This is a genomic window from Caballeronia sp. LZ043 (genome assembly GCF_031451075.1).
GTDB lineage: Bacteria > Pseudomonadota > Gammaproteobacteria > Burkholderiales > Burkholderiaceae > Caballeronia.
Window position 1 is genome coordinate 169,003 of the sequence record NZ_JARUXT010000003.1, and the last position, 56,011, is coordinate 225,013.

Below are 56,011 nucleotides of genomic sequence, written 5' to 3' on the forward strand. Positions count from 1 at the left end.
CGCCCGTGAAGACTTGCCAATAAGGGTTTTCGACCCACTGCCACACAACCTCTTCATCGGACAGGTCAAACGTGTGTTGAAGATAGAACAAACCAGCAAAAGCGCGGGGATGTCGCGGAGCGTCCAGCAACAGACACGAAGCTTGCACTCATCGTCGTGCCGAGATGCGCCCAGTCGATCAACCCGGCCAGGCGCACCAGTGGATGCCTCAAATTGATCTGTTCAAGCAGCGGCTGGCGGAAGAAGTCTCGCTCTGTCACACGCGCTTTCGGACCCATTCGAACTTCATCGGAATTTGCAGGCTTGCACGCGCTAATATGCCCGTATCCTGCAATCCCGGTAATCCAGTTTCGCCCTTAACAGCCCGTCAGTAAGGGACTTCGAGATTTTTCAGGATCGACTAATTACAATCCACCGTGTTCGACGTTGATTCTCACGCGCTGCCCGGGGCTGAACACCCGGCCTGCTCGATTCAGTACCCGGCGAGCCTGAGCCACGGATAAATCGGCGGTTCTTTGCGTTGCCAATCACGCACAGTCGGTCCGCTCGGGCGCGTGTTGAACATCCGTTGCGATCCGTTGGGACGGATCGTGAGTCGCATCGCGGCGCGCAGCTGAGAGGACAAGCACGATACCCGTTTCCCGACAAACCAGTCCCTTCTCCGCAACTTCCGACGCTTCAGATACATTCGCCTAAGGGTTAACGATCCCGGCAGTTCAGATTAATCGTGTATTCCCTGCTCCAGCCGCTTCATAAAATTACGCATATAAGAAAAGCTTTGAAGGCAGAGCGCGTGTTGGTTTGAGAGGCGAGCCAACTAGGGATAGCGCCCCGCATAGGCGGGGCGCGCGTCCTGACGGCAACTGCGGACTCACTTTAAAGAAGCACGCAACGTCTCCGCCGCCGCGACCATATTCCTGAGCGCCGGAATAACCTCATCCCACTGACGCGTCTTCAGCCCGCAATCCGGATTCACCCACAGGCGTTCCGCCGGAATCCGCTCTGCCGCCTTCCTCATCAGATTGACGATATGTTCCTGGCTCGGAATGTTCGGCGAATGGATGTCATACACACCCGGCCCAATCTGATTCGGATACTTGAAGTCATCGAAGGCATCGAGCAGTTCCATATCCGAACGTGACGTCTCGATGGTAATCACATCCGCATCCATGTCAGCGATCGAGGCGATGATGTCGTTGAATTCCGAATAGCACATGTGCGTGTGAATCTGCGTTTCATCCTGTACGCCATTGGCCGTGATGCGGAACGATTCCACCGCCCAGCGCAGATACGCGTCCCACTGCGCGCGCCGCAACGGCAAACCTTCGCGAAGCGCCGCTTCGTCGATCTGAATCACACGGACGCCGGCCCTCTCGAGATCCAGGACTTCCTGACGAATCGCGAGCGCCAACTGCTGGCATGACACCGAGCGAGGTTGATCGTCACGTACGAAAGACCAGTTAAGGATCGTGACCGGACCGGTCAGCATGCCTTTCATCGGCTTGCTGGTCTGCGAGGCCGCGTACCGCGTCCATTCCACCGTCATGGCCTTCGGGCGGCTGATATCGCCGAACAGGATCGGCGGCTTGACGCAGCGCGATCCATACGACTGCACCCAGCCGAACCGACTGAACGCATAGCCGTCCAGCTGCTCGCCGAAGTATTCGACCATGTCGTTGCGTTCGGCTTCGCCATGCACGAGCACATCGAGCCCGAGCGCCTCCTGTTCGCGCACCGCACGGGCGATTTCCTGCTCCATCGCCGTGCGATAACTCGCGTCGTCGAGTTCGCCGCGCTTGAACCGGCTGCGCGCCTGACGAATCTCGCCGGTCTGCGGGAACGATCCGATAGTTGTCGTCGGGAATGCGGGCAGGCCGAGAATCGCGGCCTGCTTCTTCGCCCGTTCTTCGTAGCCGTGTTGACGCTTGCCGAGCGTCGCGTCGATGCCTGCAATGGCTGCCTTCACCGCCGGGTTATTGACGCGCGGAGACCGACGCCGGCTTTCGATGGCGGTTGCGTTCGCGCCAAGTTCATCGGCGACGGATTTTCGGCCATGATTCAACGCGCCGGCCAGCACTTCCAGTTCCCCGAGTTTCTGCAGCGCAAAAGCGAGCCACGACTTGATCTCGGTATCGAGTTGAACTTCCGTGTCGAGGTCGACCGGCACGTGAAGCAGCGAGCAGGACGGTGCGATCCACAACCGATCACCAAGTTGCCGGTGCAGCGGTTCGAGCCATTCGAGAATCGCGTTCAGGTTGCTTTTCCAGATATTGCGTCCGTCGATCGCGCCGACGGACACCACCGCCGTGTCCGGCAGCTCAGCGGCGGCGGCCTCGATTTCTTTACGTGCGTTGATCGCATCGATATGCAGCCCGTCGATCGGCAATCGGCACGCGAGCGAAAGGTTCTCCTGCAACTGGCCGAAGTAGGTGGTGAGGAGCACTCGCACGCGTCGGGCGGACAGCACATCGTAAGCAGTGACGAACGCAGCGCGCCATGCTTCGTCCAGTTCGGTGACGAGCGCCGGTTCGTCGATCTGCACCCAGTCCACACCTTGCGCCGCGAAATGATCGAGCAACGCGGCGTAGACCGGCAGGATGCGCGGCAGCAGTGCGAGCTTGTCGCTGTCGTCTTTCGCCTTGCCGAGCCACAGATACGTCACCGGCCCGATGATGACCGGCTTCACATTCACGCCCAGCGCGCGCGCCTGCGAAACCTGTTCGACCAGACGTGACGTATCGAGTTTGAAGTGCGTGTTCGCATCGAACTCGGGGACGATGTAGTGATAGTTGGTATCGAACCACTTGGTCATCTCGCCGGCGGCGACGCCCGCGCAGCAGGCGGCGTGCGCTTCAGCACCCGCCGCCGAGCGGCCGCGCGCAACGCGGAAGGTGTTGTCCAGCGTGTCGCCGTGGAAGTCGCGCACGCGTTCGGGCAGATTGCCAAGCGTGAAGCTCATGTCGAGCACTTGATCGTAGAACGCGAATTCGCCGACGGGTACATAGTCCAGACGCGCCTGTTGCTTCCAGTGACGTTCACGCAGCTGGGCGCCGACCGTTTTGAGTTCATCGAGCGACGACTCGTCCTTCCAGTATTTCTCGAGCGCGAACTTCAATTCGCGTCCGGCGCCGATGCGCGGAAAACCCAGGTTGTGTGTCGTGACCATCGCGCGTGTCGTCCATGAAAGTGGCGGTAGCGACGATGATAGAATTTCCGATGTATGAATAAAAATGGTAAGTTTTCATACAATGATCAAATTCGTTCATGGAGCACGTCATGCTGGAACGCAGTCATTTGCTCGTCGTGCGTGAGGTCGAGAGGCAAGGTTCGCTGACTGCCGCAGCGGAGGTCCTGAATCTCACCCAGTCGGCGCTGAGCCACACGGTCAGGAAGCTCGAACAGCAATTGGGCACGGCGGTCTGGACGCGTGAAGGCCGTTCCATGCGGTTGACGCAGGCGGGGCACTACCTGCTTGGTCTGGCGAATCGGCTGTTGCCGCAGTTCGAGCATGCCGAAGCGCGCATGAAGCAGTACGCACAGGGCGAGCGCGGCACCTTGCGCATCGGCATGGAGTGTCATCCCTGCTATCAATGGCTGCTTCGCGTGGTCTCGCCGTATCTTGCGAGCTGGCCCGACGTCGATGTGGATGTGAAGCAGCGTTTCCAGTTCGGCGGAATCGGCGCGCTGTTCGGCTTCGACATCGACATCCTCGTGACGCCGGACCCCTTGAAAAAGGAGGGTTTGCGCTTCGTGCCGGTGTTCGACTACGAGCAGGTTCTCGTGGTCCCGGAGGACCATGCGCTGGCATCGGCGGACTACGTCACGCCGGAACAGATCGGGTCCGAAGTGCTCATCACCTATCCGGTCGAAACCGACAGGCTCGACATCTACACGCAGTTTCTGACGCCGGCCAACGTCGTGCCGCGGCGGCACAAGGTGATCGAGACGACGGACATCATGATGCAGATGGTAGCGAGCGGCCGGGGCGTCGCCGCGCTGCCACGCTGGCTCGCGGAAGAGTATGCGGACCGGATGCCCATTGCGCCGCTCAAGCTGGGCCGGAAGGGCATCGCGAAGAAGATCTATCTCGGCATGCGCGAGTCGGACCAGGGCATCGACTATCTGGCGGCATTCGTCGACCTGGCGCGCGGGGCCGACGGCGCGCACGCACGCATGCGGGCGTGAACCTCGGCTTCACGCGTCGATGTGAAAGCTCACCACCTCCTGCACCCGTTCCAGCGCAAGCCGTAACGTCTCCACATCCACCGATCCCAGCGCCAGCCGCAACGCATGCGGCACGTGCGCCGTCGTGCAGAAAGGCTCGGCCGTCGATACCGAGATCCGTTCCTGTATCAGCGCCTTCGCGATGCGGTCCGCGCGGACGTCTTCCGGCATCGGCAGCCAGATGAAATAGGACGCGGGATGCGCCAGCCGTTTCACGCGGCTCAACGCGCGGGCCGCCACTGTCTGGCGCATCGTGGCATCGGCGCGCTTTTCCGCTTCGAGTCGTTCGACCGTTCCGTCTTCGAGCCAGCCACAGGCCAATGCTGTCATTACGCCAGGCGTGTTCCACGTCGTCACCCGGATCGCGCGTTCGATCTTCGACACCCGCTCGCGCGGGGCCACGACATAGCCGACACGCAATCCCGTTGCCACGCTCTTCGAGAAGCCCGACACATACACCGTGATATCCGGCGCGAGGGCCGCGAGCGGGGGCGGCGCGTCATCGGCGAGAAAGGCATAGGCGGCGTCCTCGATGATGAACAGCCCATGCTTGCGCGCGATCGACACGAGTTGCCTGCGTCTGCTCGCCGTCATCACCCAGCCGAGCGGATTGTGCAGCGTGGGCATCGTGTAGATGGCGCGGACGCGACGCCGCTTGCAGAGCGCTTCGAGCGCATCGGGATCGGGTCCGGCGCCGGACGCGGCGAGCGGTGCGAGTTCCAGCCGCTGCGACTGCGCCAGCAACTTGAAGCCGGTATAAGTGAGCGCGTCCACCGCTACCACATCGCCGGGCTTGAGCAAGCCCATGACGGTGGTCGCCAGACCATGCTGCGCGCCATCGACGAGCAAGACCTGCTCTGCGTCGATCGAAAGTCCGCGGCGTTCGAGATGGCGCGCGACGCACGCGCGTTCGTGAAGCCGTCCGGCATGCGGCTGATAGCGCAGCAAGGCCTCCAGATTCCCCGCAGATGCCAGTTGCCGCAACGCCGTGCGCAGCAATTCCGTCTGCCCCGCAAGCGCGGGATAGTTGAAGTTCAGATCGACCATGTCCGAGGCGATGGCGACCTGATCGATGCCCAGCCCGTTCGGCAGGCCGGCTTCCTTCACGAAAGTACCGCGCCCGGTCTCGCCGCTGACGAGTCCCATGGCGTCGAGCTCGGCGTACACGCGCGTGGCCGTGACGATGCCGAGTCCTTCGCGCGCGGCCAGTTCACGATGCGTCGGCAGACGCGTGCCCGGCTTAAGTTGGCCCGATGCGATATCTTCAGCGATGCGGTCGACGATCTGTTTGTAACGTGCAGGCTGTGGCATGAGACGCGTCCGGAACAGGATGTATCCATGACAATCATTTGATTGTATTCATGGCTGACCGTAGCATGCCTGAACTCTCCCCGCCATGAAAGGTTGTCGCCATGCACATCGCCATTCTCACGTTCGATGGGTTCAACGAACTCGACTCGCTGATCGCGCTCGGCATTCTGAATCGCATCAGGAAGCCGGACTGGAGGGTTTCGCTTGCGTGTCCGTTGGCGGAAGTGACGTCGATGAACGGCGTCGTCATCCGGGCGCAGGCCACGCTGGAGGAGGCGAGCGCGGCGGATGCGGTGATCGTCGGCAGCGGCAGGCAAACGCGCGACGTCGTGGCCGATGCCGCATTGATGGCGCGCATCCGCCTCGACCCCAGCCGCCAGTTGCTTGCGGCCCAGTGCTCGGGAACGCTGATCCTCGCGAAACTCGGCCTGCTGAACGATGTATCCGCCTGCACCGACCTCACCACGAAGCCGTGGGTTCAGGAAGCCGGCGTGCGCACGCTCGATCAGCCTTTCGTCGCGAACGGCAATGTGGCGACGGCGGGCGGATGTCTTGCATCCCAGTATCTGGCAGCCTGGGTGATCGCGCGTCTGGAAGGGGTCGATGCGGCATGCGCCGCGTTGGATTATGTCGCGCCGGTCGGCGAAAAAGACGAATACGTCGAACGCGCCATGAAAAATATCCTGCCGTTCGTGGACGCTGCCGCGCCCGTGTGACGCAGCGGAATTCGTGCACTGCAAAGCCCGTCGCCATGCGCGCGACGGGCATTTTCATGCTGCATCCGCGCATGAAGCAAATCTCCATCGAGGCGCAGAACCGTCCGGGAAAGTCCTGAGAGAAACATCAGACGTCTGATGTACATTTCAGTGACTGCCAACCGAGAGACCTTCATGCGCCTGAGCGTCGAGCGTTCGATGAGCGACAAGATCCAGGCGTCGCTTCTCGACATGATCCATGAGCGCAAGCTCAAGCCCGGCGATCAGATTCCCACTGAAATAGAGCTTTGCGAGCTGCTCGGCGTCGGCCGGTCCAGTCTGCGCGAGGCCGTGGCGCAGATGATCTCGCACGGGCTGCTGTCGCGTCTGCAGGGCAAGGGCACCTTCATCAGACAAATTTCGCTGAAGCTGCACGGCGGGCTCGATGATCTGATGTCGGTGACGGACATGATCCGCAGCGTGGGCGCTGTGCCGTCGACGAGCCGCAAGCAGATGGAGCATGTGGCGGCATCGGAGAGTCTGGCGGAGAAGCTCGGCATCCGGCCCGGCGATCCGTGCGTGCGCATCGAGCGCGTGCGCCGCGCGGATGACGCCATCGCCGCGTACTGCATCGATACCATCCCGAAGCACGTCTTCGACGGCGCGGAGGGCGAGTTGGGCGAATCGCTGTTCGGCATGCTGGAGCGCACCGGACGCCGGCTGTCGCACACCCACACGTCGATCCAGCCGACCATCCTGACGCCGCGCGACCTGCCGGAACTCGGCGATGGTTTCGGCCTGTTCCTGCTGCTGGACGAAGTGGATTTCGATCAGAGCGGCGAGCCGCTCTGCTACAGCAACGACTACTACAACACGAGCATCTTCAAGTTCGATCTGGTGCGCAAGCGTCGTTGAGCGCGCGTGCCGGAGCACATCGGAGGAGGCACCGATGGAGTTTGAAGCTTTCACGGCGCAGGAACTGGCCGCGTATCTGGGCGGCGTGCCCGACGTGCGCGCGCTGCTGGGCGATCCCGCGGATCTGGATGTCGCGGAAGTCGGCGACGGCAATCTGAACTATGTGTATTTCGTGACCAACACGAAAACGCCGCAGCGCAGTGTCGTCGTGAAGCAGGCGCCGCCGTTCCTGCGTCTGGTCGGCAAGACCTGGCCGCTGTCGTGTCAGCGCATGGAGCATGAAGTCGCCGCGTTGCGGCGCTTCGGCGCGCTCTGTCCGCAACATGTGCCGAAGGTCTATCACGCGGACAGCACGCGCTTCCTGATGGTGATGCAACATCTCGCGTCGCATCGCATCCTGCGGCAAGGCCTGATGGACGGCACGGTCTATCCGTTGCTCGCGCAGCATCTGTCGGCGTATCTCGCCCATACGCTCTTCTTCGGCTCCGATCTCTTTCTCTCGGCCGACATCAAGAAGCAGGCAGCCGGCGCGGCCATCAATCCGGAGCTGTGCAAGATCACCGAGGATCTGGTTTTCACCTTTCCGTTCGAGGCGCATCCTTCGAACGTCTACAGTCCCGCGCTGCCGCAGGCGGCCATCGAACGGCTAAGGACCCACGAACCGCTGCGCGCCGCCGCCGCCGACATGAAGTGGGCCTTCATGAACCACGCGGAAACGCTGCTGCACGGCGACCTGCATACCGGCTCGATCATGGTGAACGCGGAAGACACCTTCGTGATCGATCCCGAGTTCGCGTTCTATGGCCCAATGGGTTTCGACGTCGGTGCGCTGCTTGCGAACCTGCTGCTCGCGTACTTCTCGCGCGACTGGCACGGACGTCTCGACGGACGCGATCCGCTCGAATACCAGGAATGGCTGCTCGACCAGATGACGCGCATCTGGAACGGCTTCAGCGCGCAATTCGTGGCGCTGTGGCGCGATCACGAAAGCCGCAGCAAGCGGCCGTTCATCGGCGGCGGCGCGGACGGCCGCGCGGTCGCGGCCTATCGAGCGCACTTCATGCGCCGGCTGCTCGCCGAGTCGCTCGGCTTCGCGGGCTGCAAGATGATCCGGCGCATCGTCGGCATGGCGAAGGTCGCGGAGATCACGCGCATCGCCGATGCCGAAGCGCGGGCCCGCATCGAGATGCGCTGTCTGCGTTGCGCGGAGACCTTGCTCGTGCAGCGCGCGGCGCTGGGCGACATCGAACAGGTCGCGACGCTGGCGCGCGAGCTCCAGCGCGATGCGGTGTCAATGTAACGGCGGCTCGTTTCGCACAGGTTTCGCACAGGGAGACTTCATGGATTCGCAGCGCTTGTTCAGCACGCTTCCCCCGACGATCGAATGGCGCGACGGCGATCTGCTGCTGCTCGACCAGACGCGTCTGCCGCATGAGATCGTGGTGGAGAACGTGGCGGACGTGCAGTCCGTCTGGCGCGCCATTCGCGAGTTGCGCGTGCGCGGTGCGCCGGCCATCGGCGTGGCGGCGGCATACGGGCTGTGCATCGCGATGCGCGACTCGACCGCGTTGCCCATCGCGGAGTTTCGTGCGGCGCTCGAACGTCAGGCGGTGTGGCTCGAATCCGCGCGGCCCACGGCGGTCAATCTGAGCTGGGGCTTGCGGCGCATGCTGGACCGCGCCCGCGCGACCGACGCACACGATGCCGCGACGCTGTATCAGGCTTTGGTCGAAGAGGCGCGCCGCATCCACGAGGAAGATGTGGCGCTGTGCGAAGGCATCGGCATGCATGGCATGGCGCTCATTCGCGAAGGCAGCGGCGTGCTCACGCACTGCAATGCCGGTGCGCTTGCGACCACCGGCACCGGCACGGCAACGGCGCCGATCTACGCGGCGCATCGCGCGGGCCGCGCCTTCAAAGTCTATGCCGACGAAACGCGCCCGCTGTTGCAGGGCGCGCGGCTCACGGCATTCGAATTGCAGCAGGCGGGCGTCGACGTGACGCTCATCATGGACAGCGCGGCGGCGTCGATCATGTCGCAAGGACTCGTCGATCTGGTGATCGTCGGGACGGATCGCGTCGCGGCGAACGGCGACTTCGCCAACAAGATCGGCACGCTCGGCGTCGCCATCGCGGCGCATCACTACGGCATTCCGTTCTATGTCGCGTGTCCGTCGTCGACGCTGGACCTGCACACCGCTGGCGGCGCGCGTATCGAAATCGAGGAACGCGCGGCGGAGGAAGTCACGCATCTGGCCGGGCGGCGCGTCGCGCCCGACGCCATCCAGGCCCGCAATCCGGCTTTCGATGTCACGCCGCATGCGCTCGTGACCGGCTTCATCACGGAGCGCGGCATCGTGAAGCCGCCGTTCGAGCACGCGCTGCGCAGTCTGTTCGCGGCCGAGGGGAATGCCGCATGAGCGCGATGCAGGAAGTCGCGCTGCGGCAAGGGATCGTCGAGACAGCGCTCGAGATGGAACGGCTGGGCATCAATCAAGGCACGTCGGGCAACGTGAGCGCGCGGCATGGCGACGGCTTCCTGATTACACCAAGCGGCGTCGCCGCGCGCGAGCTGGACGCAGGACAGATCGTCCGCTTGCCGCTCGACATCGCCGACGACGCCGACGTGTTGCGCACCGCGCGGCCGTCTTCGGAATGGCGCATTCATCGCGACATCCTGCGCGCGCGTGGCGACATGCATGCCGTCGTCCACACGCATTCGATCGCGGCCACCGCGCTTGCCATTCACGGCCGCGAGATTCCCGCGCTGCACTACATGGTGGCGGCAGCAGGCGGCAACTCCGTGCGTTGCGCGCCCTATGCGGTGTTCGGCAGCCAGCAACTGTCGGATCACGCGCTGGCGGCGTTGCAGGACCGCCGCGCGTGTTTGCTGGCGCATCACGGCGTGATCGCGTTGGGTACGGACCTGGCGCGCGCGGTCTGGCTCGCGCACGAAATCGAAGTGCTCGCGCGGCAGTATCTGCTGGCGTTGCAAATCGGCGCACCGCCCGTGCTGTCGGATCAGCAGATGGAAGAAGTGCTGGAGAAGTTCAAGACTTATGGCAGGCGCAGCAACGAAGCTCGCTGACGGCAGCACGGAGCAAAAAAGCCAGCGCAGCGCTCACCGCAACGTCATCGCATTGAACCACTCGTACAACGGAGACAACCATGGCCTGGAGTTCAGCAAGATTCGACAGTTGGGGCACGTTCGGCAAATCCACGGGCGCCGTCGTGCTGTGCGCGGCCGCCGCGCTGACCGGATGCTCGAAGAGCGACAACTCATCGTCCACGAGCAGCACCAGTTCAGCGGCGAGCGCGAGCGCGCCCGCCAGCGCACCCGCGAGCGCGGCGGCGACGAGTTCGGCGGGCGGCAAGCCGAAGATCGGCTTCTCGATCGCGACGCTCAACAACGCGTTCTTCGTCGGCCTGAAGGCGGGCGTCGAACGCGGTTCGAAGGAGCAGGGCTTCGAGCTCGTGCAGACCAACGCGAACGGCGACGCCCAGCAGCAGGTCAACGACGCCCTCAACCTGCTGAGCCAGGGCGTGACGGCCATCGTGCTGAATCCGATCGACTCGAAAGCGATCATCCCCGCCGTGCAGAAGGCGAATGAAATGAACGTTCCGGTGTTCACGCTGGACCGCGGTTCGGATGGCGGCAAGGTGACCTCGTTTGTCGCGTCGGACAACGTGGCGCTCGGCCAGACCGGCGCGAAATGGATCGCCGAGCAACTGAAGAAGCGCTACGGCGAGGAGAAGGGCAACGTGGTGGACCTGATCGGGCTGGTCGGCACGACAGCGGCGACGGACCGTGAGAAGGGCTTCAGCGAGGAGATTGCCAAGTATCCGAACATCAAGGTCGTCGCACGTCAGGAAGGCGCGTTCGACCAGGAGAAGTCGCTCAACGCGATGACCAATATCCTGCAGAAATTCCCGCAGATCGATGCCGTCTTCGGCGCCAACGACGACAACACCGTGGGCGCGGAAAAGGCCATCGACAATGCCGGGCGCTACAAGCCGCTCGGCGACAAGGAGCATATCCTCGTGATCGGCGCCGACGGCACCGCGCAGGCGCTCTCCGCGATCCGCGCGGGCAAGCAGGACGCCACCATCTCGCAGAATCCGATCATGATGGCGGCTAAGTCGCTGCAATTCATCGCGGATTACAACGCGAAGAAGGACGTGCCCGCGAACTACGCGTGGCCGACGATGCTGATCGACAAATCCAACATCGACTCGGATGAAGTGAAGAAATACGGGCTGTGGTCGGAGGAAGTGAAGCAGTAAGGGCAACCGGCGGCCGCGTGTCCTCCAGGACAGGCGGCCCGCACACGGAATGCGGATCATGACAGTCGAAACACACGCTCACGCGCGTACCCCCGCCACATCGGCCAAACCGTTGCTGCGCATGCAGGGCATCGTGAAGAGCTTTCCCGGCGTGAAGGCGTTGCGCGGCGTCAGCCTCGAGCTGCACGCAGGGCACGTGATGGCGATCGTCGGCGAGAACGGCGCGGGCAAGTCGTCGCTGGTGAAGACGCTTTCAGGCGCCTACGAACCCGATGAGGGCACGATCGAGATCGACGGCATGCCGCTTGCGCGCGGCACGAACGCGGCCATCGACGCGGGCGTGGCCGTGATCTATCAGGAGCTTTCGCTCATCAACGACATGACGGTCGCGGAGAATCTGTTCCTCGGCCGCATGCCCGCGCGCAACGGTTTCGTGAGGATGCGCGAAGCGAACCAGATGGCGCGTGAAGCGCTCGCGCGCGTCGGGCTGGACAACGTGCCGCCCTGGATGCGCCTCGGCGATCTGCCGCTGAACAAGCGTCAGCTGGTGGAAGTCGCGAAGGCGATTGCACGCGACGCACGCATCCTCGTGATGGACGAACCCACCGCCGCGCTGCAAAGCCACGACATCGCGAATCTGTACGCCGTGGTGCGGCGGCTGCGCGCGGAAGGCATGGGGATCATCTTCATTTCGCATCATCTTGAAGAGGTGTTCGAACTCGCGGACTCCGCGGTCGTGATGCGCGACGGCGCGACGGTCGGCGCGCGCCCGAGGTCCAAATGGCCCGAGGCCGATCTCGTGCAGGCCATGGTCGCGCGCAATCTCGAATCGTTCTATCCGTGGGAGCCGCGTGAATACGGTCCCGTGGTGCTCGAAGTCCGCGATCTCGCCAGCGCGCCGCTGCTGCGCAACGCGAGCTTTGCGGTGCGCGCGGGGGAAATCGTCGGCATTGCGGGGATCGCAGGTGCGGGGCGCACGGAGTTGCTGAAGACCATCTTTGGCGCGCTGCCGGTGACAGGCGGCGAAATCCACGTGCGCGGCAAGAAAGTGAGCAATCACTCGCCGACGCAAGGCGTGCGGCATGGCCTCGTCTACACGTCGGAGGACCGCAAGCTCGAAGGGCTGGTGCTGGAGGCGAACATCGAGGAGAACATCGCGCTGTCGAGCCTGAAGGCGCTGGCGAGCGGCGGCTTCGTCAGCCGCGCGAAGAAGCGCAAGCTCGCGCACGAAGCCAGCGCGCGTTTCGGCGTGCGAGCTTCGTCCGTGTTGCAGATCACCGGCACGCTCTCCGGCGGCAACCAGCAGAAAGTGATTCTCGGCCGCGCGACGGCAACCAGCCCGTCCGTCATCATGCTCGATGAACCGACGCGCGGCATCGACGTGGGCGCGAAGTCGGAGATCTACGCGCACATGGTGACGATGGCGCGCGCGGGCGCGGCGGTCGTCATGGTGAGTTCGGAGCTGCCGGAACTGCTCGGCATGTCGGATCGCGTGCTGGTGATGTATCGCGGCACTATCGTGACCGAGATTCCGCGCGCTCAGGCGAACTCGGAAACCGTCATTCAGTGGGCAACGACAGGAGCAGGCGCATGACCTCCACAGCAGCCGATCGTGCGGATTCCGAGGCGCTCTCGCGCCGCGTGATCCGCCAGTTGCGCAGCGGCATCGGGCCGTTGTTCGCGGCGCTCGTCATCATATGCGTGGCGCTTTCCATCGCATCGCCGGAATTTCTCACCACCAGCACGCTGACCAACATCATGGTGCAGGTGTCCGTCGTGGGCATCGCGGCGGTGGGCGGCACCTTCGTCATCATCACGTCGGGAATCGATCTGTCGGTCGGCTCGCTCGTGGCGCTGAGCGGCATGGTCGCCGCCACCGTGATGGCCGGCTCCAGTCCGGGCGCGGTAGGACTCGGCGTCGCGGGGCTGTGCGTGGCGCTTGCCGTCGGCGCGGGCGCGGGCGCGCTCAACGGCCTCGCGGTCTCGTGGCTGCGGCTCGTGCCGTTCATCGTCACGCTCGCGGCAATGGCCATGGCGCGCGGTCTCACGCTCGCCATTTCCGATGGCCGCACCAAGTTCGATTTTCCGAGCGCGTTCACGCTGTTCGGCGCGAAGACGGTCGCCGGCCTGCCCATGCCGATGGTCGTCATGCTCGTGGTCTTCGTCATCGGCCACGTATTGCTGCGCAAGACCACCTTCGGACATCAGGTGTTCGCCGTCGGCGGCAATCAGGAAGCGGCGCGGCTCGCGGGCATCCCGGTGCGGCGCGTGGTGTTCTTCACCTACATGCTGGCCGGCGTCACGGCGGCGATCGCGGGCATCGTGCTGGCCGGGCGGCTCAATTCCGCGTTGCCTTCCGCTGCGAACGGACTCGAGTTGCAGGTCATTGCGGCCATCGTGATCGGCGGGACTTCGCTCGCGGGCGGGCGCGGGTCCATTGTCGGCACGTTCATCGGCGTGGTGCTGATCGGCGTGATCAATGTCGGCTTGTCGCTGCTCGGCGTGAATCCGTTCTGGACACAGTTCATTCAAGGCGGCGTCATCTTCGCCGCCGTGCTGCTCGATGCCCTGAGCCAACGGCGCAAGCCCTGAACACATTGGAGACGCCCACCATGAAGAAAATCATCAACCAGCCGGACGAATTCGTCGACGAGATCATCGAGGCGCTGCTGCTCGCCCATCCGCACTGGATCCGCGCCGCCACCGCCGATCAGCGCGCACTGGTTCGCGCCGATGCGCCGGGCAAGGGCCGTGTCGGCATCGTGACGGGCGGCGGCTCGGGCCATCTGCCGGGCTTTCTGGGTTACGTAGGCGAGGGCTTGTGCAGCGGCGTCGCGGTGGGCAACGTGTTCTCGTCGCCGTCGTCCGAGCAGATTTTCGAAGCGACCAAGGCCGTGAGCGGCGGCGCGGGCGTGCTGTATGTGTACGGCAACTACGGTGGCGACGTGCTCAACTTCGATCTCGCGGCGGATCTGGCGGAGGCTGAAGGCATCGACGTGAAGACGGTCGTGCTCACCGATGACGTCGCCTCCGCACCGAAAGACCGCGCAGCCGACCGGCGCGGCGTCGCTGGCATGGTGTTCGCGTTCAAGTGCGCGGGCGCGGCGGCGGAGCGCGGCGATTCGCTCGACGACGTGACGCGCATCTGCGCGAAGGCCAATGCCAACTGCCGCACGATGGGCGTCGGCCTCTCGCCCACCATTCTCCCCGCCGCCGGAAAGCCCACCTTCACGCTGCCCGAAGGGGAAATGGAGATCGGCGTCGGCATTCATGGCGAACCGGGCACGCATCGCGGCAAGCTGGAATCCGCCGATGCGATCGCCGAGCGCATCACCACGCAGATCACCAGCGATCTCGCCGCTCCGAAGGGCTCGCGCGTCGCGCTGCTGGTGAACGGGCTGGGCGCGACGCCGCTCGAAGAACTGTATCTGCTGTACCGGCGCTCGGCGAAGCTGATCGCGGATCAAGGGCTGAAGATCGCGCGTTCGTATGTCGGCGAATACGTGACGAGCCTGGAAATGGCAGGTGCGTCGATCACCCTCATGCTGCTCGACGGCGAACTCGAAGCGCTGCTCGACGCCCCCGCGCGCTCGCCTTTCTTCCGCGACGGCACCGAATCCTGAAGGAGCGATCCATGAGTGTGACGAGCCAGGAGCTTCGCGACATCCTCACGCGCACGCTGAACGCGCTGCCTGCCCATGCCGATGAGCTGCGTGATCTCGACGCAGCGCTCGGCGACGGCGATCTCGGCATTACGGTGCAGTCGGGATCGGTGGCCGTGGTGAAGGCGCTGGCCGCGCTGCCCGCCGAAGCGGCGCTGAACGAAACGCTGCTGGCGGCCGCAAAGGCGTTTTCGACGGCGAATCCATCGACGTTCGCGGCGCTGATCGGCGGCGGACTGCTCGCGGCGGCGAAGACGGTGAACGGCAAGGACGCGTTGAACCGCGATGATGTGCTCGCGATCGGTCAGGCGGTGGCCGGTCGCATCATCGAGCGCGGCAAGAGTCAGGTCGGCGACAAGACCGTGCTCGATGCGCTCGTGCCGAGCCTCGACGTGCTGGCCGCGTCGCAGGGCAGCACCAGTGACGCGCTCGATGCGATGATCGCGAAGGCCGACGAGCAGGTCAACGCAACGGCCGCGATGCAGTCGAGGAAAGGCCGTGCGGCGTGGGTGCAGGAGCGCAGTATCGGTCATGCCGACCCTGGCGCGACCGCGTATCTCCGCTTTCTCCAGGCCTTGCGACAGACACTTTCAGCCTGAGCACGGGCAAACCTAAGCGCGCTTCTTCTTCAACACGACTTCGCCCTTGCCCGAATGCACGACCTTGAGTTTCGTGCGGGCGAGGGCGAGCGCTTCTCCCTGCGTGCCGACACACGGACTTGAGCCAGGCAACGGCTTGCGCGCGCTTTCTTGCAGCGCGAACACCGACATCATGCCGATCACCGAGGCCGCCATCAGATAGTAGGCGGGCATCATCAGGTTGCCGGTTGCATCGACGAGCCATGCCGTGACCAGCGGCGTCGTGCCGCCGAACAGCGATACCGAAACATTGAAGCCGATCGCCAGCGCGCCGTAGCGGATGCGCGTCGGGAAGAGGGCGGGCAGGGAAGAAGGCATGACGCCGGTAAAGGTGGACAGCAGCGCGCCGAACATCAGCAGGCCGAGAAACACGAGAGAAGGCGCACCGGTGCGCACGAGCAGCAGCGCCGGAATCGAGAGCGCGAACAGGCCGATACACCCAGCCATCATCACGGGCCGGCGGCCGAGACGATCGGAGAGGTGGCCGGCGCACAGCGTCATCGGGATCATCAGCAGCATGACGAGCAGCACGAGCAGCAGGCCGCGCGTCTCGGCGAAATGCAGCGTCGCCGACAGATAGCTCGGCAGATACGAAAGCGCCATGTAGTCGGTGACGTTGAAGATCAGCACGAGGCCGACGCATTGCAGCATCGGCTTGCCCTGATGCGACAGCAACTGCACGAACGATTCCTTCGGCCGCGAGCGCTCGTCCTTCTCGCGCGCCTGCGCCTCCTTCTTGAACGCAGGCGTTTCCTCCAGCTTCATGCGGATGTACAGGCCGACCAGACCCAGCGGCCCGGCGATCATGAACGGCACGCGCCAGCCCCACGAGAGCAGCGCATCATGCGGCAGCAAGGCGGTCAGCAGGGCGACGGTGCCCGCGCCGAGGATGTAGCCCACCAGCGTGCCCACTTCGAGGAAGCTGCCGAAGAAGCCGCGCCGCGCATCGGTGGAGAACTCGGCGATGAAGGTCGCCGCGCCACCGTATTCGCCGCCGGTGGAGAAGCCCTGCACGAGCCGGGCGAGCAGCAGCAGGACGGGCGCGAAGATGCCGATCGACGTATAGGCCGGAATGAGGCCGATGCAGAAGGTGCCGGCGGCCATCATGATCATCGTCATCGCGAGCACGCGCTGGCGGCCGATGCGGTCGCCGAGCGGGCCGAACACCATGCCGCCAATGGGCCGCACGAGAAAGGCTGCCGCGAAGGTGCCGAAGGTCGCGATCAGTTGCGCGGACGGACTGCTCGACGGAAAGAACACCTGGCCCAGCACCACGGCGATATAGCTGTAGACGCCGAAATCGAACCACTCCATGGCATTGCCCAGCGCCATTGCGCCGACCGCGCGTTTGAGCAGCGCGTGATCGACGACGGTGATGTCGTCAAGCGTGACGGGCGGTGACGGCTGCGAGGCGGCATGACGCGCGTGCGTGGGGCTCACTAGTCTCACTCCTGTAGTGCAGGCTAGGGAGTGTGCGGATCATCGCGCCTGACTGCCTTCGCTCACGCGTCTGGAAACCGGCGGAAAACGACACGGCTGCATGGCGGTGTCGGAGACGCGCGAACAGGGCGGCTTCAGAGCGTCGTCGTGCCGCCGACACATGGAGCATGCGGCGGCCGCGTGCGCTGACGCGCTCGCCCTTTCATGACGGGCTTTGCGGGCATCTGCCGCGCACACTGGCATGGGCCATGCACTTTGGGGCGCGTGACGTTATCGATCCGCGAAGGAAGCCGCCATGAAACCCCAGTTCATCATCATTCTTCTCGCCGCGAGCGTGGCATGGTCCGCCGTGCCTGCGTTAGCCGGCGATTGCAGCATGTCGAAACGCGTCTGCCGGGTTTCACATGCGGACCGATTCGCCGGTGCCAAGGCGTCGCCGCACGCGGTGCGCGGCGTCGACGCCCATCGCACGCAGCCCGGAAAGCACGAGCAGCGCGACAGCATCGACGCCTGGTATCGCGGAGGCTGAACTCCCCGCGCGGCGCTCAATCGAGCGTGATGCCGTCGAAGCGGTGTCCGCCAAGCGGGCTGATCAGATAGCCGTGAACGCGCTTCGAGATCGGCTGGAAGATGTTGGCGTGCGCGAGCGGCGTGTACGGCACCTGATCCTTGAACACCACCTGCGCTTCCTCGTACAGCTTCGTGCGCGCGTTCTGATCCGTGATGAGCCGGGCCTTCGCAAGCAGGTCGTCGAACTGCTTGTTGCACCACTTCGCCATGTTGCTGCCGTGCACCGCGTCGCAGCCCAGCGTGGTGCCGAGCCAGTTGTCAGGATCGCCGTTGTCGCCGAGCCAGCCGTAAAGAATGGCGTCGTGTTCGCCGTCGGTCTTCGCGCGCTTGTTGTACTCGGCCCATTCGTACGTCACGATGTTCGCCTTCACGCCGATCTTCGCCCAGTCGGACTGGATCAGCTGCGCCATCAGACGCGCGTTCGGGTTATAGCCGCGCTGCACCGGCATGGCCCACAGCGTGATCGTGAAGCCGTCCGGAAAGCCCGCTTCCTTCAGCAGCGCCTTCGCCTTCGCGGGGTCGCGCGGCGCGTCCTTCAGCGCCTTGTTATAGGACCATTGCGAGGGCGGCATCGGATTGGTCGCCACCGTGGCCGCGCCTTCGTAGACGGTCTTGATGATCGCTTGCTTGTCGATTGCCATGTCCAGCGCGCGGCGCACCTTCACGTTGTCGAGCGGCTTGTGGGTCGTGTTGTAGCCGACATAGGCCACGTTGAAACCGACGCCCGACAGCACCGTGAGTTTCGAGTCCTGTTTCGATGTGGCGATGTCGGCGGGACGCGGGAACGACGTCACCTGGCATTCGCCGCTCGCGAGCTTCTGCTGACGCACGGCCGCGTCGGGCGTGATCGAGAAGACGAGCTTGTCGATATGCACGTCCTTGCGGTTCCAATAAGTCGGATTCACTTCGTAGCGGATGGTCGAGTCCTTCTGGTAGTCGCGGAACACGAACGCGCCGGTGCCCACCGGCTTCTGGTTGATATCTTCCGGCTTGCCCTGCTTGAGCAATTGCGCCGCATACTCGGCCGAGACGATCGATGCGAATTCCATCGCGACATTGCGCACGAACACCACGTCCGGCGTCTTCAGCGTGAAGCGGACCGTGTTGTCGTCGAGCTTCTCGACCGAGGCGATGTTCTTGTCGTAGCCGAGATCGGTCAGATAGGGAAAGCTGACCGGATGCGCCTTCTGGAACGGCTCGTTCGGGTCGATCATGCGCTTGAACGTGAACACCACGTCGTCGGCGTTGAAGTCGCGCGTCGGTTTGAACCAGGGTGTCGACTGGAACTTCACGCCGCGTCGCAGATGGAAGGTGAAGGTCTTCGCATCCGGCGACTCGTCCCATTTCTCGGCGAGTCCGGGCGTGAGATCCAGCGTGCCGCGCTTGAATTCGACCAGCGTGTCGTAGACGGCGTGAGCGCCCGCGTCGAAGTCGGTGCTGGTGGTGTACTGCGCGGAATCGAAACCGGCGGGGCTGCCTTCGGAACAGAACACGAGCGTCTTGCTCGCAGCCGATGCAGCCTGTGAAGACAGGGCGAGCGCGGCAAGGAGGGATACGGCGAGAGTGCGTCGTCTGTTGATCATTGTTCTTGTTGCCCGGAAGAGTTGGCTGGCCGCCCTGCGGCGGACGCGAACCCTACTCTACCCGAGCCGACTTTTTTTCTCGCGACGCGGTTCTACAGCGCCCGCAATGCGAAACGCTTGAGCTTGCCGGTCTCCGTGCGCGGCAAGGCCGCGAGGAAGGTCACCAGACGCGGATACTTGTAGGGCGCGACGTTGCGCTTCACGAAGGCCTGCAACTCGGCGGTAAGCGCATCATCGCCGATAAAACCGGGATTGAGCACGACGAAAGCCTTCACGATCTGGCCGCGCGTCTCGTCCGGCACGCCGATCACGCCGCACTCCGCCACGGCTTCGTGCTTCATCAGCACGCTTTCCACTTCGGGCCCGGAGATGTTGTAGCCCGCCGAGACGATCATGTCGTCGGCGCGCGCCTGATAGAACACATAGCCGTCTTCATCGATCACGACAGCATCGCCGGGCAGGTTCCAGCCGTCGCGCACGAAGTTCTGCTGACGCGGGTCCGACAGATAGCGGCAACCGGTCGGACCGCGCACCGCGAGCTTGCCGAGGGTGCCGGGCGGCACGGGCTGCATGGCGTCGTCGACGGCCTGCACGACATAGCCAGGCACCGCGCGGCCGATGGCCTGATCGCGCACCTCCGCGCCCGCCGACGAGATGAAGATATGGATCATCTCCGTGCCGCCAATACCATCGATCATCTCGATCCCGCTCGCGTCACGCCACAGAGCGCGCGTGGAGGCAGGCAAGGCTTCGCCGGCGGAGACGGTTTTTTTCAGGCTCGATACATCGAAGCGGCCGATCAGCGGCGCCATCTGCCGATAGAAGGTCGGCGCGGTGAACACGATGCTGGCCTTGAAGCGCTCGATGGTGTGCAGCAAGGACTCGGGCGTGAGCTTTTCCAGCAGCACCGTGGATGCCCCGGCGCGCAACGGAAAGCACAGCAGCCCGCCGAGCCCGAACGTGAACGCGAGCGGCGGCGTGCCGCAGAACACATCGTCGGGCGTGGGCTTGAGGATATGGCGCGGGAACAGGTCGCACATCGCGAGCACGTCGCGATGAAAGTGCATGCAGCCCTTCGGCGCGCCCGTCGTGCCGCTCGTGAACGCGATGAGGCAGACATCGTCGGCGGCGGTGTCGCAGGCGTCGAAATGATCGGGCTTCGATGCCGCCAGCACCTCCAGCGCGTCCGGGGCATCGTCGTGGAAGGTGAAGACTTGCGTGAGCGTGGCGCAATGATGCTCGCCCGCCTCGCGACAGCGCGCGAGTTCTTCGGTGAGGCGCACGTCGCAGAGCGCCGCCGAGATGCGCGCCTTGTCGATGATCTGCTTCAGTTCCTTCGCGCGCAGCAGCGGCATGGTCGGCACGACGACCAACCCCGCTTTCAACGCCGCGAGGAACGCCACCGCCATCTGCAAGGTATTCGGTCCGCGCAGCAACAGCCGGTTACCGGGACGCAGGCCCATTTCATCGACGAGCACATGGGCGCTGCGATTCACGAGCGCATTCAGTTCCCGATAAGTCGTCGCGTGCGGCGCGCCGTCTACGTCCGACCAGATGGCGGGACGCTCGCCATGACCGGCATCGATGGCCCGGTCCAGCAGTTCGGTCGCGCAATTCAGGCGCGGCGGATAAGCAGTGTCGGCATGGTCCAGCAGAAGCACGGGCCATTGATCCTGAGGCGGCAATGAATCGCGCGCGAAGGTATCGACGTGTGCGGACGGTTCCATGGCGCGCTCCGTTCAGTCGGGAATGACAGCCGTTGCTTCGATTTCCACCAGCGCATCGTCTTCGATCAGCGCGACGACCTGCACGGCGCTCATCGCGATGTCGTAGTCGCCGATATGCTCGCGAAACGCCGCACCGATCTCCTTCGCCGCCGCGAGATACGCGCGCTTGTCGGTCACGTACCAGGTCATGCGCACGATGTGGTCCGGCTTGCCGCCTGCCTCGCGCAGCACGGCCGCCACGTTGCGCAGCGCCTGCGCGGCCTGCGCGCCGAACTCGCGGCTGACGAAGCGCGCCTGTTCGTCCCAGCCAATCTGGCCGGCGATGTACACCTGCGTGCCACGCACCGCGACGCCGTTCGCATAGCCGCGCGGCTTGATCCAGCCCGGAGGCAGAAGCGTTTTCTTCATGTGTCCGATTCCTCCTGCAAGGCGCGGCTCGTGCCCGGCGCGAACTGTTCGATGGCGCGGGCGATGTCGCCGGGAATGTCGATTGAACGGCCATCGTCGAGCGAGGTCGTCACGAGAACCTGTCTGGAGCGGAAGCGCACTTCGCCGTTGCACTGGCACACGATCCCGATGCGCACCGAACGCTGCCCCACCGAATCGACACTCAGCGAGAGCGTCACGGTTTCGCCGAGACGGCTGGGACGCGAGAATTCGCAGTTGAGCTTGACGATGGGCAGCCCGACGCGGCGCACCGAAATCATGTGCGCATACTCGATGCCGAGCGCGTCGTCGAACCAGTCTTCGACCAGCGCATTCGTCATCACGAGGTATTGCGGAAAGTAGACGATGCCGGCCGGATCGCAGTGCGCGAAGCGGATGCGTACCGGCATCTCGAAGGTGGGTGTCATCGCGTGCTGTCTCCCTTCACCTTCAGCAGATCGCGCCCGACAATCAGTTGCTGGACCTCGGTGGCGCCCTCATAGATGCGCAGCGCGCGAATCTCGCGATACAGCGACTCCACTGCCATGCCGCGCTTCACGCCGAGCCCGCCCCACAGTTGCACGGCTGCGTCGATGACCTGCTGCGCGCCTTCGGTCGCATGCCATTTCGCCATGGCGGCTTCGCGCGTGACGCGTTCGCCCTGATCGCGCAGCCAGGCCGCGCGATAGACGAGCAGCGCGCTGGTATCGATGGTCAACGCCATCTGCGCGAGTTTCGCCTGCGTCAGCTGGAAGTCGCCGAGGGTCTGGCCGAACATCTGGCGTGATGTTGCGCGCGCCAGACCTTCTTGCAGCGCACGCCGCGCAAAGCCCAGCGACGCTGCCGCGACCGAGGTGCGGAAGATGTCGAGCGTGCGCATCGCCAGCCTGAAGCCTTCGCCAGGCGCGCCGAGCATCTGGTTGCGCGGCACGTTCAGCGCGTTGAAACGCAGCCGCGCGAGCGGATGCGGCGCGATCACGTCGATGCGCTCGGCAATCTCGAGCCCGTCGGTGTCTGCATCGACGATGAACGCGCTGATGCCTCGCGCACCCGGCGCTTCGCCTGTACGCGCGAACACCACATAGAAATCCGCGATACCGCCGTTCGAAATCCAGGTCTTCTCGCCGTTCAGCACGTAGGTGTCGCCATCGGCGTGAGCTTGCAGCGACATCGCGGCTACGTCCGAGCCGGCTTCGGGCTCCGACAGCGCGAACGCCGCCAGCGCCGTGCCGGCTGCAACGCGCGGCAAGTAGCGTTGCTTCTGTGCATCGGTGCCGGCGAGCGTGATGGCGCCCGAGCCGAGCCCTTGCATCGCGAACGCGAAATCCGCCAGACCGTCGTGCTTCGCGAACGTTTCGCGCAGCAGACAGACGGCGCGCGTATCGATGGCATCGCCCGACGCGCCGTAAGCGGTGCCGCCGATGCAGTGCCTCAACCAGCCCGCCTCGCCGAGCATGCGCGCAAGCTGCTTGCAGGCGGTGTCAGGATCGGCGTGATCGATGTGCTTCAGATGCGCCGATGCCCATGCATCGGCCTCGCAAGCCAGCTTACGATGACGGTCCTCGAAAAACGGCCACGCGAGCGCGCTGTGCGGATCGACGGTCAATTCAGTCTCCTTCGAACACGGGGCGGGACTTGGCGGCGAAGGCGCGGTAGGCGCGCTCGAAGTCGCGCGTGCTCATGCAGATGGCCTGTGCCTGTGCTTCGGCTTCGATCGCTTCGTCGATGCCCATGTTCCATTCCTGATGCAGCATCTTCTTCGTGATGCCGTGAGCGAAGGTCGGTCCCGCGACCAGATCCGCGGCGAGGCGTGCGGCTTCATCGCGCAGGGAATCCGGTTCGCACAGGCGGTTGTAGAACCCCCAGGCATGTGCTTCCTCGCCCGACGCCGAGCGGCCTGTGAACAGCAGTTCCGACGCGCGCCCCTGCCCGATGATGCGCGGCAGGATCGAACACGCGCCCATGTCGCAGCCCGCAAGCCCGACGCGCGTGAACAGAAACGCAAGCTTGCTGCGCGCGGTGCCGAGCCGCAGATCCGATGCCATCGCGAGAATGGCGCCCGCGCCCGCGCAGACGCCGTCCACCGCTGCGATCACCGGTTGCGGGCAATGGCGCATGGCCTTGACGAGATCACCGGTCATGCGCGTGAAGAGCAGCAGCTCGGGCATCGGCAGATCGATCAGCGGCGCGATGATGTCATGCACGTCGCCGCCGGAGCAGAAGTTCTCGCCCGCGCCCTGGATCACGACGGCATGCACGTCCGTCGCATACGCCAACTGGCGAAACAGGTCGCGCAGCTCGGCATACGATTCGAAGGTCAACGGATTCTTGCGTTCGGGCCGGTTCAGCGTGATCGTCCCGACACCGCCCGCCACGCACCACAGGACATGTTGCGCGCGATACCCCGCGAGTTCGATGCGGTTGCCGGCGAGAAGCGCTGCGGCGGCGGATGAGCTCATCGATCGCTCCTTCATTCCTTGAATGTCTTCAACAGATGCTGCTTGAGTTTGCCGAGGCGCTGATGCGTCTGCGACTTCTCGTTCAGTTCGAGTCCGCCAAACATCTCGACGACCCATTGCTCGTGAGCGGCAGCCATCTTGTCGAACGATGCGCGGCCTTGCGGCGTGAGGCGAACGCTGATCGAACGGCGGTCGTCGGGATCGGCGTAGCGCGACACGAGCCCTTCCTTTTCGAGCTGATCCGTGATGCCCGTCACGTTGCCGCCCGTGACCATCATGCGGCGCGACAACTCGGTCATCCTGAGCCCTTGCGGATGCCGTTCGAGCTGCGCCATCAGATCGAAGCGCGGCAGCGTGGTGTCGAACTCGGCGCGCAGGCGCTTGCGCAGTTCGGCCTGGACGAGGTTGGTCGTGGTCAGCATGCGCAGCCACAGACGCAGGCCCATGTGGCTGTCCGCGCCAGTGCTCATTTCGAGATCGACGACATTGTCCGCCGGCTTTTCGACGCCCTTGCGCGGGGCTTTTGCGTCGCCGGCGGCGGGCGCTTTTCGGTTGCGTGCGGCTTGCGTCACGTGACTTCTCCACCGGAAACGGAAATGGACTGGCCGTTCATCGAAGCCGATGCGGGCGCGCAGAGCCACAGCACGGCACTGGCGACTTCCTCGGGCTGGATGAAACGGCGTTGCGGATTGTTGCGCATGAGCGCTTCGCGTGCGTCCTGCTCGCTGCGCGAGGTCTTCGACATGATCTGGTCGAGCGATGAACGCAGTAACTCTGTCTCCGTATAGCCGGGACAGACGGCGTTGACCGTGACGCCCTTTGTCGCGACTTCGGCGGCCAGCGCGCGCGTCAGGCCGATGACGCCGTGCTTCGCGGCGCAATAGGCGGCGACGTAGGCATAGCCGGTCTGCCCGGCCGTGCTCGCGACGTTGACGATGCGGCCGAAGCCGCGTTCGAGCATCGATGGCAGCACGGCGCGGGTACAGAGAAACACGCCTGTGAGGTTCACGTCGAGCATGCGTTGCCACAATGCGGCATCGGTTTGCGCGAAGGGTGCGGCCTGGGCATGGCCCGCGTTGTTGACGAGCACATCGACCGGGCCATGGCGTTCCACGGCACGCGCGAAGGCAGCGGCGACTGCGGCTTCATCGGTCACGTCTACCGGCACGCAGGCTGCGTCCGCGTAACTGCGCATTGCATCGCGTTGCGCTTCCAGGCGCGCAAGGTCGCGGCCCATCAACGTGATGCGCGCACCGGCTTGCGCCAGCGCTTCCGCGCATGCAGCGCCTATGCCGCTGCCGCCACCGGTTATCACCGCATGTTTGCCGTTCAGAGAGAACATGATCAGACGCTTCCTTCGGCGCGTTGTGCGCGTTCTTGCGGACTGAGACTCGCATGCTCGGCGGCGCTGGCACGCTCGCGCTCCAGATTGCGTTCGAGTTGCGATTTCGCGGCGGCATATTGGCGAGGCCACGCGATATCGAAATAGCCGATCTTCGCGGCTTCGGTCAGCGTCCACGATGGATTGGCGAGATGCGGGCGCGCCACCGCGCACAGGTCGGCGCGTCCGGCAGCGATGATGCTGTTGACGTGATCCGCCTCGGAGATCGCGCCCACGGCCATCGTGGCGATGCCTGCCTCGTTGCGGATGCGGTCGGCGAAGGGCGTCTGGAACATGCGCCCGTACACCGGCTTTTCGTCCTTGCTGACCTGGCCCGACGAGACGTCGATCATGTCGGCGCCCGCCGCCTTGAATGCGCGTGCGATCTGCACGGCATCGTCGGGAGTCGTGCCGCCATCGACCCAGTCGTGCGCCGAAATGCGGACTGACATCGGCTTGTCCTGCGGCCAGACGACGCGCATCGCGCTGAAGACCTGCAACGGGTAGCGCAAGCGGTTCTCGAGCGAGCCGCCGTATTCATCGGTGCGACGGTTCGTGAGCGGCGACAGAAAGCTCGACAGGAAATAGCCATGCGCGCAATGCAGTTCGAGCCAGTCGAAGCCCGCTTCATCGGCCATGCGGGTGGCGCGCACGAATTGCGCCTCGATCTCGCGCAGGTCGTCGTGCGAGGCTTCGCGCGACCACTGGCTCACGTCGCGCAGATACTGCTGCGGCGATGCGGAGACGAGCGGCCAGTTGCCGTCCGGAAGCGGTTGATCGATGCCTTCCCAGGCCAATCGCGTCGATGCCTTCGCGCCCGCATGACCGAGCTGCATGCCGATCTTCGCGTCCGACTGCGCATGCACGAACGCGACGATGCGCCGCCACGCCGCAAGCTGCCCGGACGTGTACATGCCGGGGCATCCCGGCGTGATGCGAGCCTCCGCTGACACGCAAGTCATCTCCGTCATCACGAGCGCGGCGCCGCCCATGGCGCGCGCGCCGAGATGCATCAGGTGATAGTCGCCCGCGATGCCATCGACGGCGGAATACTGCGCCATCGGCGATACGACAATGCGGTTCTTCAGCGTGACGCCGCGCAGCGTGAAGGGCGTGAACATCGGCGGGACGGCGCGCTGGTTCGTGTCGCGCACGATGCCCGAGCGTTCCGCGAGCCAGTGTTCGAACGACGCGAGATAGCGCGCGTCGCGTTCGCGCAGGTTTTCGTGCGAGATGCGTTGCGAGCGGGTCAGCAGCGAGTAAGCGAATTGCTCCGGCTCGAACGACGCGTAGCGGTCCACGTTTTCGAACCATTCAGTCGAATTGCGCGCGGCGTTCTGGATGCGCAGGACATCCACGCTGCGGACTCGGGTGTAGTGATCGAGCGCGCCTTCGAGATCGCCGTCACGCCTGGCGAACGCGGTGTCGATGCTGTTCGCCAGTTCGATTGCATCTTCCAGCGCGAGCTTCGTGCCCGAGCCGATGGAAAAATGCGCGGTGTGCGCGGCATCGCCCATCAGGACGACGGGTGTGCGCTCGCCGTTCGCGTCCTCTCGCCAGTGAACCCACTCGCGATTCACGACGCGCGGGAAGCGTATCCACTGCGCGGAACCGCGCAGATGCGATGCGTTGGAAATCAGCGGATGGCCGTCGAGATAGCGGGCAAAGAGCTTCTCGCAGAACGCGATGCCTTCCTCCTTGCTCATGTCGGCAAGGCCTGCCGCGCGCCAGACGCGTTCCGGGGCTTCGACGATGAAGGTCGAGGTGTTGTCGTCGAAGCGATACGCATGCGCCTGGAACCAGCCCCATTCGGTCTTTTCGAACGCGAACGTGAAGGCGTCGAAGCATTTGTTCGTGCCGAGCCAGACGAATCGGCAGTCGCGCAGGTCGATATCCGGCTGATACGTGGCGGCGTATTTCTGCCGGATCGCGCTGTTGGCGCCGTCGCAGGCAATGATGAGATCGGCTTCGTAGTCTTCGTCGTTCACGACGTGCGTTTCGAAGACGAGCTTGACGCCGAGTGCTTCACAACGCGTCTGCAGGATATTGAGCAGACGTTTCCTTCCGATGCCGCAAAAGCCGTGACCCGACGAACGGACCGTGCTGCCGTTAATATGGACTTCGATGTCGTCCCAGTGATTGAAGGCACCGAGAATGGCTTCGGCGCTGGGAGCGTCGGCGGCGCGCAGATTGCCCAGGGTTTGATCGGAGAAGACGACGCCCCAGCCGAAGGTGTCGTAAGGGCGGTTGCGCTCGACCACGATGACCTCGCTGGCGGGATGCCGGCGCTTCATCAACAAGCCGAAGTAAAGCCCAGCCGGGCCGCCGCCGATGCAGACAATGCGCATGCCGGGTTCTCCAGTTCGCGTTTGCTCGTGGAGATAATTTAGAGTCGAATAGTTTAGATGTCAAGTAAATCGAGTTGCGAGCGACCGTTGCGGATCCTCTCGAGGAGAGCGTTGCAGGCGTGTCCCTTGGGTTATCGCGAAGGCGCGTGCCGGGGAACAGATGACTTGTGCGCCGATGCCAACGAAGTGATCCAATGCACTGCGGTGGAGACTTGCATCAAACCCATGCAGCGCCTATACAGAGATATCGTTCCGGAATGCGTGGCTGTGAGAACGATAGGGCGCGTTCTGCAGATGGATGTCGCCGATGAGATGGACGCCGGATGTCACCGGAACCAACCCAACACACCTGTCGACATGACCAAAGTCTTCAATGCGTCAGCCGCGGATAGCGGGCTGAGTGTCAAGGCTTACTCGGGCGACCATTGCGTTCTGCTCGCATTCAGTCTGGCCGATGACCTGACTGAACGCCTGGCGGGATTCGCCATTCAACGCTCATCTTCGGCGAATGAACATTGGACATGGCTCGGCAACCGTCTGAATTTTGCAGGCGCCTATACCGATCCGGACGTATCGCACGATCACAAATTCTTCCCTTCCAATACGGCGCCGTTTCAGAAGTTCTGGTGGATCGACTTTCCGCCGGAAGACTCGAAAGGAAGTCTGCGTTATGAGGTCATCGTCAGACGTTTCAAGGACGGCAATGATGACACGTCGATCGAACTGGTCGATGATCAGCGCGTCAAGCTCGAAATAGAAGTGGCTCCGTTCCGGAGCGGTCTGATCGAAGTGGCTTTCACGCGCGGTTATCTGTCATCCCAGGCCTACGCGGACAAGTTTCACAATGCGCCCTTTCAGCGCCGGCAGAGCAAGGGAAAATGGAATTTTGCCACCGGCCCGTTCATCGAACAGTGGACCTGGCTTGGCGGACATGCACGTCAGGCGATTATCGACTTTCTGAACGACTGTCATACCGACACGACATGCACGCTCGATGCATGCGTCTATGACCTGAACGAGCCTGACATGATCAATGCGTTCGCGTCGCTAGCGCAAGCCGGACGCTTACGCCTGCTTGCCGACGATGCCAGACTTCACAGTCCAAAGTCCGCACACGGGCAGGCGTTCGAATTCATCCGCAACTCAGCGGAAGCGGAGCATCAAGCCAATTTCAAGCGTGGCAAGTTCGGGCGCTTTCAACATAACAAGGTGTTGATCAAACGGGATGCGTCCGGGCAGGCGATACGAGTGCTGAGCGGGTCGACGAATTTCTCGGTCACCGGACTGTATGTCAACGCAAATCATGTTGTCGTGTTTGACGCCAGGGCGGTAGCCGCGAAATACGCAGCGGCGTTCCAGGCAGCATTCGACACCGGAATGGACGCCTCCGCGTTCCAGAAAGCCGACATCGCGCGCAGCGAGTTCAATATCGATGACGCCAGCTTACCTGCGATCGCGCTGTCCTTCGCGCCACACGCGCATCCGACGTCTTCATTGGAGTCGCTTCTGTCTGCCTTGAAGGACGCCGAGAGTTCCGTTATCTTCGCCGTGATGGAACTCGGCGGAACGAGCAAGGTGCTGGAAACACTGCGTGAGCTACACAACTCGCACACCGTTTTCTCGTACGGCATCTCCGATAACGTCGAAGCCGCCGACAATACGGTGAATGGAACGACAGTCTATACGCCTGATCGGGGTGGCGAGCTTGTCTATTCGAAGGAGAACCCCGAGAAGTTTCCGCCGCCGTTCAACGCCGAGCTTGAGGTGCGCAACGCCGTGGCCCACATTGTTCATCACAAGTTCGTGGTGGTCGACTTCAACGGCGCTCATCCCGTTGTGTTTGGCGGTTCATCGAATTTGGCCGAGCTTGGAGAAGAGCTGAACGGCGACAACTTGTTCGCGATTCATGACAAAGCGATTGCCACCGTTTTCGCCATCGAAGGTTTGCGTCTGGTGGATCACTATGCGTTCGCGGCGGCGCTCAAGCGCGCCGAGGCGGGTGGAAAAGCCCCTGCGCCCTTGTGCCTGAAGAAGAACAGCGAAAGATGGTATGCCTCGTACTATCAAGAGGGCAGCATCCGGCAAACGGAGCGTTTGCTCTTCACCCGCTGACACGCACTCTCGTGCTCAGTCCAGCCGTTCCCGCGTAACCAGCCCGCTCGCCGCATCCCACTCTTTCGGCGTCATCCTCTTCACCAGCACGCCGATCGTCCAGATATGCCCTTCCGGATCTTTGGCACGATAGGTCCGCTCGCCGTAGAACTGCGTCTCCGGCTCCGCAACGATAAGGGCGCCTGCTGAACGGGCGTGTTCGCAATGCGCGTCCACGTCCTCGCCCTCCGCGAGTTGCACATGGACCGACTGCGTGTTCTTGCCGTCGATGGAACGCGGGCTGCGATGATCGTCGCTCCATTCCCGGCCGATCATGACAACCGAGTCGCCGAAGGTCAGCTCGCCGTGGACGAATTCGTCACTGGCGTCGAGGATCACGAAGAGCGGCTCGAATCCGAATGCCGCTTCGAGAAAGCGAAAGCCGAGTTTCGGATCGCGGTAGGACACCGCGCTCGACAAACCTTTGAGGCGATAGAGTTCATTCATGTCGCTGCTCCCGGGTGAGGGTTGAATGAAAAGCGTGAACGCCTGCTCATTCTATGCCTCACGGCCGGGGCGCTTCGCCGGTCAACGCCGTGCGTAATCCCTTGCGGAACACAACGATGAGGCGAGGGCGAGCTTCGTTTCATCCTCGCCACGAAGACGCGCGAGCCAGCGGTTCGCGTCCTTCGACATCGCCGTGATGGGGCTCGTCAGACGTTGCAGCATGGCTTGCCCTTTGGTGACCACCTGCACGTTTTCCATCATGCCGCGGTCTTCATGATCGAGGATATGGCAATGCATGACGAACTCGCCCGTGTAATCCTCGTAGACGGTGCGCATGGTGAGCGTATAGCCCGCCTTGATGAACAGCGTGTCACGCACCACGCCCTTGAGATGGCAATACTCGGTATCGGTGCCTTCTCCGGAGTTGCAGTCGCCGTTCGCATCGAAGATGGACGTCGTGCCGTTCTTGATGTCCATGATCTTGAACTTGTTGATATGGATGTGGAACATGTGCGGAGCAAAAGGCGACGCCGTGATGTTCCATTCATCGGTCGTGCCGAGTGTACCCGTTACGGGAATGCTGGCGGGATCATAGCCTGCGCCATTGATGGTGAAGCCCGTCGGAAGCGTGATGTCGAACGTCGCATTGTTCACCTGTTCGATCGGACCATCCACTTCGGCGGTCGGCGCAAAGGCGGTCAATTGCAGCGAATTCAACTGGCTCTTGACCGTGGACGGCAGGAGCGGATTGGCCGCGACAAGCTGATTGCGGATATAGACCCAGTACTTCGAGTGACTGCCTTCCGTCGTGTTCGGGATATTCACGCCGGGACCGACCCGCGCGAGCGACAACAAGCGCCGATCCTTGACCTTGGTCGCGGTCGGGCGGAAGTTGATGGTCTGCGAACTGGGCGCGGCTTCATCGAGAACGCAATAAAGTCCCGGCGATGGAAACGCCACGAGCACGTCGCTGCGATAGCCGGGATTCATCGCGTTGACGTCTTTTTCCAGCATGTTCGTCATCGTGATGCCGTCTTCGGCGAATTCCAGCTGCTTGACGACCTCACCGCTGCACACCTGATCGAGCGTGATGGTTTGCGATGCCTTGGTGCGCGAGTTGGAGAGTGCGTTGGCGGCCGTGTTGGTGGCGGCGTTGACTTGTGCCGCGCTCAGCGAAGTCGAGTCCGCCACACCGAGCACCGCGAGGTTCGCACGCACGATCTTCACGTTGATCGTGTCGCGATTGCCGCCATGCACCATGCGGAAGCGGCGCACCTCACCCGCCGGCACGAAGGTCAGCGCACTCGGAAAGACCGGCTGCACCACGCCGTTGATCTGCGTGTAATGCCCCGAGACGATCCACGATGAATTGGCGCCGGGTGGCTGGCCCACGCGCGTATCGAAGATAAAGCCGAGTTGATTGTTATAGCCGCGAATCTGCCCGATCTTGCCCGCCGGGCAGGTCCACTCGCCGGTCGTGGGATCGAGCAGGGGCGTGGTGGAGGTGGCATCGGAGAAGCACGCGTACTCGATCTGCTGGAACAGCAAGACATGTTCACGCAGCGGCAGCGGGAGCAGACGGCGCTTGAGTATCGTGTCGATATCCGCGCTGCCCGCCTGGGTGCTGCGCGCCTGCCGCGAGCCGCGCACGATCAGCACGCCGGCCATGCCGCTCGATACGTCGATTGCCGTCGAGCCATGCAGGTGCGCGTGATACCAGAACGTCCCCGACGGATGATCGGAAGGAATCTTGTACACGTACTTGTGCTGATACGCGCCCAGCGCAGGGTTGGCCTGGACATCGGCTTTCGGATGGACCGTGAGCAGCACGTTGTCGGCGGGGTCCATCGGCGAGACATGCAGGCCGTGCGTGTGGATGTTCGTGTCGTTGAAGCAATGCGGCGTGATGTGCTCGATGCCCGGAATGGTGCTCGCCGGGCAGGTATCGGTCGGATTTTTCGGAAGGTTGTTCGTGAAGTTGAGCGTGAGCGTCGACCCGGTCTTGATGCTGATGGTCGGTCCCACCGGACAGCCGTTGTACGAGCGCATGTTCACCGTATCGAATGCGTTCGTGGACGGGTTGTAAAGCTGATACGTCGCCATTTGCGCCGTCAGGGAAACGCTTGCGGTGTTGCCGGATGGATTCAGCCCCGCTGCGCATTGCAGACGCTGGATAATCGAAGCGAGTCCGTTCGAAGTGGATACGACCGTGTTGTCGGCCGTGCTGTCGGCGGTATCGTCGACATCGGTGAATGAACGTGCGTTCAGGTTAGCCTGGGCGAAACATAACCCAGGCATCACCGCAAGCGCGAAGATCAGAGCGTGGCATGCCTTGACCATCGATGGAATGGCTTTCATAACCTTCTCTCCTCGTTGCGATTCATTGCGATCGCTCATCCGCGCAAAGGGAGATTAGGTAATTACAAAATCGGTCGCGCGGCTATCGATTCTCTAACGTGGGGTAACGCACATAGCATTTTCAGGCACCGGAACGTGGCCATGTTTTCACTTTTTTAGTGCCATCTTCCTTGCGCGTGCGTTGTCCTCATCAAGCTTCTCAACTACCACCCCGGTAAATCTCGCGCATCTCCGCAGCCTGGGCGCTGTTCTGGAAGTCGGCCTGTTCGCGCATGACCTGCTCGCGCGTGAGGGGAGCGGGCGTGTCGGATTGCATGGATGTTGCCGTCGAGGGGGCGGGCTGATCCGTCGCGGACTGGGCCAGGCACGACCCTGCCGTGACCGTTGCCACCAGTGCGATACCGGCGGCGATGATTCGATTGCATTGCATGATGTTCTCCCGGGACGTTTGCTTCGTCAGCCTGATTGGCCCGTGCCGATCAGGTGCTGTGAAGTGTCGGTCGATGCCGTCATGCTTTAAAGACACACAGGTAGGCGTATCGAGTTTCCGGGAAAGAAAGATGTAGATATCCGCAATCAGGAAAGCTCGTTCGGATCGCTACATGTGTATATGTCCCTTCGAATCGCATGCTGCTATTCTGATTTGATCGGCATGCAGCAGCATTCGCGGACAGTGGAATTTCTGACCGGGCATCGTCATGAAATCGTCAGGTTTCGGGGTGCGCAAGTTCAGATCGGCGGCTCAGGAACGGGCGTTCAGGAAAGACTATGCGCGCCGTTTCTCTGCGCAGCGTCTGTTGGCCATTGCCATCTTTACCGCGTTGTGGATTCTGTTTTCCGTCATCGATTCGCGACGCCTCGACGTGCTCGATCCCGCGCATCTGCACCATGCCGAAATCCTGCTGTTGAGGACAGGCGGCGCAATCGGCATGCTGATTCCCGTCGTGCTCTGGACGCCGCGCGCACTCGACGAACGCTGGGCTGTCGGCTTGCTGAGTCTCTGGACATTCAGCAGCTGGTTTTCCGTCGTGCGCTTGCTGGAGATCTATGTCGGCAACTTTCCGTGGCGTGAAGCCTATTCGATCCTGACGCTTACGCTGTTCATGGTCTTCACGGCTTTCAGGCTTCGCGCGATCACGGCAGCGTGGCTCATAGGAACCTGTGTCGCGGCCTATCTGCTGATGCTGCTTTTCGCGCCTCCCGACGAGAAGCCCGGCTGGCATCCCGAGGCAGCGCTGGGTCACGGCGTGGTCATCGTCATGACTTATGTGATCGGCGTGATCGTGAGCATTCCGCTCGAACGCGCGGCACGGCGCGAATTCATCTATCGGCGTAACCTGCGCGCGGCCCGGGCGCGTGTCGAAGCGGCCTCGCGCGCGGTCAACGAGCAGAATCAGCGCATGCAGGCGTTGCTCAAGGAAAAGGAGCGGTTCTTCTCAGCGGCCTATCACGACATCCAGCAGCCGCTCGCCGCAATCAATCTCTTCATACGCAGTGCGCGAGCCCGGATCAAGGACGGAGAGGCGGCAGAGCGGGATCTCGCGGTGGTGGAGGAAACAGCTTCCGACATTCTCGGCATGTTCAAGGACATCCAGGACTACAGCGAGCTGGGGATGTATGTGCCGCGACTGACGCCTGTCAGCACGCACGACCTGCTGACCGAAGTGGTCGAACAATTCCGCGAGGCGGCGCGTTTGCAGGGAATCGGCCTTGCAATCAGCGCGCGCCGGCAGCATCCGCCCTTCATCGAAACCGACCGCCTGCTGTTCAAGCGCGCCCTGTCGAATCTGGTGTCGAACGCAATCAAGAACACGAAGTCAGGCGGCGTCGTGCTCGGCTGGGTACGGCTCGGCGACCGGCTGCGCATCGATGTGCGCGACACGGGAATCGGCATCGCGCAGGTGCATCGCGAGGCGATCTTTGCCGAGTATTTCCAGATCAACAATCCGGGTCGCGACCGCTCGAAGGGACTGGGGCTGGGGTTGTCGATCGTGCAGCGTGTAATCCGCATCCTGCCGGGACATGAGATGAGCTTCGCCTCGGTGGAAGGGCGCGGGTCGCGCTTCTCGCTCTACGCAAAAATATCCGAAGCGAAGCCCGCGGCGTGCGCGAGCGAGACGGCCATCCCAGCCAACGCGCCCGATCTCGACGGCCTCTACGTGCTGCTGTGCGACGACGAACCCGCCGTGCTCGAAGGTCTGCGGCGTCTGCTGTCGAGCGCGGGCGCACGCGTGGATGCGGCCGAATCGATGGCGGGCTTCGAAGCCATCCTCGCCGATGACTCCCGCATCCCCGATCTCATCGTGACCGATATCCGCCTGCGCGACGGCGTCACCGGCACGGACGTGGCGCAGCGGATCCGTCGGCACTTCGCATGGACGGGCACGATCCCCGTTGCGTTCATCACCGGCGAACTGCTGTCCGATCACGTCCTCCAGGACTTCCCGCAACCGTTCCTGCTGTTGCGCAAGTCGTCCGCGCCTGCGGCTCTGCTGGCGTCGATCAGCGAATACGTCACGGCCCGGCGGCGGGTCAATGTCGATCTGGCGAAGGATGCGTGACCGGCGGCACGCCGAGCGTGATGCCCTTGTCGGCCATCATGACGATGAGTTCGGTCCGTCGCCGCACGTCGAAGTGCGCCAGCAGGTGGCTGATGTACTTGCGCACCGTGATGTCTTCGAGTCCCATCTTCGCGGCAATGGCCTTCGACGGCAGACCGCGTACGAGCCATGCAAGCGTTTCGAATTCCCTGGGCGTGAGTCCGAAACCTGGCGCGTCCCACGGCGCGTGTGCTTCCTGCACTGGCGGCTCCGGCTCCTGACCGGCTTCGAACGCGCGTCTCATGCCGGCGATGCTCACAGCCGGCAGGAACACGCCCCCTGAAAGCACGGCGCCGATCGCGGCATGCAGCGCCGAAGGCGAGGACGACTTCGGCACATAACCCATCGCGCGCAGTTCGATGCAGCGGCTGACCGTCTCCACGCGTTCATCGGCGGAGATCACGACCACGGGCAAGGCAGGCCGCGCGTCCTTCAGGCGGACGAGGCCCTCGCAGCCGTGGCCGTCAGGCAGTTCGAGATCGAGGAAGACGATGTCCGGATGATCCTGCGTCGCGAGCTGCATGCCTTGCGCCAGGGTGCTGGCATGCAGCAGCTCCACATCGGGAAAGCGCTCCGTGACGAGCAATGCGAGCCCGGCTCTGAAGAGTGCGTGATCGTCGATGAGCAATACGCGCATCGCATCGTCTCCCGTTCACACGTGCGAGTTATCCCGAAGCTCAAAGCATGGTACACGCGCTTGGCGGTGCCGGCAGGACGATGTGCTGGTCCATGCCGCATGCAGATCGGGACCAGGACGTCGCTGGTCCGCCGCCGCTGTGCCGAAATCGTTATCGGCGCGGGTGTGTTCGACCAAGACCGCGCAGTGGCCCTTGCTTATGATTTTCGCCATGAAAACACTCTCTCATATCGACATCGTCGATTCGCATACCGGCGGCGAACCCACGCGCCTCGTGCTCTCCGGCGGTCCCGATCTCGGCCGGGGGCCGCTCGCAGAACGGCTCGCGATCTTCCAGCGCGACTTCGACCGCGTGCGCGAAGCGGTCGTCAACGAGCCGCGCGGCTCGGACGTGATGGTCGGCGCGCTGCTGTGCGAACCGCACGATCTCTCGTGTTCGGCGGGCGTGATCTTCTTCAACAACGTCGGCTATCTCGGCATGTGCGGTCACGGGACCATCGGCCTGATTGCCTCGCTCGCGCATCTCGGCAGGATCGCGCCGGGCATGCACCGGATCGAGACGCCGGTGGGCGTGGTCGAAGCCGAACTGCACGACGACGCCAGCGTGACCGTGCGCAACGTGCCCGCGTATCGCTATCGGGCCGACGTGGCGCTCGATGTGCCGGGCGTCGGGCGCGTGCATGGCGACATCGCGTGGGGCGGCAACTGGTTCTTCCTCGTCGCCGATCATGGCCAGGCGCTCGATTACGCACGCGTGGAAGCGCTCACCGACGTCACGTGGGCCATCCGTGCCGCGCTCGAAGCGAACGGCGTGACGGGCGCAGACGGAGCGGTCATCGACCACATCGAACTGTTCGCGGATTCGCCCACGCCCGGCATCGACAGCCGCAATTTCGTGCTCTGTCCCGGCAAGGCCTACGACCGTTCGCCCTGCGGCACGGGCACGAGCGCCAAGATCGCGTGCCTCGCGGCGGACGGGCTGCTCGCGCCGGGCGTGTCGTGGCGGCAGGAGAGCATTGTCGGCAGCGTGTTCGAGGCAAGTCATGAGCGCGACGACACGCTCGCGCCGGGCTTCATCCGGCCCAGCATTCGCGGCACCGCGCACGTGAACGCCGAAGCGCGGCTGATTTTCTCGAACGACGATCCGTTCGCATGGGGCATCCGCACATGACCATGAGTGCCGGGTCGGGGCTTCGGCATCCGGATGTGATCGTGGTGGGCGCGGGCATTGTCGGGGCGGCGTGCGCGCATGAACTCGCGCTGCAGGGCGCGAATGTGCTGGTGCTGGATCGCGCGGGCATCGGCGGCGGCGTGACGGCGGCGGGTATGGGCCACGTCGTGGTCATGGACGATACGCCGGCCGAGTTTGCGCTCTCTTCGTGGTCGCGGCGCTTGTGGCTCGATCTCGCGCCGCGCCTCGATGCGCGTCAGGCGTTCGTGCGTTGCGGCACTGTCTGGGTGGCCGCCGACGACGAGGAATACGACCTCGCCGCGGAACGCCGGGATGCGTTGATGCGTCAGGGTATCGCGTGCGAGATGCTCGACGCACGGCAGTTGCGCGACGCGGAGCCGTTTTTGCGGGACGGCTTGCGCGGCGGCATGATCGTCCCCGACGATGCCGTGGTCTACGCGCCCTCGGCGGCCGCGTGGCTGCTGGGCAATGTATCGGACATGGGCGCGTCGTCGGGGCATGGAAGCATTGCTTGCCGGACTGGCGCGCAGGTCGCGCGGCTTACTGGCGAAGGCGTGATGCTCGCCGATGGCGAACAGCTTCGCGCGGGCGCAGTGCTGCTTGCCAACGGCCTGCAGGCCACGGAACTGCTGCCCGATCTGCCGATGCAGGCCAAGAAAGGGCATCTGCTCATCACCGACCGCTATCCCGGCACCATCCGCCATCAGATTCTCGAACTGGGCTACATCAAGAGCGCGCACAACACGACGGGCACCTCAGTGGCGTTCAATGTGCAGCCGCGTCCGACCGGGCAGTTGCTGATCGGTTCGTCGCGACAGTTCGACAGCGTCGATCCGGCCATCGAGCCGGCCATTCTGGCGCGCATGCTGCGGCGCGCAAGCGAGTATCTGCCGCAACTGGCGACGCTCAACGCGATCCGCGCGTGGACCGGTTTCCGGCCCGCCACAAGCGACGGTCTGCCGCTGATCGGTCCGGCGGATGGTGCGCAGACCGTGCCGCTGTGGCTCGCGACGGGTCATGAAGGGCTCGGCGTGACGACCGCGCTCGGGACCGCGAAGCTGATTGCCGCGCAGATGACGGGCGCGCAGGCAGACGTGGCGATCGATGCGACGCCTTTCCTGCCGTCGCGCTTCGGCGATACGCGTTCCGTGCAAGGGGTCAGCGAGGGAGTCGCGCATGTCTGAAACGCAGTTGGCGGTGCTCATCGACGGACATCGTGTCAGCGTCGCGCGCGGCAGTTCGGTCGCGGCGGCGGTGGCGCTTGCGGCCGGCGGCGCGAATGCGGTCACGCGACGCTCGGTGAGCGGCGCGGCGCGGGGTCCGCTGTGCGGCATGGGCGTATGCCAGGAATGCCGGGTCACGATCGACGGCGTGCGGCACAGACTCGCCTGTCAGACGGTGTGCGCACAGGACATGTCGATCGAGACGGGACTCTCACGGAAATGAAGTACGACATTCTGGTTGTCGGCGCGGGGCCGGCGGGATTGCAGGCGGCACGTGTAGCGGCCGAGGCGGGCGCGAAGATCGCGCTCGTCGATGACAATGCGTTGCCCGGCGGCCAGATCTGGCGGCAGGGACCGAACCATCCCGCGAAGGGCGCGGCGCGAACGGCCATCGATACGCTCACGCGCTCCGGCAACGTCACGCATCTCGGCGGGACTCGCGTGGTGCAGGGATTGCCCGAGCGACAGCTTCTCGTCGAGGATGCATCGAGCGGCTACCGGATCGGCTATGAAAAGCTGATCGTGGCTACCGGCGCACGCGAGCGCTTTCTGCCGTATCCCGGCTGGACGCTGCCGGGCGTGACGGGCGCGGGCGGATTGCAGGCACTCATCAAGGGCGGCGTGCCGGTGCAGGGCGAGCGGATCGTGATTGCCGGAACCGGACCGTTGCTCTGGGCAGCGGCAGTGACCGCGCGGGAGCAGGGCGCGCAGGTGGCGGCCATTGTCGAGCAAGCCGCTCCGGGTGACGTGAGACGCTTCGCCATGGGGCTGGCAGGCACGCCTGCGAAGCTCGTCCAGGCGTTGCGCATGCGCTTCGATCTGCGCGCGACACCTTATTACTGCGGCGCTCACGTTGCTGAAGCGGAAGGCCAGTCACACATCACGCACGCGCGCATTCGGCGTGGCAATGAAGACATAAGAATCGCATGCGACCGGCTTGCGTGCGCATACGGTCTGGTGCCGAACACGCAGACCGGACTGGCGCTCGGTTGCGAACTGATGACCACGATGGACGGCACGACTGCCTTGCAGGTCGACGAATGGCAGGCGAGCTCGGTGCCGCATGTCCTTGCGGCAGGCGAATGCACGGGCGTGGGCGGCATGGAGCTCGCCGCACTCGAAGGCCGGATCGCGGCGCATGCGGCGCTCGATCAGCGCGACCACGCGCAAGCACTGTTCGGTCAGCGCGCACGCTACCGGCGTTTCGCTCGACGCCTGCACGAAGCCTTCGCGCTCGATCCGTCACTGCGCGCACTCGCGGCTCCCGACACGATCCTGTGCCGTTGCGAGGACGTCCGCTTCGGCGAGGCGGCGCAGTATCGGACGTGGCGGGACGCGAAGTTGCAGACACGCTGCGGCATGGGTCCGTGCCAGGGCCGGATCTGCGGCGAGGCCGCTGCGTTCTGCTTCGGCTGGGGACCGGAAGGACAGCGTCCGCCGTTCTCGCCCGCGCGCATCGAGACCTTGCTCGAAGCATGATGCGTGCGATGACCGAAGGCATAATCGCCGCGCCAGATGCTGCTGAAGACCCGGCTCGATGCCGCGTCGCGACTGCTTGCCAGCGACGACAGCATCACCGGCGTCGCCACGCAGTGCGGCTATAACGACCACAGCGCCTTCACGCGTCAGTTCAAGGCGACGGTGGGCATCACGCCGAGTCAGTACCGCGCGCTGCCGCGCACCGCCGAGCGTCGCCAGGGGCCACGAAGGCCACGCGCCACTGTGCCGATTTCGTCTTTTCGTGGCGCGAATGCACGCAAGCCGCAGGCCTTTTGATTGGCGATACTTCAGATCATGGCCGAGGGCATGAAGCCGCCGCCGAAACGTCACGCAGGCACGCCCTCCATGCAGAATCATTCAACGTCCAGAGGAAGCACATGAGCAAGAACATTTTCACGGGTGCCATTCCGGCGCTCATGACGCCGTGCACGGCCGAGCGCACGCCCGACTACGACGCACTCGTCGCTAAAGGGCGCGAGCTCGTCGGCCTGGGCATGAATGCCGTCGTCTACTGCGGCTCGATGGGCGACTGGCCGCTCCTGACCGAAGCGCAGCGCCAGGAAGGCGTGGCGCGCCTCGTGGCCGCCGGTGTGCCGACCATCGTCGGCACGGGCGCGGTGAACTCGAAGGAAGCGGTGTCGCATGCGGCTCACGCAGCCAAGGTCGGCGCACACGGCCTGATGGTGATTCCGCGCGTGCTGTCGCGCGGCGCATCGGCGGCTGCGCAGAAGGCGCATTTCTCCGCGATCCTCGAAGCAGCTCCCGCGCTTCCGGCCGTGATCTACAACAGCCCGTACTACGGTTTCGCCACGCGCGCTGACCTGTTCTTCGAACTGCGCGCGAAGTACCCGAATCTGATCGGCTTCAAGGAATTCGGCGGCGCCGCGGACATGCGTTATGCCGCCGAGCACATCACCAGCCAGGACGAAACCGTCACGCTGATGGCAGGCGTCGATACGCAGGTCTTCCATGGCTTCGTCAACTGCGGCGCCACGGGCGCGATCACCGGTATCGGCAACGCGCTGCCGCGTGAAGTGCTGCTGCTGGTGGACCTGTGCGGCAAGGCGGCGAAGGGCGATGTCACCGCGCGTCGCCAGGCGCGCGAACTCGAGGCGGCGCTCGCCGTGCTGTCGTCGTTCGACGAAGGAACCGATCTGGTGCTGTACTACAAGTATCTGATGGTGCTCAACGGCGACAAGGAATACACGCTGCACTTCAACGAAACCGATGTGCTCAGCGAAGCCCAGCGCCGCTATGCCGAGACGCAGTATGAGCTGTTCCGCAAGTGGTTCGCGGGGTGGTCGAAGGAAGTGATCGCCTGACGGGTAGCCCGCCCGCTGCCGAACGATCCCGGCACGGGCTCATTCCGGAAAGGGCAGTTCGACCTGCCCTTGCGCGCGATTTTCAAAGACGTTCAAGGTCATCGCGACCAGCGTGTAGTAACCGAGCAAGCCGGTCAGGTTGACCACGGTCACATGGTCGAACCGCGCGACGGTCCGCTCGTAGGTCTCATCGGACACACGGCGCGTCTCGTTCAATTCCCTTGCGAAGGTGTGGATCAGGCGATCGTCGTCATCGTCGAAGGCCGGAGCCGTTCCCTGGCGAAGCGCTTCGGCTACGTGGGCGGGCAGGCCGGCCTTCAGCGCGATCGGATGGTGAATGTGCCACTCGGCTTGCGAGCGCCAATGCGCCGCCACCTCCAGAATTGCCAGCTCCGAGAGCCGCAACGGCAACCCTGTTTCATAACGGCAGAATGCGCCGAGCCGCTGCGCGTGGCTGGCCAGCGCCGGACTGTGGATCCAGCTCAGGAAAGGACCATCCAGATTGCCGCGCGGACCGTTCTCGATCTCGTCGAGAACGGCGCGCTGTGTTTCGCTGGCGGCGGTCCGGTCGAACGCGGGAAGACGTTTGCTTGTCATGGAGCGGTTTTCCTTTGATGGCCGCACGGACGACGCGTCAGTGCATGGGCTCGCCTTCGAGCCGATGCGTCGGCAATTCGCCGGGCGATGCCGTGCGGCCGGCGGGCAGTGCGAAGCTTGCGATCAAGGCGATGCCGCAGGCCCCGATCACGAAGTAAGCCGGCGCGGCGAGCGAGCCGGTTTCGCGAATCAGCATGGTCGCCAGCAAGGGCGCGAAGCCGCTGAACACGAGCACCGACGCGTTATACGAGAGCGCGATGCCGCTGAATCGTACCTGGGTGGGAAACTGGTCGGCAAGCACGGACGCCCAGGTTCCGCTGGCGAGCGAGAACACCACGCCTGCGAGCACGAACAACACCATCAGGTTGACCGTGTGGCCGACGAGCGCCTGATAGAACGGATAGCTCAAGAGCACAAGCAGCGCGGCCGAGGCACGCAGGAGATGGCGGCGCGGCACCTTGTCTCCCAGCCAGCCGGCGGCGAGCAGCCCGAACGAGCTGACGATCAGATAGGCATTCTGCGCGAGCGCCGCGGTCTTCGGCGCATAGTGAAGCTGCTGCACCAGATAGGCCGGCATGTGTCCGTACAGGATGCCGTTGACGCCGGCCATCACCGCGATGGTGAGCGCCGCGGCCGTGACCGCCTTGCCGTGATGCCGCAAGGTTTCGCGAAACGGCTGCCGGTTCACGGCGCCATGCATTCTCCTGAACTCGGGTGATTCGTCGAGATTGCGCCGCATCCACCACGAAGCGATCCCGCACACTCCGCCGAACAGGAACGCGACGCGCCAGCCGTACGCTGCTGCATCTGCGCTCGACAGCACCGTCTGGATGACGAGATTGACGATCGTCGCGAGCAGCACGCCCACGTTGACGGCGCAGATGATGATGCCTGCGGCAAGACCAGCCCGTCGCGGCGCGGCCTCCACCGCATAGGTGATGGCGCCGGGCATTTCCCCGCCGACGCAGAAGCCCTGGATCATGCGCAGCACGATCAGCGCGATCGATGCCGTGGTGCCCCAGCTCTGGAAGTTCGGCAACACCCCGAGGCAGAGGGTCGCGGTCGTGACCACGATGATGGAGCCGATGAACACCGGGCGGCGGCCGAAGCGGTCGCCCCAGCTGCTCAGCACGATGCCGCCGAGCGGGCGGATCACATAGCCGATCGCCAGCACGGAAAACGCGGCCAGCATGCTCAGCAGCGCGGACGCGTTCGGGAAGAACTGCGCCGCGATGTGATGGGCGAAGAATCCGTACACAATGAAGTCGTAGAACTCCAGCGAGCCGCCGAGGCTCGCGATGAGGATCATCTTCCACTGCGCGCGCGACAGTCCCGGCGCGGGCGCGCCGCCGGTCTCGCCGATGGGATTGCGGGTTGTCTCCATGATTTCTCCGTAAGACTGGCTTCTGTGTCCAATGCACGACGTGCACAAAATGCGCGATGCGTTCAGGCGTGTTCCATGCGATACCGCGGCAAAGCGCGGGCGAGCAGACCGTCCACGGCCTGCAGGTCCGGTGCGACGCCGAACACGTAACGGTCGGGCCGCAGCAGCACGGCGACCGCGCCTGTCGCTGCGAGCCAATCGCGCACCGGAGCCGCGTTGCTCTCGACGAGCACGAGGTCCGCCTGCGCCGCCGGTTCGTGCAGATCCGGGCAGGCGGCGAGCACGCCCGGCAGCGCGACCAGCGCGAAGCGATAACCGACCGTGTCGTCGAGCAGCCGGCCGTCGTCGAGGCGAGGCTGCGGCGCGACGTGCCCTGCAGTGCCCGATGCGTCCTCCTGCCACGCGCCGGGTCCAAGCTGCGGTTGCGGCGTGACGAAACGGCGGATGGCGTCGGCCATGTCGCGGTCCCGGGCATTCGCCAGATCGGGATGCGTCATCTGGATCACGGCGCCGAGTTGCACGGCGGTTTCGATGAACTCGCGCACATGTGGCGAGCGTTCCGATTCATAAGTGTCTAGCAGGGATTCGGATGCTTCGCCGCGCAGCACGGCGCCGAGTTTCCACGCGAGATTCGATGCATCGCGAATGCCCGCGGCCATGCCCTGTCCCATGAAGGGCGGCGTCTGGTGCGCCGCGTCGCCTGCCAGAAGCAAGGCGCCGCGTCGCCAGCCGCGAGCGACGACGGAATGGAACGTGTAGAGCGCCGAGCGTTCGAGCCGCGCATCGGCAGGCGTGACCCAGCGCGCCAGTTTGTCCCACAGCCAGTCGGAGGAAGAGAGCTGCGCGGGGTCGTCGTCGGGCATCACCATGATTTCCCAGCGACGCCGGTTGCCAGGACCGCGCGTGTAGGTGCACGGGCGGGCCGGGTCGCAATACTGGATCGAGTAGTCGCCGAGATCGGGGCGGGGCGCGTCGAGCATCACGTCCACCACGACCCAGCGTTCGTGCGATTTCAGATCGGTCAGTTCGGTGCCCATGAAGCGCCGCGCAATGGAACGTGCGCCGTCGCAGCCCACTACATAACGCGCAGTGGCGCGGCCGAACCTGCCGCAACTCGTGTCCTCGAAGCGCAGCTGGATCCCTTCGGCGGTTTCGTCGAGCGCGAAGACCTCGTGACGCAAGCGCACGTCGGCGTTCGCCTGCCGCGCCAGACGGTCGCGCAGCGCGTTTTCGAGTTCGGGCTGATGAAACTTGTAGCTGGCGCACCAGCCGTGCGGTCCGATGCAGGTCGGACGCTGCCAGTCGATCAGCAACCGGCCCTGCGCGTTCACGAACTTCATGCCCGGACCGACGAACAGATTGGGCAGCAGCGCATCGGCGATGCCGAGGGTCTGGAAGACGCGCATGCATTCACCGTCGAAATGCAGCGCGCGAGGCAGCCCGAAGATGTCCTTGTCGCGCTCCAGCACGAGCACCCGCAAACCCTGGAGCGCGAGCAGGTTGCCCAGCGTGGCGCCGGTCGGTCCGAGGCCGATGATCGCGACGTCGTACTCGCACGTATGCGTGGGGATGATTTGATCTGCCATGTTCAACTCCGCCTGAAGAGACGCCGGGCGCATTTACGCTTCGTCCGCGACCGGATTGGACAGCACGCCGATGCGGTCCACTTCCACTTCCACAACATCGCCCGGTTTCATGAAAAGCGGCGGAGTCCGCTTCGCGCCGACGCCGCCCGGCGTGCCGGTCACGATCACATCGCCGGGAAAGAGCGGCGTGAAGGTCGAGAGATAGGCAATCTGTTTTGCGATGCCGTGAATCAGCATGTCGGTGGTCGCGCGCTGAACTTCCTGTCCGTTCAGGCGGGTGACGAGCGTCATCAAGGTGTCGGGGCCAAGCTCGTCGCTCGTGACCATCCACGGGCCGAAAGCGCCGGTGCGGTAGAAGTTCTTGCCCGGTCCCCATTGCGTGGTGTGGCGCTGCCAGTCGCGCACCGAACCGTCGTTGTAGCAGGCATAGCCCGCGATGTGATGCCACGCGTCCGCTGCGGCGATGCGCCGTCCACCGCGTCCGATGATCACTGCAATCTCGCCTTCGTAGTCGAACTGCTGCGACTCGGGCGGACGGAGCATCGGTTGTCCGTGTCCAACCTGTGAGGCCGGCAGGCGCATGAAGATCACCGGCTGTTCGGTGGTCTCGCGATTCGTTTCCCGCACGTGCTCGGCGTAGTTCAGGCCCACGCAGAAGATTTGCTGCGGATTGGGAATGACGGGCAGCAGGCTCACGTCGGAGAGCGTGTAGTCAGGCGCACCGTCCTGCGCGGCGCGCGCCGCCTCGCTCAGTGCGTCGGCGGCAAGCAGCGCCTTGAGGTCGGCGAAGCGTCCGCCGAGACGCGCGCCCAGATCGAAGACGCCCTTGTCCCGCACGATGCCGAACGAGGAACCCTGCGAGGTCGAGAAGCTGACGAGTTTCATTGATGCTCCAGTGATAAAGAGGTTGGCTAAGCTGCTGGGCTTGTCGAAAAAACTTGTGCTGTTATCGTATTTTGAGAATAAACTGGATTTACCAAGCGAGACAACGGATTTTTCTTAAGGGTTTATCACTACTGGAGACGAAGATGGATGGGATCAAGCAGAAGCGGCCGGGACTTTCACTGAGCCACATGGGCTTTTACGTGAATGATCTGGCACGTCTCGAAGACTTTTATGCGCGCGTGCTGGAGTTCACCGTGACCGATCGCGGCACGTTGCAGACACCGAACGGCGAAGTGCGGCTGGTGTTCCTGAGCCGCGACCCGGCGGTGCATCACCAGATCGTTCTCGCGAGCGGACGGCCTGCGCATCTCGCGTTCAATCCGATCAACCAGATTTCGCTGGAGGCGGACAGCCTCGCCACGCTCAGGCGGTTTCATCGCCGGTTCAAGGAGGAAGCGCTCGAAGACATTCATCCGGTGACGCACGGAAACGCGGTGTCGATCTACGCGCGCGATCCCGAAGGCAACCGCCTGGAGTTGTTCATCGACACGCCGTGGTATGTCGACCAGCCCATGCGCGTGCCGGTCGACTTCAGCCTGCCGGATGCCGGACTGATGGCGGAAGTCGAGCGTCACGCACAGACGCTGCCGGGCTTTCGTCCGCGCAGTGTCTGGCAGGCCGAGATGGCGAAGCGCATGGGACTGGTGTGAAGGCGCGGCGCGCAGGGGCAGGGACGAAGGCAGCGCTCGCTATAATCCATTCACGTCCACGGGGTCCCTTGTCCAGATGTCGAGCATCACCAGACTCTTATCCATCCTCGAACTGTTTTCGGAAGCCAGGCCGTTTCTGTCGGCGGAAGACGTCGGGGCGGAACTCGATTGCTCGATTCCAACCGCGTACCGCTATGTCCGCGAGCTCGTCGATGCAGGCCTGCTCGTGCGGTTCGCGGGAGGCGACTATGGCCTGGGTCCGCGCATCATCAAGCTCGACTATCACTTGCGCATGTCGGATCCGCTGCTGGCGGCGGGTCAGCCGGTCATGCACGAGTTGAGCGAGCACACCGGTTTCGACATTGTGATGTCGCGCTGGTACGGGAACGAACTCGTGGACACGCATCGGGAAACGCACGATGCCTCGCTGGATCTCCGCTACGGCCGCGGGCGTCCGCGCCCGCTGTTCCTGGGCGCGGCGTCGAAGGCCATCCTGTCGACCTTTCCCAAGGCCAAGCTCGCGGCGCTGTTCGAGCACTACGCCGAAGACATCGCGCAAAGCGGCCTCGGCGATTCGCTCGACGCGTTTCGCGGCGCGCTGCTCAAGATTCGCCGGGCAGGCTTCTATTTGTCGAGGGACGAGCTGGAGACCGGCGTGTCGGCAGTGGGCTCGCCGCTGTTCACGGACGATTCGGGCGAGGCGGTCGCCGCGCTTGCGGTGATCGTGCCCACGCAGCGTCTGGAGTTCGTGAACCTGGAGCGCATCGTCGAATCGGTCAAGGAGGCGGCCGCGCGGATTTCACAGCGCACGCGCGGCGTGATCGAGAGCCGGCAGGGCGCAGTGGAACAGCAGACTCGTAACCGCGTTTCGACGTAGTATCAGTCGAACCCGTTGACTGGAGCCCTTTCGTGAACACGACCATCAAGGCCATTGCATTCGGCATCGCCCTCCTTCCTGTGGTGTGCCACGCGCAGGCAGGCGGCTGCGACGCCAAGCGCCGTTCACTGGAGCAGGAGATTGCCTATGCCCAGGCGCATGGCAACAAGCAGCGCGTCGATGGACTGGAAACTGCGCTCGCGCAAATGAACGCGAATTGCACCGATGCCTTGCTCAAAGACCAGGCACAACGCAAGGTGACGCAGGCTCAGCAGAAGCTGGCCGAACGCGAGCGCGATTTGCGCGAGGCGAAAGCGGACGGCAAGAGCGCGAAGAAAATCGCCGAGCGTCAGAGAAAGGTCGATGACGCCCACGCGGATCTCGAACGCGCGCAGGCGGAAGCGGCGCAGTAACGTCCGCTGCCGGCGCCTGACGAGGCGATCGCTAATCGGGCGTCTTCATATCCAGCTCGAAGTGCGGCGCGTTGCGGCTTTCAAGCAGATGCAGGAAGCGATCCTGCGTCGCTCGCGCATGCGCAGGGAGATACTGCACCAGCGCCGCGCGATCCTTGCGTTTCACGATATCGATGATCTGCTCGTGTTCGCGCAGGTTCAGATCGAACTGTGCGTTCTGTTCGTCGGGCGTCGCTTCGGCTTCCATCTTGTAGAGATGCACCAGCAGCCGCCTGACATGACGGTGCGTCGATTGCGCGAACTCATAGAAGAAGCCGTTGCGCACGGCCTGATTCATCCGCATGTGAAAGCGCTCGTTCAGCGCGGTGATGTTGAGGAACGCGCGCGCTTCCACCTGCTTCACATACTGCGCCTGGATGGCTGACAGGTCGTCGGCCAGTCCCGGTTCGAACCGCATCAGTTGCGCGAGGATGTTCTCCGCCAGTTGATGCGCGACCAGAATCTCGCCGATCTCCTCGAAGTCCAGCTTGCGCACAAAGGTCCCGCCGCGATTCGGCAGGATATTCACGAAGCCTTCCGCCACCAGCCGGTTGACCGCCTCCCGCGCGGGCGTGCGGCCGAGCATGAAGTCGTTGAGCAGCATCGGTTCGTCGATACGGCTGCCCGGCGGAATCGACAAGTCGATGATGCGGGACCGGATGGCGTTCACCGCGGCATCGGTCTGGCTCATCGACGCTTCTCCCGCCGCGCCGTCGACGGCGTCTTCCGGCAAAGCCTGCGCCTTCTCTTCACCCTTCTTTCGCGTGGTGGTCTTACGCGCGCTCTTCGCCGTTGCGGCACGTGTTCTGGGCATGAACCTGCTCTCCTGCGACAAACGTCGGAATTTACATATACGGAAAGTATATAGAAATTCCGTATCGACCCGGAATCCGCGTCATGAAAGCCTTCGAGCGAGCCAGGAGTACGTTATTTTGAAAAGTATACGCCACGTATATTAGCGTGCTATGTTTGCTCCAACGGTGCTTCGGAGCGGCCTTCGAGGTGCGCTTGAACGCCGCTTCCACGACTCGAAGAACAGGGACATCGCATGACAGAAACCATTGAAGGCATCGAAACGCTCGTCGGACAAAAGGTCCGGCGCGACATCAGCCGTCTCGTGGCATTCGCCAGGGGCAACCTCGCCCGCGCGGCCGAGTCCATCGCAACGCATGCCTCGCCGCATGTCGGCATCGTGTGCGGATTCTTCGTGCGCCATGCCGAGCCGCCCTCGCCGGAAACCGACGGGCTCAACGGCATGGCGCAACTGGCCGCGGGTCTCGTGGAAGCGGGCATTCGCGTGACGGTCATCACCGACGCGCCCTGCGCCAAAGCCGCATGGGCCGTGACGAAAGTGCTGCCGGGCAAGGTGGGCCTGGAAGTCGTGGCGGTCGACGATTCGGCCGTGCGTGATCTCCGCGCGCGGCTCGAAGCGGCGGAGCATCCGCTCACGCATCTGGTCGCCATCGAACGCTGCGCGCTCGGCTCGGACGGACGCGCGCATCGCGAGCACGGATGGGACATCTCCGACGACACCGCCGCGCTCGACTATCTCTTCACCGATGAAGGCTGGACCGCGCCGTGGAAGACCATCGGCATCGGCGACGGCGGCAACGAGATCGGCATGGGCGTGTTGCCGAAGGAGATCGTCGAGCAGGACATTCCGAACGGGCCGCTGATCGCCGCGCGCACCCCGGCGGACTATCTGATCGTGTCGGGCGTCGCCAACTGGGGCGCCTATGGACTGCTGGGCGCGATCGCGGGCTTGCGGCCCGAACTCGCTACGCGCCTGCTGACGCACTTCAACGGCACCTTCGAACATCAGGTGCTGGAGGCCGCGGTGCAGGTCGGACAGGCCATCGACGACAGCCGTGTGGACCGTCTCGGGCAGTTGCAGATGACGATCGACCGCCTGCCGCTGGAGGATCACGTGGCGATCATCGACGGCATCAGCGCGCTGGTCGGGCGCGGCGCGGCGTCGGGCGTCCCGGTCTGAGGCAACGCTCATGCGACCCGACCCGTCCATTGTCCTGCTGCATGCCACGCCGGTGGCGATCGAACCGGTCGTGCGGGCGTTCGCTTCGATGTGGCCGGAAGCGCGCCTGTCGAACCTGCTCGACGACGGCCTGACCATCGCCCGCGCGCAGTCCGAGGAGTTGACGCCGGCGCTCGCGCAGCGCTTCGTCGATCTGGTGTGCTACGCCCACGCTACCGGCGCCGATGCAATCCTCGCGACGTGTTCGGCGTTCGGGCCGGCCATCGAGGCTGCGGACCGCGCGTTGCCGGTGCCGGTCTGCAAGCCGAACGACGCAATGTTCCAGGATGCGCTCGCATGCGGACGCCGGTTCGCGATGCTCGCCACGTTCGCGCCCGCGTTGCCGACGATGCAGGCCGAGTTCGCGGAGGAGGCCGCGCGGCTCGGCGTGGAGGCGACGCTGGACACCTTCGTCGTCGCTGATGCAATGACGCGTCTGCGTGCCGGCGATGCGGACGCGCACAACGAACTCGTGGCGCTTGAGGCCGCGAAGCTCGAAGGCTACGACGCCGTGTTGCTCGCGCATTTTTCGACGTCGCGCGCGCTGGAGCGGGTCAGCGCGGCGGTTCGCGTGCCGGTGTTTGCTGCGCCGGAAAGCGCGGTGCGGCGACTCAGAAGCCGTCTCGGACTGTAGGGGAGATATCGACATGACGAACCCGACTCGTTCTCGAACGCCGCTCGTGCTGATGAGCACGCTGGCCGTGCAGGGTGCGCTGGCTGAAGAAGTGCTGCCGGCGTTCGAAGCGCAATTCGGCTCGAACGTGGAGCCTGTCTTCGACCCGACGAATGTCCTCATCCAGCGCATCGCGCAGGGCGAACGCGCGGACGTGATGATCGCGGTGAGCGCGTGCATCGAGGACCTGATTGCGCAAGGGGTGTTGAGCCCGCATGGCGCGCGGCAGATCGTGCGCACGGGCATCGGCGTGGCGGTGGCGCACGACGCGCCGCTGCCACCGCTTGCCACGGCCGGCGATCTTCGTCATGCGCTGCTCGACGCGCGTTCCGTGGCGTACTCGCGCACCGGCGCAAGCGGCGTGTACTTCGCGGACTTGCTGGAACGCATGGGCATCGCGGAACGCATCAATGCAAAGGCGACCGTGATCCCGAAAGGCTTGACGGGCGAATGCATCGTGCGCGGCGAAGCGGACCTGGCCATCCAGCAGCTGAGTGAACTGGCGATCGTGAAGGGCATCCGGATAGCCGGCCCGTTGCCCGACGAGGTCCAGTCCCATACCCGCTTCTCCATCGCAGCGTTCGCTCATGCGACGCGGCGTCCGGAAGCCGAAGCCCTGTTGAACTGGCTGGATGCGCCGCTTGCCCGCAGCGCCTATGTCCGCCACGGCCTCGAATGTCTCGACCGATCTTCATCGGAGCGTTCATCATGAACTATCACTTCGACTTCAGTTTCCTGCACGAGTACTGGCGCGATCTGCTCTACGGCGTCTGGCTCACGATCCGCATGACGCTGATCGCCACCTTGCCCGGCTTCGTGCTCGGCATCGTGCTGGCTGTCGGGCGTCTGCACGGAAGCGCGGCCGTTTCACGCGCGATCCGCGCCTATGTGGAAGTCATCCGCAATACACCGCTCGTGCTGCAGGTGTTCTGGATTTTCTTCGGACTGGCCGCGATCCGTCTGCATGTTCCGGCGTTCGGCGCGGCCATCGTCGCGCTCGTCGTCAACGTCAGCGCCTATACCGCCGAGATCATGCGCGCAGGACTGGAAGCCGTGCCGCACGGGCAGATCGAAGCGGCCTCGTGTCTGGCGATGTCGCGCCGCCAGGTGCTGTGGCACGTCGAGATTCCGCAGGCCATCGAGAAGATGTATCCCGCGCTGGTGAGCCAGTTCATTCTCATGCTGCTGGCCACGTCGATCATGTCGCAGATATCGGCGGAAGAACTGACGGGCGTCGCCGATCTCATCCAGTCCATCACCTTTCGCGGCTTCGAGGCGTATGTCGTCATCGCCGTCGCCTATCTCGCGCTGGCGAGCGCACTGCGCTGGCTGCTGCTCGCGGCAGGCGGCACGCTGTTCCCGCGCCTGCGCATGACCGGCGTGCGGGGAGCACGCTCATGAGCTTCTTCAATCTCACCGATGCGCAACTGGCCTTCATGCTGAAGGGCGCGCTCTCCACGCTGGAACTGTCGGTCGCGGGCGCGCTGGGCGGCGCGTTGATCGGTCTGCCGGTGGCGCTGATGCTGGTGTCGTCGCGCGGCGTGGCGCTGGCGCTGAGCCGCGCTTACGTGCACATGCTGCAGGGCATTCCCTTGCCGGTGGCGATGTTCGTCGCGTACTTCGGCATCGGGCTCTTCGGCTTCGATGTGCTGCCGGTGATCGCGGCCTCGATCGCGCTCGCCATCAACGCCGGTGCCTATCTCGCGGAGATCTGGAAAGGCGCGATTCTCGCCGTGCCCGCGACGCAATGGGAGGCGGGCGAATCGCTGGCGCTCTCGTACCTGCAGCGCATGCGCTACGTGATCCTGCCGCAGGCATTGCGCATCTCGGTGCCGCCGACGGTCGGCTTCATCGTATCGCTCATCAAGAACACGTCGTATGCGGTGGTGATCGGCATGGGTGAGCTGACTTATTCGTCGCGCATGGTCAACAACACCACGTTCGAACCGTTCCTCATCTTCACGCTCGCGGCCGGCGTGTATTTCCTGCTCTGTTATCCGGTCGCGCGCATCAGCGTGCATCTGGAGCGTGCCGGCCGCTTCGGCGCGCGCTCCACGGGAGACTCCACACAATGAACACCATGGTCAGTTTCCGCGGCGTGCGCAAGGCGTACGGCTCGACGGAAGTGTTGAAGGGCATCGATCTCGATGTGCAGCGCGGCGAGGTGATCGCGCTGATCGGCCGCTCCGGTTCAGGCAAGAGCACGGCGCTGCGCTGTGTGAACGGTCTCGAGCGCATCAGCGGCGGCTCGCTCGAAGTCTGCGGACACCGGCTCGACGCTGCCGAGGTGGATCTGCGCGCGTTGCGACTCGATGTCGGCATCGTGTTCCAGAGCTACAACCTGTTTCCGCATCTGACCGTGCAGCAGAACATCACGCTCGCACCGCTCAAGGTCAGGCGGACCGGACGCGCGGAAGCGAACGAACTGGCGGCGCACGTGCTGGACCAGGTAGGACTCGGCGCGCGCGGGGCGGCGTATCCGCATGAACTGTCGGGCGGTCAGCAGCAGCGCGTGGCCATTGCACGGTCGCTTGCCATGCAGCCCGCGGTGATGCTTTTCGACGAAGTGACCTCGGCCCTCGATCCGGAACTGACCGGCGAAGTGCTGCGCGTGATGGAGCGGCTGGCGCACGACGGCATGACGATGCTGATCGTCACGCACGAAATGGCCTTCGCGCGCTCGGTGGCGCGCAAGGTGGTCTTCATGAACGACGGCGTGATCTGGGAGCAGGGCGGCGCGGAGATGCTCGCTTCGCCCCGTTCGACCGAGCTTCAGTGTTTCGTCGGCAACGGCTTGTAGTTCCTGTTTATCTCTCTTCCAGAGGCACATGAAATGACCTTCAAAAGCAACCTCAAAGGCCTGTTGACGATTGCGCTGGCCTTATGTGTGACGACCGGCGTGGTTCGGGCGGACACGCTCTCGGACATCAAGTCGCGCGGCACGATCAACGTGGGCATCGACTTCACGCATCCGCCCTACGGCATGATCGACAAGAACGCCGTGCAGACCGGCACCGACCTCGATATCGCGCGCCTGATCGCCAAGGACCTGGGCGTAAAGCTCAATGTCGTGCCCGTCAACGGACCCAACCGCATTCCGTTCCTGCTGACGGGCAAGGCGGATATCGTGGTCGCTTCGTTCTCCGTGACCGACGAGCGCAAAAAGGTCATCGGCTTCAGCCGCGCCTACGCAACCGAGCCGATCTTCGTGGTTGCGCCCGGCAAGAACACGCTCAAGGATGTGACGAGCCTGTCCGGCAAGACGGTGGCGACCGCGCGCGGCACGACCGCCGACCTCGATCTCGTCGCGGCCATCAAGGACAAGAACGTCAAGGATGTGAACATCGTGCGCTATCTCGACGAAGCGACGGAACGCACGGCGGTTTCGTCGGGCCAGCAGAGCATTTTTGTGGCCGCGCTGGCGGATGCGCTCGCCGTCAAGCAGGCCAGCCCGGACGCCAACTTCGAGTATCAGTTCCAGGTGGCGGAAGATCCGCTGGCAATCGGCCTGAAGAAGGATGACGCCGCCATGCAGGGATGGCTCGATTCCTGGGTCGCGAGCAATCTGCAGAACGGCAAGCTCAACGCGATCTGGAAGCAGTACTTCGGCATCGATCTTTCACGCTCTGTCTATTGAGGGCCGACGCCATGACAGCTTCGAATGCACAGGCGCCGAGCACGCTGCTCACGCCGGTGAGGGTAGTAGGAACGCTCGCGTTCGTCAGCGGGCAATTGCCGCGCGAACAGGGCGAGTTGAAGTATCGCGGCAGGGTGGGCGATGCCGTGAACCTGGAAGACGCCGAGTCCGCTGCGGCGCTTTCGGCGAGAGCGTGTCTTGCCGCGCTCGAACGCGCGTTGGGTTCGCGTGAACGCATCGCGGCCATCGTCAAGCTGACGGGCTTCGTCGCCTGCACGAGCGAGTTCACGGCGCAGGGCAAGGTGATCGATGCCGCGTCGCGCGTGTTCATCGACGAACTCGGCAGCACCATCGGCGCGCACGCGCGCAGTGCGATCGGCGTGCAGCAATTGCCGCATGGCGCGCCGGTGGAGATCGAGCTGATCGTCGCATTGCGCGAGGCGGCGTGATGACGGTCGCGAGCGAAGCCGAGCCCTTGCGATTCTGCGCGAACCTCAAGTGGCTGTTCACTGAACTGCCTTTCATCGAGCGCTTCGAGGCGGCGGCGAAGGCGGGCTTCGCCGCGGTGGAGTACGCATCGCCGTATGAATTCGATGCGGCCACGCTCCGCGCGAAGCTTTCCGCGACCGGCCTCGAACAGGTGCTCATCAATACGCCGGCGGCCATGCCGGGCCAGCCAGGCGCCAATGGCTTCGCGTGCATGCCTGGCGAACGCGAGCGCTTTCGCGAGGGCGTGCAGCGGGCGCTGCGTTATGCGGCGGAACTGCGCTGTCCGCTCGTTCATGTGATGGCGGGTCTCGTTCCCGCAGACGTGTCACGCGACCAGGCCGGCGCTACGTTTCGTGAAAACCTGCGCTGGGCGTCCGATGCCGCGCAAGACAGCGGCGTCACGCTATTGCTCGAATGCCTCAATCAGACCGATGCGCGGGGTTACTTCCTGCGTGACCTCGATCATGCGAGCCAGATGATCGAAGAGAGCGGGGCATCGAATGTGCGCCTGCTGTTCGATGCCTATCACTGCCGCATGATGGGACAGGATGTGGTGGAGCAGTTCGCGCTCCACGCGCGACATATCGCTCATGTTCAGTTCGCCGATGTGCCGGGTCGCCATGAACCCGGTTCCGGCGACATGCCATGGAAGGAACTGACAGCGTGCATTCGCGGTCATGACTATGATGGCTGGATCGGTTGTGAATATCGGCCGCGGGTATCGACACTCGAAGGTTTGGGATGGCGGACTGCGTTTCCTCGGCATGCGTAGTGGCGGGGTACATGAACGTACGTGCCTTGCATTGCTTTTCTGTCTGCCGTAAAAGTTCGATATCCACGCCGAGGCTGCGCGGGACACAGTCCATCGTTTCAATCGAGCCCGTAAATTTCACAATATGCGCGCTGGTCTGCGCATAGTCGTACCGCACCCGTTCCGCCGCTCTGCGTCTTCAAAGCTTCACGCAACGCCAGCACAACAGCGGATCGCAATTCTTCGTATGAAACCCGGTGCGCAAACGTTTCAGCGCGTGCCCGATTGTTGCTTCCGGTCTCGCCGCGCCACACACACGTGGGCAGCCTCAGAACTGATGAATACGTCATCCAGGGAGTTTCGATGGAGAGACCCTCCGCCAGCTCGCCGCGTTCGCCTGAACTTGCGCCGAACGCTTCCATGCCCGTTTCGTCCGGCAAGGCCGGCACGTTCATAAACGATTTACTGTGTGGAACCAGGCCGCTGTCCGGCCGTGCTTTCTGGGGCATCTGTATCGCGATCGGGCTGCTTGCGCTTGCCTTGCGTCTGATTACGCTGGGCAGCCGCTCATTGCAAATGGACGAGGCCTATAGCGTATGGTTCGCTGCGCGGCCATGGTACGAGCTATGGCACGTCGTCCCGCTGTATGAGATTCATCCGCCGATGTACTACTCGCTGCTCAAGATATGGATCGGCTGGTTCGGCGACTCCGAATTCTCGGTGCGTGTGCCATCGGTCATCATCAGCACGGCCACCGTACTGGTCGTCGCCTTGAGCGGCAGGCTGTTGCGCGCGGGTCCGGTGATCGAGCGCGCGGGGCTCATCGCGGGGCTGCTCATCGCGGC

54 protein-coding genes and 2 pseudogenes (1 of these 56 cut by a window edge) are annotated in these 56,011 nt (G+C 64.0%); 33 read left to right on the forward strand and 23 right to left on the reverse strand.

The annotated features are described in order from the left end of the window. Together QCE64_RS21035 and metE are read right to left on the reverse strand one after the other, a co-directional pair. Nucleotides 1-278, reverse strand: a pseudogene (locus tag QCE64_RS21035) (transposase); the annotation flags it as partial. 593 nt (nt 279-871) lie between these two features. Continuing rightward, nucleotides 872-3,166, reverse strand: coding sequence for a 5-methyltetrahydropteroyltriglutamate--homocysteine S-methyltransferase (gene metE, locus QCE64_RS21040; RefSeq protein WP_310006029.1), 2,295 nt, complete (start codon nt 3,164-3,166; stop codon nt 872-874). A gap of 110 nt (nt 3,167-3,276) precedes the next feature. Between metE and QCE64_RS21045 the strand changes: the two genes are divergently transcribed. Continuing rightward, nucleotides 3,277-4,185 carry a LysR family transcriptional regulator gene (locus tag QCE64_RS21045; RefSeq protein WP_309923203.1) on the forward strand — a complete coding sequence of 303 codons (909 nt, stop codon included), beginning with the start codon at nt 3,277-3,279 and terminating at the stop codon, nt 4,183-4,185. A gap of 9 nt (nt 4,186-4,194) precedes the next feature. On the opposite strand, the gene QCE64_RS21050 is transcribed toward QCE64_RS21045, so the two are convergent. Beyond that, entirely contained in the window at nt 4,195-5,535 is a 1,341-nt protein-coding gene (locus QCE64_RS21050; protein ID WP_310006032.1) for a PLP-dependent aminotransferase family protein, read from the reverse strand. Between the two features lie 101 nt (nt 5,536-5,636). Between QCE64_RS21050 and QCE64_RS21055 the strand changes: the two genes are divergently transcribed. From QCE64_RS21055 to QCE64_RS21100, 10 genes are all read left to right on the forward strand, one after another. Beyond that, entirely contained in the window at nt 5,637-6,251 is a 615-nt protein-coding gene (locus QCE64_RS21055; protein ID WP_310006034.1) for a DJ-1/PfpI family protein, read from the forward strand. A gap of 174 nt (nt 6,252-6,425) precedes the next feature. After that, nucleotides 6,426-7,145 (forward strand): GntR family transcriptional regulator, encoded by a 720-nt coding sequence (locus tag QCE64_RS21060; RefSeq protein ID WP_309818343.1) that lies wholly within the window; start codon nt 6,426-6,428, stop codon nt 7,143-7,145. A 34-nt stretch (nt 7,146-7,179) separates the two neighbouring features. Beyond that, nucleotides 7,180-8,445: an S-methyl-5-thioribose kinase gene (gene mtnK / locus QCE64_RS21065; protein ID WP_310006037.1), complete on the forward strand. Its 1,266-nt coding sequence runs from the start codon at nt 7,180-7,182 to the stop codon at nt 8,443-8,445. 40 nt (nt 8,446-8,485) lie between these two features. Beyond that, entirely contained in the window at nt 8,486-9,565 is a 1,080-nt protein-coding gene (gene mtnA / locus QCE64_RS21070) for an S-methyl-5-thioribose-1-phosphate isomerase (RefSeq protein WP_309933031.1), read from the forward strand. After that, on the forward strand, nt 9,562-10,233 hold the full coding sequence (locus QCE64_RS21075) for a class II aldolase/adducin family protein (protein WP_309923212.1): 672 nt from the start codon (nt 9,562-9,564) through the stop codon (nt 10,231-10,233). Before mtnA ends, QCE64_RS21075 begins: the two co-directional genes overlap by 4 nt. Before the next feature lie 80 nt (nt 10,234-10,313). Next, a complete protein-coding gene (locus tag QCE64_RS21080) occupies nt 10,314-11,429 on the forward strand; it encodes a sugar ABC transporter substrate-binding protein (protein ID WP_309923214.1) in 1,116 nt (371 codons plus the stop codon). 58 nt (nt 11,430-11,487) lie between these two features. Further along, on the forward strand, nt 11,488-13,023 hold the full coding sequence (locus QCE64_RS21085; RefSeq protein ID WP_310006039.1) for a sugar ABC transporter ATP-binding protein: 1,536 nt from the start codon (nt 11,488-11,490) through the stop codon (nt 13,021-13,023). Beyond that, on the forward strand, nt 13,020-14,021 hold the full coding sequence (locus QCE64_RS21090) for an ABC transporter permease (protein WP_309818355.1): 1,002 nt from the start codon (nt 13,020-13,022) through the stop codon (nt 14,019-14,021). Before QCE64_RS21085 ends, QCE64_RS21090 begins: the two co-directional genes overlap by 4 nt. 20 nt (nt 14,022-14,041) lie before the next feature. Further along, a complete protein-coding gene (locus tag QCE64_RS21095) occupies nt 14,042-15,052 on the forward strand; it encodes a dihydroxyacetone kinase subunit DhaK (RefSeq protein ID WP_310006042.1) in 1,011 nt (336 codons plus the stop codon). 11 nt (nt 15,053-15,063) lie between these two features. Then, nucleotides 15,064-15,690, forward strand: a complete 627-nt coding sequence (locus QCE64_RS21100) for a DAK2 domain-containing protein (RefSeq protein ID WP_310006044.1) — start codon at nt 15,064-15,066, stop codon at nt 15,688-15,690. A 12-nt stretch (nt 15,691-15,702) separates the two neighbouring features. Here the strand turns inward: QCE64_RS21100 and proP are convergent, their stop codons facing one another. Beyond that, entirely contained in the window at nt 15,703-17,169 is a 1,467-nt protein-coding gene (gene proP / locus QCE64_RS21105; RefSeq protein WP_310006046.1) for a glycine betaine/L-proline transporter ProP, read from the reverse strand. Nucleotides 17,170-17,464: 295 nt separating this feature from the next. Between proP and QCE64_RS21110 the strand changes: the two genes are divergently transcribed. Continuing rightward, complete coding sequence (locus QCE64_RS21110; protein WP_309933039.1) at nt 17,465-17,698, forward strand: hypothetical protein; 234 nt, start codon at nt 17,465-17,467, stop codon at nt 17,696-17,698. Between the two features lie 16 nt (nt 17,699-17,714). Here the strand turns inward: QCE64_RS21110 and QCE64_RS21115 are convergent, their stop codons facing one another. The 9 genes from QCE64_RS21115 to QCE64_RS21155 form a co-directional block, all read right to left on the reverse strand. Then, nucleotides 17,715-19,322: an ABC transporter substrate-binding protein gene (locus QCE64_RS21115; protein WP_309923230.1), complete on the reverse strand. Its 1,608-nt coding sequence runs from the start codon at nt 19,320-19,322 to the stop codon at nt 17,715-17,717. 92 nt (nt 19,323-19,414) lie between these two features. Beyond that, complete coding sequence (locus tag QCE64_RS21120) at nt 19,415-21,049, reverse strand: AMP-binding protein (RefSeq protein WP_310006049.1); 1,635 nt, start codon at nt 21,047-21,049, stop codon at nt 19,415-19,417. A 12-nt stretch (nt 21,050-21,061) separates the two neighbouring features. Next, complete coding sequence (locus QCE64_RS21125; RefSeq protein WP_309923235.1) at nt 21,062-21,457, reverse strand: RidA family protein; 396 nt, start codon at nt 21,455-21,457, stop codon at nt 21,062-21,064. Further along, on the reverse strand, nt 21,454-21,903 hold the full coding sequence (locus QCE64_RS21130; protein WP_309818371.1) for a thioesterase family protein: 450 nt from the start codon (nt 21,901-21,903) through the stop codon (nt 21,454-21,456). The genes QCE64_RS21125 and QCE64_RS21130 overlap by 4 nt, the downstream gene beginning before the upstream one ends. Next, complete coding sequence (locus QCE64_RS21135; RefSeq protein WP_310006052.1) at nt 21,900-23,081, reverse strand: acyl-CoA dehydrogenase family protein; 1,182 nt, start codon at nt 23,079-23,081, stop codon at nt 21,900-21,902. Before QCE64_RS21135 ends, QCE64_RS21130 begins: the two co-directional genes overlap by 4 nt. Nucleotide 23,082: 1 nt before the next feature. Next, nucleotides 23,083-23,934 (reverse strand): enoyl-CoA hydratase family protein, encoded by an 852-nt coding sequence (locus tag QCE64_RS21140; RefSeq protein ID WP_309933047.1) that lies wholly within the window; start codon nt 23,932-23,934, stop codon nt 23,083-23,085. Between the two features lie 11 nt (nt 23,935-23,945). Beyond that, entirely contained in the window at nt 23,946-24,506 is a 561-nt protein-coding gene (locus QCE64_RS21145) for a MarR family transcriptional regulator (RefSeq protein ID WP_309923241.1), read from the reverse strand. Next, entirely contained in the window at nt 24,503-25,276 is a 774-nt protein-coding gene (locus QCE64_RS21150) for an SDR family NAD(P)-dependent oxidoreductase (protein ID WP_310006054.1), read from the reverse strand. Before QCE64_RS21150 ends, QCE64_RS21145 begins: the two co-directional genes overlap by 4 nt. Before the next feature lie 2 nt (nt 25,277-25,278). After that, nucleotides 25,279-27,663 (reverse strand): bifunctional salicylyl-CoA 5-hydroxylase/oxidoreductase, encoded by a 2,385-nt coding sequence (locus QCE64_RS21155; RefSeq protein ID WP_310006056.1) that lies wholly within the window; start codon nt 27,661-27,663, stop codon nt 25,279-25,281. Nucleotides 27,664-27,789: 126 nt separating this feature from the next. On the opposite strand from QCE64_RS21155, the gene QCE64_RS21160 reads away from it, so the two are divergent. Beyond that, nucleotides 27,790-29,775, forward strand: a complete 1,986-nt coding sequence (locus QCE64_RS21160) for a phospholipase D-like domain-containing protein (RefSeq protein ID WP_310006058.1) — start codon at nt 27,790-27,792, stop codon at nt 29,773-29,775. A 15-nt stretch (nt 29,776-29,790) separates the two neighbouring features. Here QCE64_RS21160 and QCE64_RS21165 read toward each other — a convergent pair whose 3' ends face one another. From QCE64_RS21165 to QCE64_RS21175, 3 genes are all read right to left on the reverse strand, one after another. Further along, nucleotides 29,791-30,261, reverse strand: a complete 471-nt coding sequence (locus tag QCE64_RS21165) for a VOC family protein (RefSeq protein ID WP_310006060.1) — start codon at nt 30,259-30,261, stop codon at nt 29,791-29,793. A gap of 81 nt (nt 30,262-30,342) precedes the next feature. Then, a complete protein-coding gene (locus tag QCE64_RS21170) occupies nt 30,343-32,619 on the reverse strand; it encodes a multicopper oxidase domain-containing protein (RefSeq protein WP_310006062.1) in 2,277 nt (758 codons plus the stop codon). Nucleotides 32,620-32,818: 199 nt separating this feature from the next. Beyond that, nucleotides 32,819-33,049, reverse strand: coding sequence for a hypothetical protein (locus tag QCE64_RS21175; RefSeq protein ID WP_309923254.1), 231 nt, complete (start codon nt 33,047-33,049; stop codon nt 32,819-32,821). 268 nt (nt 33,050-33,317) lie between these two features. On the opposite strand from QCE64_RS21175, the gene QCE64_RS21180 reads away from it, so the two are divergent. Next, nucleotides 33,318-35,180 carry a hybrid sensor histidine kinase/response regulator gene (locus tag QCE64_RS21180; protein ID WP_309933059.1) on the forward strand — a complete coding sequence of 621 codons (1,863 nt, stop codon included), beginning with the start codon at nt 33,318-33,320 and terminating at the stop codon, nt 35,178-35,180. On the opposite strand, the gene QCE64_RS21185 is transcribed toward QCE64_RS21180, so the two are convergent. Further along, nucleotides 35,152-35,856, reverse strand: coding sequence for a response regulator transcription factor (locus QCE64_RS21185; RefSeq protein ID WP_309923257.1), 705 nt, complete (start codon nt 35,854-35,856; stop codon nt 35,152-35,154). The two genes, QCE64_RS21180 and QCE64_RS21185, sit on opposite strands and share 29 nt — an antisense overlap. 211 nt (nt 35,857-36,067) lie before the next feature. On the opposite strand from QCE64_RS21185, the gene QCE64_RS21190 reads away from it, so the two are divergent. The 6 genes and pseudogenes from QCE64_RS21190 to QCE64_RS21215 all read left to right on the forward strand — a co-directional run bounded on the left by QCE64_RS21190 (nt 36,068) and on the right by QCE64_RS21215 (nt 41,093). After that, nucleotides 36,068-37,027, forward strand: coding sequence for a 4-hydroxyproline epimerase (locus QCE64_RS21190; RefSeq protein WP_310006064.1), 960 nt, complete (start codon nt 36,068-36,070; stop codon nt 37,025-37,027). Between the two features lie 2 nt (nt 37,028-37,029). Next, on the forward strand, nt 37,030-38,232 hold the full coding sequence (locus QCE64_RS21195) for an FAD-dependent oxidoreductase (protein WP_309934163.1): 1,203 nt from the start codon (nt 37,030-37,032) through the stop codon (nt 38,230-38,232). Continuing rightward, nucleotides 38,225-38,494 carry a 2Fe-2S iron-sulfur cluster-binding protein gene (locus QCE64_RS21200; RefSeq protein ID WP_309933062.1) on the forward strand — a complete coding sequence of 90 codons (270 nt, stop codon included), beginning with the start codon at nt 38,225-38,227 and terminating at the stop codon, nt 38,492-38,494. Before QCE64_RS21195 ends, QCE64_RS21200 begins: the two co-directional genes overlap by 8 nt. Beyond that, nucleotides 38,491-39,750: an FAD-dependent oxidoreductase gene (locus QCE64_RS21205; RefSeq protein WP_309933064.1), complete on the forward strand. Its 1,260-nt coding sequence runs from the start codon at nt 38,491-38,493 to the stop codon at nt 39,748-39,750. Before QCE64_RS21200 ends, QCE64_RS21205 begins: the two co-directional genes overlap by 4 nt. A 24-nt stretch (nt 39,751-39,774) precedes the next feature. Continuing rightward, nucleotides 39,775-40,047 (forward strand): annotated as a pseudogene (locus tag QCE64_RS21210) (helix-turn-helix domain-containing protein); the annotation flags it as partial. A gap of 101 nt (nt 40,048-40,148) precedes the next feature. Further along, a complete protein-coding gene (locus tag QCE64_RS21215) occupies nt 40,149-41,093 on the forward strand; it encodes a dihydrodipicolinate synthase family protein (protein WP_310006066.1) in 945 nt (314 codons plus the stop codon). Between the two features lie 39 nt (nt 41,094-41,132). On the opposite strand, the gene QCE64_RS21220 is transcribed toward QCE64_RS21215, so the two are convergent. From QCE64_RS21220 to QCE64_RS21235, 4 genes are all read right to left on the reverse strand, one after another. Next, nucleotides 41,133-41,690, reverse strand: a complete 558-nt coding sequence (locus tag QCE64_RS21220) for a carboxymuconolactone decarboxylase family protein (protein WP_310007323.1) — start codon at nt 41,688-41,690, stop codon at nt 41,133-41,135. A gap of 37 nt (nt 41,691-41,727) precedes the next feature. Next, nucleotides 41,728-43,074, reverse strand: coding sequence for an MFS transporter (locus QCE64_RS21225; protein WP_310006068.1), 1,347 nt, complete (start codon nt 43,072-43,074; stop codon nt 41,728-41,730). Nucleotides 43,075-43,136: 62 nt separating this feature from the next. After that, a complete protein-coding gene (locus QCE64_RS21230) occupies nt 43,137-44,660 on the reverse strand; it encodes a bifunctional 3-(3-hydroxy-phenyl)propionate/3-hydroxycinnamic acid hydroxylase (RefSeq protein WP_309933066.1) in 1,524 nt (507 codons plus the stop codon). A 33-nt stretch (nt 44,661-44,693) separates the two neighbouring features. Beyond that, a complete protein-coding gene (locus QCE64_RS21235) occupies nt 44,694-45,545 on the reverse strand; it encodes a fumarylacetoacetate hydrolase family protein (protein ID WP_309923269.1) in 852 nt (283 codons plus the stop codon). Between the two features lie 143 nt (nt 45,546-45,688). On the opposite strand from QCE64_RS21235, the gene QCE64_RS21240 reads away from it, so the two are divergent. The 3 genes from QCE64_RS21240 to QCE64_RS21250 all read left to right on the forward strand — a co-directional run bounded on the left by QCE64_RS21240 (nt 45,689) and on the right by QCE64_RS21250 (nt 47,545). After that, nucleotides 45,689-46,255, forward strand: a complete 567-nt coding sequence (locus QCE64_RS21240) for a VOC family protein (RefSeq protein ID WP_309923272.1) — start codon at nt 45,689-45,691, stop codon at nt 46,253-46,255. A gap of 76 nt (nt 46,256-46,331) precedes the next feature. Further along, complete coding sequence (locus tag QCE64_RS21245; RefSeq protein ID WP_309933070.1) at nt 46,332-47,132, forward strand: IclR family transcriptional regulator; 801 nt, start codon at nt 46,332-46,334, stop codon at nt 47,130-47,132. Nucleotides 47,133-47,164: 32 nt separating this feature from the next. Next, the gene (locus QCE64_RS21250; protein WP_309923277.1) at nt 47,165-47,545 is read left to right on the forward strand and encodes a DUF1090 domain-containing protein; all 381 of its coding nucleotides are present in this window, start codon (nt 47,165-47,167) and stop codon (nt 47,543-47,545) included. Nucleotides 47,546-47,576: 31 nt separating this feature from the next. Here QCE64_RS21250 and QCE64_RS21255 read toward each other — a convergent pair whose 3' ends face one another. Continuing rightward, nucleotides 47,577-48,398 carry a GntR family transcriptional regulator gene (locus QCE64_RS21255; RefSeq protein ID WP_310006070.1) on the reverse strand — a complete coding sequence of 274 codons (822 nt, stop codon included), beginning with the start codon at nt 48,396-48,398 and terminating at the stop codon, nt 47,577-47,579. 234 nt (nt 48,399-48,632) lie between these two features. Between QCE64_RS21255 and QCE64_RS21260 the strand changes: the two genes are divergently transcribed. From QCE64_RS21260 to QCE64_RS21300, 9 genes are read left to right on the forward strand one after another with little or no spacing between them, the layout of a single operon-like run. Beyond that, complete coding sequence (locus tag QCE64_RS21260; protein WP_310006072.1) at nt 48,633-49,577, forward strand: glutamate cyclase domain-containing protein; 945 nt, start codon at nt 48,633-48,635, stop codon at nt 49,575-49,577. A gap of 10 nt (nt 49,578-49,587) precedes the next feature. After that, nucleotides 49,588-50,250 (forward strand): aspartate/glutamate racemase family protein, encoded by a 663-nt coding sequence (locus QCE64_RS21265; protein WP_310006074.1) that lies wholly within the window; start codon nt 49,588-49,590, stop codon nt 50,248-50,250. A 13-nt stretch (nt 50,251-50,263) separates the two neighbouring features. After that, nucleotides 50,264-51,001: a substrate-binding domain-containing protein gene (locus QCE64_RS21270; protein ID WP_310006076.1), complete on the forward strand. Its 738-nt coding sequence runs from the start codon at nt 50,264-50,266 to the stop codon at nt 50,999-51,001. Beyond that, the gene (locus QCE64_RS21275) at nt 50,998-51,690 is read left to right on the forward strand and encodes an amino acid ABC transporter permease (protein WP_310006078.1); all 693 of its coding nucleotides are present in this window, start codon (nt 50,998-51,000) and stop codon (nt 51,688-51,690) included. The genes QCE64_RS21270 and QCE64_RS21275 overlap by 4 nt, the downstream gene beginning before the upstream one ends. Beyond that, on the forward strand, nt 51,687-52,364 hold the full coding sequence (locus tag QCE64_RS21280) for an amino acid ABC transporter permease (protein WP_309923288.1): 678 nt from the start codon (nt 51,687-51,689) through the stop codon (nt 52,362-52,364). Before QCE64_RS21275 ends, QCE64_RS21280 begins: the two co-directional genes overlap by 4 nt. Continuing rightward, a complete protein-coding gene (locus tag QCE64_RS21285; protein WP_309923290.1) occupies nt 52,361-53,089 on the forward strand; it encodes an amino acid ABC transporter ATP-binding protein in 729 nt (242 codons plus the stop codon). Before QCE64_RS21280 ends, QCE64_RS21285 begins: the two co-directional genes overlap by 4 nt. A 33-nt stretch (nt 53,090-53,122) precedes the next feature. Beyond that, a complete protein-coding gene (locus tag QCE64_RS21290; RefSeq protein WP_310006080.1) occupies nt 53,123-53,926 on the forward strand; it encodes a transporter substrate-binding domain-containing protein in 804 nt (267 codons plus the stop codon). A gap of 11 nt (nt 53,927-53,937) precedes the next feature. Continuing rightward, nucleotides 53,938-54,375 (forward strand): RidA family protein, encoded by a 438-nt coding sequence (locus QCE64_RS21295; protein ID WP_309933080.1) that lies wholly within the window; start codon nt 53,938-53,940, stop codon nt 54,373-54,375. Further along, the gene (locus tag QCE64_RS21300; protein WP_310006082.1) at nt 54,375-55,187 is read left to right on the forward strand and encodes a TIM barrel protein; all 813 of its coding nucleotides are present in this window, start codon (nt 54,375-54,377) and stop codon (nt 55,185-55,187) included. Before QCE64_RS21295 ends, QCE64_RS21300 begins: the two co-directional genes overlap by 1 nt. 98 nt (nt 55,188-55,285) lie before the next feature. On the opposite strand, the gene QCE64_RS21305 is transcribed toward QCE64_RS21300, so the two are convergent. Further along, on the reverse strand, nt 55,286-55,588 hold the full coding sequence (locus QCE64_RS21305; protein WP_310006085.1) for a hypothetical protein: 303 nt from the start codon (nt 55,586-55,588) through the stop codon (nt 55,286-55,288). Here QCE64_RS21305 and QCE64_RS21310 point away from each other — a divergent pair. Next, nucleotides 55,587-56,011, forward strand: the 5' portion of a protein-coding gene (locus QCE64_RS21310; protein ID WP_310006086.1) for a hypothetical protein. It continues 1,162 nt past the right edge of the window; 425 of the gene's 1,587 nt are visible here — the first part of the coding sequence; its start codon is at nt 55,587-55,589; its stop codon lies off the right edge, out of view. The genes QCE64_RS21305 and QCE64_RS21310 overlap by 2 nt on opposite strands.

What these genes read in the sequence shown, in the direction of transcription:
- QCE64_RS21265 (WP_310006074.1), top strand. Translation starts at nt 49,588, where the DNA reads ATGCGACCCGACCCGTCCATTGTCCTGCTGCATGCCACGCCGGTGGCG.
- QCE64_RS21295 (WP_309933080.1), top strand. Translation starts at nt 53,938, where the DNA reads ATGACAGCTTCGAATGCACAGGCGCCGAGCACGCTGCTCACGCCGGTG.
- QCE64_RS21110 (WP_309933039.1), top strand. Translation starts at nt 17,465, where the DNA reads ATGAAACCCCAGTTCATCATCATTCTTCTCGCCGCGAGCGTGGCATGG.
- QCE64_RS21095 (WP_310006042.1), top strand. Translation starts at nt 14,042, where the DNA reads ATGAAGAAAATCATCAACCAGCCGGACGAATTCGTCGACGAGATCATC.
- QCE64_RS21280 (WP_309923288.1), top strand. Translation starts at nt 51,687, where the DNA reads ATGAGCTTCTTCAATCTCACCGATGCGCAACTGGCCTTCATGCTGAAG.
- QCE64_RS21260 (WP_310006072.1), top strand. Translation starts at nt 48,633, where the DNA reads ATGACAGAAACCATTGAAGGCATCGAAACGCTCGTCGGACAAAAGGTC.
- QCE64_RS21290 (WP_310006080.1), top strand. Translation starts at nt 53,123, where the DNA reads ATGACCTTCAAAAGCAACCTCAAAGGCCTGTTGACGATTGCGCTGGCC.
- QCE64_RS21235 (WP_309923269.1), bottom strand. Translation starts at nt 45,545, where the DNA reads ATGAAACTCGTCAGCTTCTCGACCTCGCAGGGTTCCTCGTTCGGCATC.
- QCE64_RS21175 (WP_309923254.1), bottom strand. Translation starts at nt 33,049, where the DNA reads ATGCAATGCAATCGAATCATCGCCGCCGGTATCGCACTGGTGGCAACG.
- QCE64_RS21075 (WP_309923212.1), top strand. Translation starts at nt 9,562, where the DNA reads ATGAGCGCGATGCAGGAAGTCGCGCTGCGGCAAGGGATCGTCGAGACA.
- QCE64_RS21055 (WP_310006034.1), top strand. Translation starts at nt 5,637, where the DNA reads ATGCACATCGCCATTCTCACGTTCGATGGGTTCAACGAACTCGACTCG.
- QCE64_RS21150 (WP_310006054.1), bottom strand. Translation starts at nt 25,276, where the DNA reads ATGTTCTCTCTGAACGGCAAACATGCGGTGATAACCGGTGGCGGCAGC.
- QCE64_RS21080 (WP_309923214.1), top strand. Translation starts at nt 10,314, where the DNA reads ATGGCCTGGAGTTCAGCAAGATTCGACAGTTGGGGCACGTTCGGCAAA.
- QCE64_RS21215 (WP_310006066.1), top strand. Translation starts at nt 40,149, where the DNA reads ATGAGCAAGAACATTTTCACGGGTGCCATTCCGGCGCTCATGACGCCG.
- QCE64_RS21050 (WP_310006032.1), bottom strand. Translation starts at nt 5,535, where the DNA reads ATGCCACAGCCTGCACGTTACAAACAGATCGTCGACCGCATCGCTGAA.
- QCE64_RS21275 (WP_310006078.1), top strand. Translation starts at nt 50,998, where the DNA reads ATGAACTATCACTTCGACTTCAGTTTCCTGCACGAGTACTGGCGCGAT.
- metE (WP_310006029.1), bottom strand. Translation starts at nt 3,166, where the DNA reads ATGGTCACGACACACAACCTGGGTTTTCCGCGCATCGGCGCCGGACGC.
- QCE64_RS21185 (WP_309923257.1), bottom strand. Translation starts at nt 35,856, where the DNA reads ATGCGCGTATTGCTCATCGACGATCACGCACTCTTCAGAGCCGGGCTC.
- QCE64_RS21120 (WP_310006049.1), bottom strand. Translation starts at nt 21,049, where the DNA reads ATGGAACCGTCCGCACACGTCGATACCTTCGCGCGCGATTCATTGCCG.
- QCE64_RS21165 (WP_310006060.1), bottom strand. Translation starts at nt 30,261, where the DNA reads ATGAATGAACTCTATCGCCTCAAAGGTTTGTCGAGCGCGGTGTCCTAC.
- QCE64_RS21100 (WP_310006044.1), top strand. Translation starts at nt 15,064, where the DNA reads ATGAGTGTGACGAGCCAGGAGCTTCGCGACATCCTCACGCGCACGCTG.
- QCE64_RS21220 (WP_310007323.1), bottom strand. Translation starts at nt 41,690, where the DNA reads ATGACAAGCAAACGTCTTCCCGCGTTCGACCGGACCGCCGCCAGCGAA.
- QCE64_RS21245 (WP_309933070.1), top strand. Translation starts at nt 46,332, where the DNA reads ATGTCGAGCATCACCAGACTCTTATCCATCCTCGAACTGTTTTCGGAA.
- QCE64_RS21090 (WP_309818355.1), top strand. Translation starts at nt 13,020, where the DNA reads ATGACCTCCACAGCAGCCGATCGTGCGGATTCCGAGGCGCTCTCGCGC.
- QCE64_RS21180 (WP_309933059.1), top strand. Translation starts at nt 33,318, where the DNA reads ATGAAATCGTCAGGTTTCGGGGTGCGCAAGTTCAGATCGGCGGCTCAG.
- QCE64_RS21115 (WP_309923230.1), bottom strand. Translation starts at nt 19,322, where the DNA reads ATGATCAACAGACGACGCACTCTCGCCGTATCCCTCCTTGCCGCGCTC.
- mtnA (WP_309933031.1), top strand. Translation starts at nt 8,486, where the DNA reads ATGGATTCGCAGCGCTTGTTCAGCACGCTTCCCCCGACGATCGAATGG.
- QCE64_RS21125 (WP_309923235.1), bottom strand. Translation starts at nt 21,457, where the DNA reads ATGAAGAAAACGCTTCTGCCTCCGGGCTGGATCAAGCCGCGCGGCTAT.
- QCE64_RS21300 (WP_310006082.1), top strand. Translation starts at nt 54,375, where the DNA reads ATGACGGTCGCGAGCGAAGCCGAGCCCTTGCGATTCTGCGCGAACCTC.
- QCE64_RS21225 (WP_310006068.1), bottom strand. Translation starts at nt 43,074, where the DNA reads ATGGAGACAACCCGCAATCCCATCGGCGAGACCGGCGGCGCGCCCGCG.
- QCE64_RS21285 (WP_309923290.1), top strand. Translation starts at nt 52,361, where the DNA reads ATGAACACCATGGTCAGTTTCCGCGGCGTGCGCAAGGCGTACGGCTCG.
- QCE64_RS21140 (WP_309933047.1), bottom strand. Translation starts at nt 23,934, where the DNA reads ATGAGCTCATCCGCCGCCGCAGCGCTTCTCGCCGGCAACCGCATCGAA.
- QCE64_RS21270 (WP_310006076.1), top strand. Translation starts at nt 50,264, where the DNA reads ATGACGAACCCGACTCGTTCTCGAACGCCGCTCGTGCTGATGAGCACG.
- QCE64_RS21205 (WP_309933064.1), top strand. Translation starts at nt 38,491, where the DNA reads ATGAAGTACGACATTCTGGTTGTCGGCGCGGGGCCGGCGGGATTGCAG.
- QCE64_RS21085 (WP_310006039.1), top strand. Translation starts at nt 11,488, where the DNA reads ATGACAGTCGAAACACACGCTCACGCGCGTACCCCCGCCACATCGGCC.
- QCE64_RS21230 (WP_309933066.1), bottom strand. Translation starts at nt 44,660, where the DNA reads ATGGCAGATCAAATCATCCCCACGCATACGTGCGAGTACGACGTCGCG.
- QCE64_RS21240 (WP_309923272.1), top strand. Translation starts at nt 45,689, where the DNA reads ATGGATGGGATCAAGCAGAAGCGGCCGGGACTTTCACTGAGCCACATG.
- QCE64_RS21190 (WP_310006064.1), top strand. Translation starts at nt 36,068, where the DNA reads ATGAAAACACTCTCTCATATCGACATCGTCGATTCGCATACCGGCGGC.
- QCE64_RS21255 (WP_310006070.1), bottom strand. Translation starts at nt 48,398, where the DNA reads ATGCCCAGAACACGTGCCGCAACGGCGAAGAGCGCGCGTAAGACCACC.
- QCE64_RS21130 (WP_309818371.1), bottom strand. Translation starts at nt 21,903, where the DNA reads ATGACACCCACCTTCGAGATGCCGGTACGCATCCGCTTCGCGCACTGC.
- QCE64_RS21305 (WP_310006085.1), bottom strand. Translation starts at nt 55,588, where the DNA reads ATGGAAGCGTTCGGCGCAAGTTCAGGCGAACGCGGCGAGCTGGCGGAG.
- mtnK (WP_310006037.1), top strand. Translation starts at nt 7,180, where the DNA reads ATGGAGTTTGAAGCTTTCACGGCGCAGGAACTGGCCGCGTATCTGGGC.
- QCE64_RS21195 (WP_309934163.1), top strand. Translation starts at nt 37,030, where the DNA reads ATGAGTGCCGGGTCGGGGCTTCGGCATCCGGATGTGATCGTGGTGGGC.
- QCE64_RS21060 (WP_309818343.1), top strand. Translation starts at nt 6,426, where the DNA reads ATGCGCCTGAGCGTCGAGCGTTCGATGAGCGACAAGATCCAGGCGTCG.
- QCE64_RS21045 (WP_309923203.1), top strand. Translation starts at nt 3,277, where the DNA reads ATGCTGGAACGCAGTCATTTGCTCGTCGTGCGTGAGGTCGAGAGGCAA.
- QCE64_RS21170 (WP_310006062.1), bottom strand. Translation starts at nt 32,619, where the DNA reads ATGAAAGCCATTCCATCGATGGTCAAGGCATGCCACGCTCTGATCTTC.
- QCE64_RS21155 (WP_310006056.1), bottom strand. Translation starts at nt 27,663, where the DNA reads ATGCGCATTGTCTGCATCGGCGGCGGCCCGGCTGGGCTTTACTTCGGC.
- QCE64_RS21200 (WP_309933062.1), top strand. Translation starts at nt 38,225, where the DNA reads ATGTCTGAAACGCAGTTGGCGGTGCTCATCGACGGACATCGTGTCAGC.